The sequence below is a fragment of the Bifidobacterium indicum genome (assembly GCF_036987015.1).
GTDB classification, from domain to species: Bacteria; Actinomycetota; Actinomycetes; order Actinomycetales; family Bifidobacteriaceae; genus Bombiscardovia; species Bombiscardovia indica.
Genome location: NZ_BTXM01000001.1, coordinates 1,490,150 through 1,546,108 on the forward strand (window position 1 = coordinate 1,490,150; position 55,959 = coordinate 1,546,108).

Annotated in this window: 51 protein-coding genes, 1 tRNA gene and 3 pseudogenes (1 of these 55 running past the window's edge); 28 read left to right on the forward strand and 27 right to left on the reverse strand. The window is 64.1% G+C overall.

Annotated features, from left to right (window positions below):
- The 7 genes and pseudogenes from AACP59_RS06510 to AACP59_RS06540 form a co-directional block, all read right to left on the reverse strand.
- Nucleotides 1-432, reverse strand: the 5' portion of a protein-coding gene (locus AACP59_RS06510) for an Rv3654c family TadE-like protein (RefSeq protein WP_339350351.1). 171 nt of this gene lie to the left of the window's left edge; only the first 432 of its 603 coding nucleotides appear in the window; it begins with the start codon at nt 430-432; the stop codon falls past the left edge of the window.
- A gap of 5 nt (nt 433-437) precedes the next feature.
- Nucleotides 438-827 carry a TadE family type IV pilus minor pilin gene (locus tag AACP59_RS06515; protein WP_297316323.1) on the reverse strand — a complete coding sequence of 130 codons (390 nt, stop codon included), beginning with the start codon at nt 825-827 and terminating at the stop codon, nt 438-440.
- Nucleotides 827-997 (reverse strand): annotated as a pseudogene (locus AACP59_RS06520) (DUF4244 domain-containing protein); the annotation flags it as partial. The pseudogene AACP59_RS06520 and the gene AACP59_RS06515, both read right to left, overlap by 1 nt.
- Nucleotides 998-1,467: 470 nt before the next feature.
- The gene (locus AACP59_RS06525; RefSeq protein WP_339350353.1) at nt 1,468-2,007 is read right to left on the reverse strand and encodes a type II secretion system F family protein; all 540 of its coding nucleotides are present in this window, start codon (nt 2,005-2,007) and stop codon (nt 1,468-1,470) included.
- Entirely contained in the window at nt 2,007-2,666 is a 660-nt protein-coding gene (locus AACP59_RS06530) for a type II secretion system F family protein (RefSeq protein ID WP_339350355.1), read from the reverse strand. The genes AACP59_RS06525 and AACP59_RS06530 overlap by 1 nt, the downstream gene beginning before the upstream one ends.
- The gene (locus AACP59_RS06535) at nt 2,663-3,748 is read right to left on the reverse strand and encodes a TadA family conjugal transfer-associated ATPase (RefSeq protein WP_339350356.1); all 1,086 of its coding nucleotides are present in this window, start codon (nt 3,746-3,748) and stop codon (nt 2,663-2,665) included. The genes AACP59_RS06530 and AACP59_RS06535 overlap by 4 nt, the downstream gene beginning before the upstream one ends.
- A gap of 29 nt (nt 3,749-3,777) precedes the next feature.
- On the reverse strand, nt 3,778-4,740 hold the full coding sequence (locus tag AACP59_RS06540; RefSeq protein ID WP_297316326.1) for a CpaE-like family protein: 963 nt from the start codon (nt 4,738-4,740) through the stop codon (nt 3,778-3,780).
- A gap of 863 nt (nt 4,741-5,603) precedes the next feature.
- On the opposite strand from AACP59_RS06540, the gene AACP59_RS06545 reads away from it, so the two are divergent.
- The 6 genes from AACP59_RS06545 (at nt 5,604) to AACP59_RS06570 (ending at nt 14,870) form a co-directional block, all read left to right on the forward strand.
- Nucleotides 5,604-7,853 carry an RNA degradosome polyphosphate kinase gene (locus AACP59_RS06545; protein ID WP_297316327.1) on the forward strand — a complete coding sequence of 750 codons (2,250 nt, stop codon included), beginning with the start codon at nt 5,604-5,606 and terminating at the stop codon, nt 7,851-7,853.
- 94 nt (nt 7,854-7,947) lie between these two features.
- Nucleotides 7,948-9,030, forward strand: a complete 1,083-nt coding sequence (locus tag AACP59_RS06550) for an NUDIX hydrolase (RefSeq protein ID WP_339350358.1) — start codon at nt 7,948-7,950, stop codon at nt 9,028-9,030.
- Between the two features lie 28 nt (nt 9,031-9,058).
- Nucleotides 9,059-9,721, forward strand: a complete 663-nt coding sequence (locus tag AACP59_RS06555; RefSeq protein WP_297316344.1) for a thymidine phosphorylase — start codon at nt 9,059-9,061, stop codon at nt 9,719-9,721.
- A 572-nt stretch (nt 9,722-10,293) separates the two neighbouring features.
- A complete protein-coding gene (gene upp, locus AACP59_RS06560; RefSeq protein ID WP_297316329.1) occupies nt 10,294-10,932 on the forward strand; it encodes a uracil phosphoribosyltransferase in 639 nt (212 codons plus the stop codon).
- A gap of 158 nt (nt 10,933-11,090) precedes the next feature.
- The gene (locus AACP59_RS06565) at nt 11,091-12,488 is read left to right on the forward strand and encodes a hypothetical protein (RefSeq protein ID WP_339350360.1); all 1,398 of its coding nucleotides are present in this window, start codon (nt 11,091-11,093) and stop codon (nt 12,486-12,488) included.
- A gap of 321 nt (nt 12,489-12,809) precedes the next feature.
- On the forward strand, nt 12,810-14,870 hold the full coding sequence (locus AACP59_RS06570; RefSeq protein ID WP_339350362.1) for an ABC transporter permease: 2,061 nt from the start codon (nt 12,810-12,812) through the stop codon (nt 14,868-14,870).
- Here the strand turns inward: AACP59_RS06570 and AACP59_RS06575 are convergent.
- Nucleotides 14,839-15,927: a glycerophosphodiester phosphodiesterase family protein gene (locus tag AACP59_RS06575; RefSeq protein WP_297316332.1), complete on the reverse strand. Its 1,089-nt coding sequence runs from the start codon at nt 15,925-15,927 to the stop codon at nt 14,839-14,841. The genes AACP59_RS06570 and AACP59_RS06575 overlap by 32 nt on opposite strands.
- 226 nt (nt 15,928-16,153) lie before the next feature.
- Here AACP59_RS06575 and AACP59_RS06580 point away from each other — a divergent pair, with 226 nt between their 5' ends.
- Nucleotides 16,154-16,957, forward strand: coding sequence for an aldo/keto reductase (locus AACP59_RS06580; protein WP_297316345.1), 804 nt, complete (start codon nt 16,154-16,156; stop codon nt 16,955-16,957).
- An 18-nt stretch (nt 16,958-16,975) separates the two neighbouring features.
- Here AACP59_RS06580 and AACP59_RS06585 read toward each other — a convergent pair whose 3' ends face one another.
- The 5 genes and pseudogenes from AACP59_RS06585 to dnaB form a co-directional block, all read right to left on the reverse strand.
- The gene (locus AACP59_RS06585; RefSeq protein WP_297316333.1) at nt 16,976-18,682 is read right to left on the reverse strand and encodes an ABC1 kinase family protein; all 1,707 of its coding nucleotides are present in this window, start codon (nt 18,680-18,682) and stop codon (nt 16,976-16,978) included.
- A gap of 330 nt (nt 18,683-19,012) precedes the next feature.
- Nucleotides 19,013-19,177, reverse strand: a pseudogene (locus tag AACP59_RS09590) (phasin family protein); the annotation flags it as partial.
- A 347-nt stretch (nt 19,178-19,524) separates the two neighbouring features.
- Nucleotides 19,525-20,304, reverse strand: a complete 780-nt coding sequence (locus AACP59_RS06595) for a type 1 glutamine amidotransferase (RefSeq protein WP_339350430.1) — start codon at nt 20,302-20,304, stop codon at nt 19,525-19,527.
- 101 nt (nt 20,305-20,405) lie between these two features.
- Nucleotides 20,406-21,752 carry a Mur ligase family protein gene (locus AACP59_RS06600; protein WP_297316347.1) on the reverse strand — a complete coding sequence of 449 codons (1,347 nt, stop codon included), beginning with the start codon at nt 21,750-21,752 and terminating at the stop codon, nt 20,406-20,408.
- Between the two features lie 56 nt (nt 21,753-21,808).
- The gene (dnaB, locus tag AACP59_RS06605) at nt 21,809-23,224 is read right to left on the reverse strand and encodes a replicative DNA helicase (RefSeq protein WP_297316334.1); all 1,416 of its coding nucleotides are present in this window, start codon (nt 23,222-23,224) and stop codon (nt 21,809-21,811) included.
- A 418-nt stretch (nt 23,225-23,642) separates the two neighbouring features.
- On the opposite strand from dnaB, the gene AACP59_RS06610 reads away from it, so the two are divergent.
- Nucleotides 23,643-25,034, forward strand: coding sequence for an MATE family efflux transporter (locus tag AACP59_RS06610; protein WP_339350367.1), 1,392 nt, complete (start codon nt 23,643-23,645; stop codon nt 25,032-25,034).
- A gap of 22 nt (nt 25,035-25,056) precedes the next feature.
- Here the strand turns inward: AACP59_RS06610 and AACP59_RS06615 are convergent, their stop codons facing one another.
- From AACP59_RS06615 to AACP59_RS06630, 4 genes are all read right to left on the reverse strand, one after another.
- Nucleotides 25,057-25,395: a P-II family nitrogen regulator gene (locus tag AACP59_RS06615; protein ID WP_297316336.1), complete on the reverse strand. Its 339-nt coding sequence runs from the start codon at nt 25,393-25,395 to the stop codon at nt 25,057-25,059.
- A gap of 21 nt (nt 25,396-25,416) precedes the next feature.
- Nucleotides 25,417-26,682: an ammonium transporter gene (locus AACP59_RS06620; RefSeq protein WP_339350369.1), complete on the reverse strand. Its 1,266-nt coding sequence runs from the start codon at nt 26,680-26,682 to the stop codon at nt 25,417-25,419.
- Between the two features lie 225 nt (nt 26,683-26,907).
- Nucleotides 26,908-28,125 (reverse strand): signal recognition particle-docking protein FtsY, encoded by a 1,218-nt coding sequence (gene ftsY / locus AACP59_RS06625; RefSeq protein WP_339350371.1) that lies wholly within the window; start codon nt 28,123-28,125, stop codon nt 26,908-26,910.
- Nucleotides 28,126-28,254: 129 nt separating this feature from the next.
- Nucleotides 28,255-28,938 (reverse strand): hypothetical protein, encoded by a 684-nt coding sequence (locus tag AACP59_RS06630; protein WP_339350373.1) that lies wholly within the window; start codon nt 28,936-28,938, stop codon nt 28,255-28,257.
- 165 nt (nt 28,939-29,103) lie between these two features.
- Between AACP59_RS06630 and AACP59_RS06635 the strand changes: the two genes are divergently transcribed.
- On the forward strand, nt 29,104-29,382 hold the full coding sequence (locus AACP59_RS06635; RefSeq protein WP_297316340.1) for an Lrp/AsnC family transcriptional regulator: 279 nt from the start codon (nt 29,104-29,106) through the stop codon (nt 29,380-29,382).
- 187 nt (nt 29,383-29,569) lie between these two features.
- On the opposite strand, the gene AACP59_RS06640 is transcribed toward AACP59_RS06635, so the two are convergent.
- On the reverse strand, nt 29,570-30,112 hold the full coding sequence (locus tag AACP59_RS06640; RefSeq protein ID WP_339350375.1) for a GNAT family N-acetyltransferase: 543 nt from the start codon (nt 30,110-30,112) through the stop codon (nt 29,570-29,572).
- Between the two features lie 148 nt (nt 30,113-30,260).
- Between AACP59_RS06640 and AACP59_RS06645 the strand changes: the two genes are divergently transcribed.
- Both AACP59_RS06645 and AACP59_RS06650 read left to right on the forward strand, forming a co-directional pair.
- Nucleotides 30,261-30,336: transfer RNA gene (locus tag AACP59_RS06645), tRNA-Lys, on the forward strand.
- A gap of 61 nt (nt 30,337-30,397) precedes the next feature.
- Nucleotides 30,398-30,628: a hypothetical protein gene (locus AACP59_RS06650; protein WP_339350376.1), complete on the forward strand. Its 231-nt coding sequence runs from the start codon at nt 30,398-30,400 to the stop codon at nt 30,626-30,628.
- Here AACP59_RS06650 and AACP59_RS09530 read toward each other — a convergent pair.
- Nucleotides 30,530-30,730: pseudogene (locus AACP59_RS09530) on the reverse strand (hypothetical protein); the annotation flags it as partial. The gene AACP59_RS06650 and the pseudogene AACP59_RS09530 sit on opposite strands and share 99 nt — an antisense overlap.
- 116 nt (nt 30,731-30,846) lie before the next feature.
- Between AACP59_RS09530 and AACP59_RS06655 the strand changes: the two are divergent.
- From AACP59_RS06655 to AACP59_RS06720, 14 genes are all read left to right on the forward strand, one after another.
- Complete coding sequence (locus tag AACP59_RS06655; protein ID WP_339350377.1) at nt 30,847-31,110, forward strand: helix-turn-helix domain-containing protein; 264 nt, start codon at nt 30,847-30,849, stop codon at nt 31,108-31,110.
- Between the two features lie 471 nt (nt 31,111-31,581).
- Nucleotides 31,582-32,673, forward strand: coding sequence for a helix-turn-helix domain-containing protein (locus AACP59_RS06660; protein WP_339350379.1), 1,092 nt, complete (start codon nt 31,582-31,584; stop codon nt 32,671-32,673).
- Complete coding sequence (locus AACP59_RS06665; protein WP_339350381.1) at nt 32,670-33,122, forward strand: WhiB family transcriptional regulator; 453 nt, start codon at nt 32,670-32,672, stop codon at nt 33,120-33,122. The genes AACP59_RS06660 and AACP59_RS06665 overlap by 4 nt, the downstream gene beginning before the upstream one ends.
- 132 nt (nt 33,123-33,254) lie before the next feature.
- Entirely contained in the window at nt 33,255-33,863 is a 609-nt protein-coding gene (locus AACP59_RS06670; protein ID WP_339350383.1) for a nucleotide-binding protein, read from the forward strand.
- Entirely contained in the window at nt 33,860-34,084 is a 225-nt protein-coding gene (locus AACP59_RS06675; RefSeq protein ID WP_339350385.1) for a hypothetical protein, read from the forward strand. Before AACP59_RS06670 ends, AACP59_RS06675 begins: the two co-directional genes overlap by 4 nt.
- A complete protein-coding gene (locus tag AACP59_RS06680; protein WP_339350386.1) occupies nt 34,084-34,338 on the forward strand; it encodes a hypothetical protein in 255 nt (84 codons plus the stop codon). Before AACP59_RS06675 ends, AACP59_RS06680 begins: the two co-directional genes overlap by 1 nt.
- Entirely contained in the window at nt 34,335-34,505 is a 171-nt protein-coding gene (locus AACP59_RS06685; RefSeq protein ID WP_339350388.1) for a hypothetical protein, read from the forward strand. The genes AACP59_RS06680 and AACP59_RS06685 overlap by 4 nt, the downstream gene beginning before the upstream one ends.
- A 215-nt stretch (nt 34,506-34,720) precedes the next feature.
- Complete coding sequence (locus tag AACP59_RS06690; protein ID WP_339350389.1) at nt 34,721-35,767, forward strand: hypothetical protein; 1,047 nt, start codon at nt 34,721-34,723, stop codon at nt 35,765-35,767.
- Between the two features lie 119 nt (nt 35,768-35,886).
- On the forward strand, nt 35,887-39,885 hold the full coding sequence (locus tag AACP59_RS06695; RefSeq protein WP_339350390.1) for an LPXTG cell wall anchor domain-containing protein: 3,999 nt from the start codon (nt 35,887-35,889) through the stop codon (nt 39,883-39,885).
- 231 nt (nt 39,886-40,116) lie between these two features.
- Nucleotides 40,117-40,437 carry a hypothetical protein gene (locus AACP59_RS06700; RefSeq protein WP_339350392.1) on the forward strand — a complete coding sequence of 107 codons (321 nt, stop codon included), beginning with the start codon at nt 40,117-40,119 and terminating at the stop codon, nt 40,435-40,437.
- A 1-nt stretch (nt 40,438) separates the two neighbouring features.
- Nucleotides 40,439-41,311 (forward strand): VirB6/TrbL-like conjugal transfer protein, CD1112 family, encoded by an 873-nt coding sequence (locus AACP59_RS06705; RefSeq protein WP_339350394.1) that lies wholly within the window; start codon nt 40,439-40,441, stop codon nt 41,309-41,311.
- A 12-nt stretch (nt 41,312-41,323) separates the two neighbouring features.
- Nucleotides 41,324-41,671 carry a PrgI family protein gene (locus tag AACP59_RS06710; protein ID WP_339350395.1) on the forward strand — a complete coding sequence of 116 codons (348 nt, stop codon included), beginning with the start codon at nt 41,324-41,326 and terminating at the stop codon, nt 41,669-41,671.
- A gap of 5 nt (nt 41,672-41,676) precedes the next feature.
- Entirely contained in the window at nt 41,677-44,049 is a 2,373-nt protein-coding gene (locus AACP59_RS06715) for a VirB4-like conjugal transfer ATPase, CD1110 family (protein WP_339353118.1), read from the forward strand.
- Nucleotides 44,049-45,656, forward strand: coding sequence for a lytic transglycosylase domain-containing protein (locus tag AACP59_RS06720; RefSeq protein ID WP_339350399.1), 1,608 nt, complete (start codon nt 44,049-44,051; stop codon nt 45,654-45,656). Before AACP59_RS06715 ends, AACP59_RS06720 begins: the two co-directional genes overlap by 1 nt.
- A gap of 43 nt (nt 45,657-45,699) precedes the next feature.
- Here the strand turns inward: AACP59_RS06720 and AACP59_RS06725 are convergent, their stop codons facing one another.
- A complete protein-coding gene (locus tag AACP59_RS06725) occupies nt 45,700-45,936 on the reverse strand; it encodes a hypothetical protein (RefSeq protein ID WP_339350400.1) in 237 nt (78 codons plus the stop codon).
- On the opposite strand from AACP59_RS06725, the gene AACP59_RS06730 reads away from it, so the two are divergent.
- Together AACP59_RS06730 and AACP59_RS06735 are read left to right on the forward strand one after the other, a co-directional pair.
- The gene (locus AACP59_RS06730) at nt 45,935-46,216 is read left to right on the forward strand and encodes a hypothetical protein (RefSeq protein WP_339350401.1); all 282 of its coding nucleotides are present in this window, start codon (nt 45,935-45,937) and stop codon (nt 46,214-46,216) included. The two genes, AACP59_RS06725 and AACP59_RS06730, sit on opposite strands and share 2 nt — an antisense overlap.
- Complete coding sequence (locus AACP59_RS06735; RefSeq protein ID WP_339350402.1) at nt 46,213-47,379, forward strand: hypothetical protein; 1,167 nt, start codon at nt 46,213-46,215, stop codon at nt 47,377-47,379. Before AACP59_RS06730 ends, AACP59_RS06735 begins: the two co-directional genes overlap by 4 nt.
- Here AACP59_RS06735 and AACP59_RS06740 read toward each other — a convergent pair.
- From AACP59_RS06740 to AACP59_RS06770, 7 genes are read right to left on the reverse strand one after another with little or no spacing between them, the layout of a single operon-like run.
- On the reverse strand, nt 47,314-49,131 hold the full coding sequence (locus tag AACP59_RS06740) for a VirD4-like conjugal transfer protein, CD1115 family (RefSeq protein ID WP_339350403.1): 1,818 nt from the start codon (nt 49,129-49,131) through the stop codon (nt 47,314-47,316). The two genes, AACP59_RS06735 and AACP59_RS06740, sit on opposite strands and share 66 nt — an antisense overlap.
- Nucleotides 49,107-49,577, reverse strand: coding sequence for a hypothetical protein (locus AACP59_RS06745; RefSeq protein ID WP_339350404.1), 471 nt, complete (start codon nt 49,575-49,577; stop codon nt 49,107-49,109). The genes AACP59_RS06740 and AACP59_RS06745 overlap by 25 nt, the downstream gene beginning before the upstream one ends.
- Complete coding sequence (locus AACP59_RS06750) at nt 49,567-49,860, reverse strand: hypothetical protein (protein ID WP_339350405.1); 294 nt, start codon at nt 49,858-49,860, stop codon at nt 49,567-49,569. Before AACP59_RS06750 ends, AACP59_RS06745 begins: the two co-directional genes overlap by 11 nt.
- Nucleotides 49,861-49,862: 2 nt before the next feature.
- Entirely contained in the window at nt 49,863-52,172 is a 2,310-nt protein-coding gene (locus AACP59_RS06755; RefSeq protein ID WP_339350406.1) for a hypothetical protein, read from the reverse strand.
- Complete coding sequence (locus AACP59_RS06760) at nt 52,169-53,011, reverse strand: DUF3801 domain-containing protein (protein ID WP_339350407.1); 843 nt, start codon at nt 53,009-53,011, stop codon at nt 52,169-52,171. Before AACP59_RS06760 ends, AACP59_RS06755 begins: the two co-directional genes overlap by 4 nt.
- 20 nt (nt 53,012-53,031) lie before the next feature.
- Nucleotides 53,032-54,456 carry a relaxase/mobilization nuclease domain-containing protein gene (locus AACP59_RS06765; RefSeq protein WP_339350408.1) on the reverse strand — a complete coding sequence of 475 codons (1,425 nt, stop codon included), beginning with the start codon at nt 54,454-54,456 and terminating at the stop codon, nt 53,032-53,034.
- Nucleotides 54,457-54,470: 14 nt separating this feature from the next.
- Nucleotides 54,471-54,848, reverse strand: coding sequence for a MobC family plasmid mobilization relaxosome protein (locus AACP59_RS06770; RefSeq protein WP_339350409.1), 378 nt, complete (start codon nt 54,846-54,848; stop codon nt 54,471-54,473).
- Nucleotides 54,849-55,140: 292 nt separating this feature from the next.
- On the opposite strand from AACP59_RS06770, the gene AACP59_RS06775 reads away from it, so the two are divergent.
- Nucleotides 55,141-55,488 (forward strand): hypothetical protein, encoded by a 348-nt coding sequence (locus AACP59_RS06775; RefSeq protein ID WP_339350410.1) that lies wholly within the window; start codon nt 55,141-55,143, stop codon nt 55,486-55,488.
- Nucleotides 55,489-55,959: the final 471 nt, after the last annotated feature.

The window sequence follows — 55,959 nt, forward strand, 5'->3', positions numbered from 1 at the left end:
ACTACCTTCATCAAGTACCGTCGCCGCAGCCAGGGCAGAGGCGTCGGCTGCAGTACGTGCCCTGGTACGGCAGATCAGAAGATTCCCCACCATGGCCGCAATCACCAGTCCAAGAGCTACCAGTGCAACCAGGGCGATTCCCATGGATGAACCCGACCCGCAATCCTCTCCTCGCCACCACGGCCCATCTGATTTGGTTCCATGCTTCCGCGAACATGCCTTTCCGGCCTGTCCACTTGGAATCATTCGATTTCCGGTCCTTCTCCGGCGGGGTTCCACCCGACCTGATTCCACACGGATTGATTCCGTGCGACCTGATTCCTTCTGCTCTATTTCCTTCCGCCCTGTTTCCTCCTCTTCTCCTTTCGCGTCCACTTCCTTTCGGCCTTCATTCGAAACGGTCCGGCGAATGAGTTTCCTTCCATCGGCCATGGCCTTCACTCCTCAAGGATTGCAACGGCCCTGCCTTGAATATGCGGCGGCAGGATTCCAAGCGGAGTTGAGACGACCGGACAGGAAAGGGTGACCTGGACCTGGCGACCGGAACGTTCGAGGGCCAACTCAGATGACCCTCCCGCCATTCGGGACACCAGACCGGCCGGGTCGTCCTTGCCCTGGTGGATCACCAGCTCCCGGGCCGCGGCATTGGCGGCATCCTGGCAGATCATGCCGATGCGGATGGTCTGGGTCAGGGCCAACAGCAGTATGGCCAGGGCCATGACCGCCGGAAGCACTACGGCAAACTCGGCCGTCACCGTTCCTGAATCGGTTCCGGCATCCCGGAAGCAGCCGGACCTGACCCGCCCTGCAGTACTGGGTCCGACCATCAGACGCTCAGGGCCTGTTTAACCAGCGAAGACAGGAGAGAACGAACAGTATCAGACTTGAGGATGGCCAGGAGCAGCCCGGCGAATGCCGTCGCGGCTATCAGTACCACGGCGTACTCGGCCGTCGCGGCCCCTGACTCCGGCCGTGCCGTCAACACCTTGATTTTGGCAGCACCTCCTTGAATCAGAGCGAGGGGAAGCTGATGGAGGCGGCAGACACCTTCGGTCATCATCCCGTGCGCCCGCACCCGAAGCGTCTTCAGTCTGCCGAGTCCGCCTCCCCTACCCGTCTCGGCAGCCATCCGGATGCCGGTGTGTTTTTCAGAACGGGCCAATTCGGCTCCCTCCCCGTTCGGGCCTTTACCCTTGACCACCAAGTGCATGCTTGTCATAACTGCCACCTTTCCTTTCCGAAATCCCCAATTCATTGCGTTTCGTCGATGACGACGAGTCTTCCCAACCAGGTGACCCCACTTTGCCCCCGTTCAGACCTCTCATCCTCCCTGCAAGGTGCATGTGGTCAAATGAGCCCCGATGAACTCATCCTGTGGATTATCAGATGTTTGACAAAACGTTTCATCAAGACGTCAGGGAAGACACACAGCTAACAACCGGAGCGATGGAAGCATCTGGACTCGACTCAGAACATTCCGCCCGCAAAGGCGGCAATACAGGGAATGACACCAATGAGAACGAAGGCAGGCAGAATGCAGAGCCCGGTCGGTACCAGCATCCGAATGGAGAGCCTGGCAGTCTCCTGGTCCAATCCGCTGCGGGCCTGCCTCTCCAACTGCTCGACGGTGGTTTCCATCCGGTTCAGAGGCGAGGTTCCATGCCGCCAGGAGGACTCCAGACAACCCGACAGGACCGCCATCGATTTCCCCAGAAGGGGATGCCGCTTGGCCTGGGACCAGGCCAGATACCAGTCATTGCCATCACCCAACAGACGGGCCACCCGGATCAGCACCTCTGCATAGGTACCACCAAGGGTCCGCCCTACCCCAGCCAGGGCCTGGGGAATCGAAGCACCCTGCCGCAGGCTTACCGCCATCATCTCCAGGACCAGGGTGAGCGGAGCATTTGCCCTCCCATGAGGACCAAGTCGCGAGCGCAGGCCGACCGACCTGCGGAACAGTGCATTTGCGAAGCCAATCAGAATGGCGGATCCCAAGGCCTTCATCAGAGTCCGCCCTTCTTTTCCATCCCCTTCAGGAGCACCCACATCCAGATCAGCCCTGCACAATAGAAACAAGTCCCCGTCGCCAGGCAAACCAACCCTGTTCCCCACCGGAAGAGAAAAGCCAGGGGGTGAGCGCCCAACAGCTCACCCAGGAAGACCGTCAGAATCGGCAGACCGGAAAGGAGCCTGACCGTGGCCCTCGGCATGGCAAAGGCCCCATCGCGGGCATCATCCAAGGCAGCCTGACGCTTCTGCAGGGAGGCCACCGCCTGCAGGCAGTCCGACGCCCGGCACCCCGATTCGGCACTGAGGCGATACGAGGCCGCCAAAGCCGCGGCGATGATATCCATCCCCTCTCCCCGTTCAGCAGGGGGAGAACGATCCAGCAGCATGGCATGAACTCGGTCATACGTCACCTCCCTGGTAGCGAAACGGCGACCGGCCAACTCCTCGAAGGCCTCCACCAAATCACTGCCGTTACGGACAAGTGCAATCAGAGAAGCGATCAGGACCGCAGCCCCCACCGGTTCAGGCCTTGATTCCATCACCGGTTCCAGCGAATCGAGACGAGGCTTGGCACCACTACGCCCCGTCAGGACAAGAGCAAAAGCGGCAAGGACCGGGACGCAGACCTGGACGGAGACAAGTTCGAGGTTCATTCCCGGTCTCCTCCCGGACCACTGGTCCTGATTCCCCACCGTTTGGCGAATGGACCCCAGGCCGAACCGTACCGGGGGTGACCACTGCCGGACCAAATACAGACAGGCAGACCAACCAAGGTCCCCTTGCTACCCATAACCAGCCTTCCTATCTGGGCGATATGGCGCTGACTCCCGTGACGTTCCAGGTGAATCACCGCACCGAAGGCCCCTTCGGCCAGGGCAGACAAGGCCACGGGCTGAAGGCCGGCCAGAAGCCCCAAGGTAGCCAGGCGGGAAGGTACCCGTTCCACGCTGTCGGCATGGAGGGTGACCATCCCACCCGTGTGACCGGAGTTGAAGGCCCGCAGCAGGTCGGCTATCTCCTCGCCACGGCACTCCCCCAGGATGATCCGATCGGGTCTCATCCTCAGCGTCGCCTTGACCAGGTCGACCAGGCCGACGGCACCTGCTCCTTCCACATTGGATTCCCTCGCGGCCAGGGCAACCTGGTCGCCATGCCCCTCGATCATGCCCAACTCGCGCACCTCTTCGACGGTGACCAACCGCTCCCCGGGCGGGCAGAGAGCCAGGAGGGAACGCAGGAGGGTGGTCTTACCCACACCCGTTCCCCCTGTAATCAGCAAGGTGGCACGGTTGACCACCAGGGCCCTGAGGATGAAAAGCCAGTTGTGGGGGCAGAGCCCCGATGCCGCCAGCTCTTCCAGTCCGGGTCGTCGGTGGGCCGGAAGCCGTATGGATAAGGAGGCGCCGGAAGGGACCAGCGGAGCCAGTACGGCATGGATACGGATGCCCGCCTCGTTGGACGCGTCGGCAATGGGGCGGGCATCATCCAGCCGCCTGCCGAGCTGAGAGCAGAGTTGCACCGCAAAATCACGAACGGCCCCGGGGCTTGCAAAACCCGGCTCCAAGATCTCCTCCTCCATGCCCCTACCCTTATCGGCCCAGACCCTTCCCTCCCCGGTGACGGCGATGTCCGTAACGGCGCGATCCTGCACCAGATCGTTCAGGTATCCGAAGGTCAGCTCTGACCCCCATCCCTGGAAGGACCGCCGGACAGAGCCGAATTCACCTGTAGCCATCATTCGTTCACCACCGATGCTGCTCACTGTCAATACTCGACTTCGCCCGGACCCGTCAGGAGGGAATCCTCAATCACACCGATCAGGGAATCCAGAGCTTTCAGATAGGAGCGAGGTATCTTCTCCAGGCCCAGGCCGGACAGAATCGATCCGGCCAGGGAAGCGCTGGGTTTCAGCACACAGAGGGGCGGAAAACCCAGGAAATCTGCAGCCTCCTCCTGGTCGACGACCGAGGATGACCGCCCGGCACGGGGCAGGATTCCTATGACTGCCAGGGGATCGGGGCCGGCGAGATTCGCCCTGTCCGACCCCGGTTTTAGGCCTCCCCGAGCCACACCCTCTTGGCGGGGCACCCGGGCGCTGGGATCCCCATACGTGACCGATGACACTCCACCCCCATTCACACCCGCCCCCTGGAACGATTCGGGACCAACCAGGAGCGACCGGGCCCTGGCCAGTCCCAGGACCGTCATGTCAACCAGCAGCACCCTGGGCAGACCGGCCAGCGAGCGCAAATTCTCCAAGTCGGTTCCACGGCCGGCATCGATAAGGATCAGATCGGCAAAACATGACATGGCCCTGAGGGCCGCATCCATATCCCACCATCCAGGCGGACGGCCATTCCAGGGGTCATTGCTCAACACCGGAATACCGTCCCAGACCGGGAGCTCCTCCTGCAAGGCCTGGGAGTCCATCCTCCCCAGAGGGGCGCGAATCTGCCCAAGACGCAAACCAGGAGCACCCTCGATTCCCAGAAGGACATCCATTCCCCCACCCGCCAGGTCCATATCCGCTAGGACACAGACATGGGAACGCCTGGTCAACATCTTGGAGACCATGGCCACCAGGGTGGTCAATCCCGCCCCACCCGAGGCGCATAGAAAGACCAGACCGCCCGGTTTCCGGGACCTTCCACCAACATCAAGGCCCGAGCTCGTACCAGGGGTATTCCGGTTGGAGGACTCATCCATCCCTACCTTGCTTCCGGCCATCATGGCACCACCCGTCTCGCTCGACCAGGACCATGCCTGGCCTTCAATCCGCTTCTGCCTCATAGACCAAGTACACATGCACTTCATCAGCCGGACCATGAAGAAAGACGATTGTGGTCAAGTGTGAACACAGCCGACAAAACCAGACAAATTCATCAGAGCAGGGGGGGGGGGGCGATAATTCCTCCACGAAGCGCCATGAAACACCGCGAGCAATGGAAGACAGTGGACAACACCAAAGAGAGCACAGGGGAAAGAGACCCAAGAGGACAGGGCAGCCACTACCGGAGTCGAGCTGGACAGGGAGGAAAAAAAAAAACGAGAGCCGAGAGATCAGGTCCGGAGAAAGCAGAACCCAGTTTGGCTGGATCGGACCGGACCGGACCGGACCGGACTCGACCGGACTTAACCCAATCGACCATACAACTCAAATAACCGCGACACGCCTGCAATTCGAAGGATTATCAGGCCAGGAGAAGTGATTCATAACATATGCGAACATAAGCCGACCCGAAACAACCAACTCACCCGTTCTTTGACCGTCCATATGCACGATATCGAACAAATCCTTCCTTCTTTTCGAGGACCTCAACCTGGCTTGCAGCCCTTGCGAAATCTGGCATAATACCAAGTACAAGGAAAACTCAATAGAGCGGAAGCCCACAAAGTGTATGGCCACAAGGACCGATGCGTTGAACGGGCATTTACATACTTAGCCGTTGCAACGAAGATGTTGTGCAGAGATTCCGCCTGAGCAGACCTTGTGGGGCGGCCCTTCCGGGGCCGCCCCTTTATGTATGGCCACAAACGACCAGCGACCCGGCAATTGAAACGGACCATACTACGGAATAGAGTTCTATAGTATGATCCAGAAATTCGACGCACCCTCCAAGGCCATACTCAAAAGCCAGATTGCGGAGCATATAGCCGAGACCGACAAGCAGTCCCGTCATCCCGCAGGCAGACACGGCCAACCGGACACGCCCCTGCCCGAGGATCGATATTTCGACCGTGAAATCAGTTGGCTCAAATTCAACAAGCGCGTGCTCGAACTGGCGGAGGATGAGACCGTCCCCCTCCTGGAACGCGCCAACTTCGCCGCCATCTTCGCCTCAAACCTGGATGAGTTCTTCATGGTCCGCGTGGCCGGCCTCAAACGCCGCGTCGACACGGGCATCGCCGTCACCGCAGCCAGCGGACTCAGCCCCCGCCAACAGCTTCGTGCCATATCCGAGCAGGCCCACAAGCTCCAGGACGAGCACGCCCACTATGTCATCGACCACATCCTGCCCGACCTGGCCAAGGAGCACATCATCCTGCTCGGATGGGACCAGCTCAGCAGCCAGGAACAGGAACGTCTGTCGAACTTCTTCCGCAACCAGGTCTTCCCGGTCCTGACCCCCCTGGCCGTCGATCCGGCCCACCCCTTCCCCTACATTTCGGGCAACTCCCTGAACCTGGCCGTCCTGGTCGAGAACCCCACCTCCGGCAAGACCCACTTCGCCCGGGTCAAGATACCCGACAACCTTTCCCGCCTGGTGCCCGTCGACGATCTGACCGACGAGGAGAGCCGCGAGGAGCGTTACGGCTTCATCACCATGGAGAACCTGATCATCGCCCACCTGGAATCACTCTTCCCCGGCATGATCATCAAGGAGGCCCGCTCATTCCGGGTCACCCGCAACGAGGACATCGACGTGGAAGAGGATGATGCGGAGAACCTCCTGAACGCCATGGAGAAGGAACTCCTACAGCGCCGGTTCGGCCCGCCCATCCGCCTGGAGATTTCAGACACCACCTCCCCCTTCCTCTCCCAGCTGCTGGCAACCAAACTCAGGGTCAATCCAGACGAGGTCTACCGCCTGCCCGCCCCCCTGGACTGGACCGTCCTCTTCGAGCTGCAGTCCATCGACCGGGCCGACCTGAAGTTCCGCCCCTTCATACCGACCACCAACCGGCAGATCGCCGAGGTCGAATCCAGCCAGGCCCAGGACATCTTCGCGGCCATCCGCGAGCACGACATCCTCCTCCACCACCCCTACGATTCCTTCTCCACCTCGGTCCAGGCCTTCCTGGAGCAGGCGGCGGCCGACCCCCACGTCCTGGCCATCAAACAGACCCTCTACCGGACCTCGGGCAACTCCCCCATCATCAACGCCCTGGTCGACGCGGCCCACGCCGGAAAACAGGTCCTGGCCCTGGTCGAGATCAAGGCAAGGTTCGACGAGGAGGCCAACATCGCCTGGGCCCGGCAGCTGGAACGAGCCGGTGTCCACGTGGTCTACGGCATCGTTGGGCTCAAGACCCATTGCAAGCTCTCCCTGGTGGTCCGCCAGGAGGAAGACGGCCTGCGTCGCTACTGCCATGTCGGGACAGGTAATTACAACCCCAAGACCGCCCGCCAATACACCGACCTCGGTCTCCTGACCTGCGATCCGGTGGTGGGCCAGGACCTGGCCAGACTCTTCAACCAGCTCTCGGGCTATGCCCCCAAGTCGTCCTTCCACCGTCTCCTGGTCGCCCCACGCACCGTTCGCTCGGGTCTCCTGCAGCGCATCGCCCGCGAGGAGGATGCGGCCCTGGACGGCAAGGAGGCCTGGATCAAGATCAAGGTCAACTCCCTGGTGGACGAAAAGACCATCGACGCCCTGTACAGGGCCAGCCAGGCCGGCGTCAAGATAGACATCGTGGAGCGCGGCATCTGCTCCCTGAAGCCCGGTGTGCCTGGCCTGAGCGACAACATCAGGGTCCATTCGATCCTGGGACGCTTCCTGGAACACAGCCGCATCTTCGCCTTCGCCAACTCCCAGGGCCCCCAGATTGGAGAGGGTCCTCTTTCAGGCCCCGAGGTATGGATCGGGTCCGCCGACCTGATGCACCGCAACCTGGACAGGCGCGTGGAGGCCCTGGTACGCATCACGGCCCCCGACGAGGTCCAGGGGCTGATCGAATACGTGGACCTGCAGATGGCCGATGCCACCAGCTCCTGGCATATGCAGGCGGACGGGACCTACGTCCGTCACTCGCGCAACGAAAAGGGCGAACCCCTGGTCGACTGCCAGGAGTACCTGATCGACAAACACACCCGTGCATTGAGGGCCCGGCGGCGATGATGGTCTCACTCCGGACAGGCCACCCCCTGGAGAGCCCGCAGCGACCGGAATCACCGATGGTTCCTGAGGAACCGGTCCGAAGCGAGGTCAGGCCATGAGCCGGTCTGTGGAGGCTGCCGGCGCCATTCTGTACCGGTGGCGGCAGGACTTCCAGGGGTGGATGAAGTTCAGTGACAATGGCCGACCCCCTGTCGATGCCGATCCCCGTGCCGCCCTGGATGATCTGGAGCTCTGCCTGGTGCACCGGCCCAAGTACGACGACTGGAGCTGGCCCAAGGGGAAACTCGAAAACCACGAGACTCACATGCATGCAGCCCTGCGTGAGGTGGGCGAGGAAACCGGGCAGATAGCCCGCCTGGGCCCCTACCTGGACGATGTCGAATACCCCCTGGTCAATGAGGGCAAGCGCAAGGGAGGCAAGGGGGGCAGGCTTAAACACATCCGGTACTGGATGGCAACCCCGGCCGGTGAGGATCGGGCCGACCGGCAACGCACCCTCATGGGCCCCATACACAAGCCCAGCACCAAGGAGATCGACCGGATCCGTTGGGTCGGCACCCAGACGGCCAGGGGCCTTCTGACCCATCCCAGCGACCGGGCCATTCTCGACGCCTTCATCGACCGGGTGGACGAGGGGGCGCTCACCGCCCGACAACTCCTCATCGTCAGGCATGGCAAGGCGGTGCCCCGCAAGGAATGGACCGGCAAGGACGCCGACCGCCCACTCACCCCCAGAGGTGCAGGGACATCCTATGCCCTGGCCCGTGAGCTGGTGGCCTTCGCCCCCGACACAGTGGCGAGCTCCCCCTGGATTCGTTGCGTACAGACCCTCTGCCCCTTCACCGACGAGACGGACCTGTCCCTGACGAGCGTGAACCACCTGACGGAATCAGCGTTCCGCAAGGATCCCGACAGGGCCATCGAATGGTTGGATGCCCGAATGGCCGACCTTCTGGTTCAGGCAGACAGGACCGCAATGGTCTGCATGCACCGGCCGGTCATCGGCGGAATGTTTGCGCACCTGCGCGGGTTGTGTACCAGCAGGGGGCTGGCGAAGCGCCTGCCGGAAGGGTCACCTTTCATGCCCACCGGAACCGCCATCGTTCTCAGTCTGACGGGCGACCCCGCCCACCCATCCATCATCGACGTACAGAAGGTGACACCAATTGTCTACTGACAGCAACTCACGGGTCGGCGCCTCATCCATCCGCCCTTCACGAACCGGCTTTGTGGCCTCGGGAACCGGATCCTCCAGACCCTCACGTCCAGGTCAATTGGACCCAGCTCTGCAAGCCCAGCTCACCGGGGGCATGGACCCCCAGCAGGTCAGCGAAATGAGCCATGTCTCAGCCGCCTCCCTCCTGGACAAGGTCCATCACACCGAGGATCCGAAGATCGTGGAACGGGTCCTGACCCTGGTCGACCGGGAGGGGGTCGACCTGATTGCCGAACTCTGGAGCGACGCAGATCCGGACTCCCTCCCGGGCATCCTCTGGCGGCTCTATATGCTGCGCTCCTGGATGCGTCGTGACGCCGACGGCATCTCCCGGCTCTGGAGGCTGGGAGAGCCCACGGACACGGCAGCCTCGGCCATCGCCGGCGTAGATCCGGCACCCGAGGCTGCCGACATCGCCAGGACCGCCGACTCCATCCTTTCCGGAGCCTTCACCGGTGACTTCGCCGTGGCCTTGGAGCGGGCAGGGGCCTTCTGCGATGTGATCGCCAGGGGCATCAAGGCCTCGGTCCGCCAGGCCGGGCCCGGTGGCCAGCAGGGTGAATCCGCCCTGGGGACAGCATCATCGCTGAACCAAACGGCCCGCGACTTCCTCCACGGCGCCTCACTCTGGCGGCGCGGCCGTCTGGAGTAGGCGGGGACACCATCCTCATCCGTCCCGGTGAACCAGACCGACTGCCCCCGATTTCCGGCCTGGAGCATAAGTGCGTTCCCTGTCGGGAAAGCCCGAGGCGATGTCGTACAATGGTGTTTGCGTCGGACCATGCTTAAGCCCCGGGCTCCGTTTGTTGCCGCCGCGAGCGGCGTTTGCGCCGACAGGCGCTTTCATGGTTCGGCGTTTTCCTCATATCGTCAACACCCCCTCCTGAACCAGGGCATGTGGGCGACCATGAATACCACCCGAATCCGGCATATCAACCCGTATCCCTGACGTATCTGCCGGGCCGTCAAGCCCCTAAGCCACATTCATCCTGCGACGAGGCCCCCTCCACCGTCGCCGGTACTGGCATTTCTCCAATATGCCAATTTCAACCGTTACATGGGAGACCCATCTGTCCGGCAGCCACTCGGTTTACGCACGGTTCACCCCGATTCCGATGCAGCCGATTCCGTCAAAGTCCTGCAGGGCAGGCAAACCTCGTAGGGGGGGGGGGGAGGCTTGCCGTCCGCTACCGGAAGCGCACAGACTGGGCTACCCTAGGAGGTATGGAACTTCATGTACTGGAACACCCGCTGATTGAACACAAGCTGACCGTACTGCGGGACAAGAACACCCCCTCCAACACCTTCCGTGAGCTGATCAGCGAGCTGGTCATGCTGGAAGCCTACGAGGCCACCCGCAACCTGGACATCGAGGACCACCCGATCGAGACCCCGGTGGCCCCCATGGTGGGTAAGAAACTCCGCTCCCCCCGCCCCATGGTGGTCCCGGTCCTGCGTGCCGGACTGGGCATGCTCGACGGCATGACCAGGCTCCTGCCCACGGCCGAGGTGGGTTTTCTGGGGATGAAGCGCGATGAAAGCACCCTGGACATCATCACCTACGCCAACCGTCTGCCTGAGGACCTGTCAGGCCGTCAGTGCTTCCTGCTCGACCCCATGCTGGCCACCGGCGGAACCCTGATCGCAGCCACCAACTATCTGGCCGAGCGCGGCGCCAAGGATGTGACCTCAATCAACATCCTGGCCGCCCCCGAGGGACTGGGCCGCCTCAAAAAGGACATCGACCCGAACATCAACCTGAAGGTCGTGGTCTGTGCGGTCGACCAGAAGCTCAACGACCAGGCCTATATCGTCCCCGGTCTGGGCGACGCAGGCGACCGTCTCTACGGCGTCATCGACTGATTCGGTTCTTTCTTTGGTGGGGGTCGTCACGCATTGACGATTCCCACCGTTTTTATAGGTAGGCAGAACGCCGTTCAATCTCCCCTGCTTCCCGGACTCGCGATGATAGGCTTCACCCTAGGAGTCGAACAGTCGCTATTGCCCGGGAGAGGCCTATCATGGTTGAATCAATACAGGTCATCGACGACGGCGACAGCATGGCACTACTGGGGGACCTCGAAGCCATCGACGGGTTCCTGCAGTCGCATCATCTGCAATCATTGGCCGAGCCCATCAATCCCCATACCGACCGAGGGTACCTATCGGGAATGGTTGCACAGGTCCTTGGCGACAGGGCCATATCCGGCAAATGGGTCAGACAGGATGGGAAGGCCCCCAAAACCCTCAGCCAATACGACCTCCACCGGGACCAGCGCACGGGCCTGTCCGCAGGTACGGTCCTGGTGAAGGACGGCGGGGAGGCCCAGGCCGGGCAGCGGTTCCTGGGCGGGGTGGAATCCGCCCTGTCTCCGGTCCTGCTGACCAGCATCGGTGCCCTGATAACCCAGTATGAACTTCAACAGACCATGCAGGCCATGGTGAAGTACCTGCAGAGAATCGACAGGCATGTGGACGATATCCTGCGCGCCCAGCGGGACACGGTCCTGACCAACATGGTCGGTGCCAACCTGGTCATCGAAGATGCCCTGGCCGCACGCAACCAGATCGGGCACGTTTCGCAGACCACCTGGGACAAGGTGCAGGCCACGTCGTTGGCCATCGCCCAGACGCAGGCTTACGCAATCCGCCAAATCGATGACATCACCGAGAAGATGGGCGACGGATCAGGGGCCCATGACCCGGGCACCGACATGGGGAATTACCGGGATCAGATCAATGAGTGGCTGGCCGTCCTGGCCGGATCGCTCCGACTGCAGGATGCCGGCACGATCCTGGAACTGGACCGGGTCGCCCAGGTGGAACCCGATGAACTCGACCAACACCGCCGGGCGGCGAAGACCTCGCGTGAACACCGTGTCCGCGTCATTTCCGATAATGCCGACCATCTGCTCAAGCAAGTCGATCAGACAGCGGAAAAAGCCAACCAGGAGGTTCTGCTCCATCCCCAGCAATCGCCGCGCATAGTTGATTACTGCAACCTGATCAAGCAGGACATGGCGGAATTCGGCCAGGGCATCGGACTGGACCGGAGCAGCGACCCGCTCATCTCCCGACCCTGGCTGGACGCAGCCCGTGACACGACGTTCCGGATCATGGAAACAAGCAGGGAAGGCGTCGACACCGCACGCAACATCGGCGGGCAGGTTCTCGGAAAGACCCTGGAAGGCGCAAGCGCCGCCTGGGACCTGAGTGGCCAGGTCCTTGACCGGACCAAGGGAGGTGTCGACAATGCCCGCGACCTTGGTGACCAGGCCCTGAACCAGGCCAAGGAACTCAGCGGCAGGATAGCCGATTCGGTCTCCCGCCAGTCATCGGAAATTCTGCATACCGTTAATCCGAAAAAGAGAATAACCCACCTCTTCCACCCGGATGGGCACAATCAGGATCCCCAATAGCCGACATCCCGGACGGCGCGAATACCATCCCTCCCGGTTTCCTCCCCGATCTGTTTCCATGTGCCGCCCGAGCGGCCCTGAGCCCCAGCCTTCCAAGAACCAACCCGCGACGGTCTCAGCTGACAGATTTTCGCCCATCCGGGCATGCCCGGCATCCCCATGCCATATTTCCCGGTGTGATCAGGTACCCTGATTCATCACTGATTCGACCCCGAAAACACCCTGAGGGACAGTCCTTCCTGTGCTCGAATGGTGGTATCCGAACAATCGGGATACCCCGATGAGACGGATCCATGGGAATCGGATGGAGGGACTCCTGCTATGCAGACGACAAGGACGAACAGGGCACCATACCCGAATGCCGAAACCAGAACCGGAACCGTCAAGAGGCCGGATCTGCCTTCTCTGGTACTATCCCTCCTCCATGAGCACCGAGCCTCCTACACGGTCATGGTCCTGGCGGTCATTGCCTCATCCGCGCTGACCAGCGCCTGGGTCCAGGTCGCATTGGCCGCGAGAATGGGCGACGGGATGCCGGACATGCGGACCCTGAGCGTCTTCGACCGCACCATGGCACAGAGCGCACAGGAAGCTGCCAAACAGCTGTCCATCATGGCCGCCTGTGTCTGTGGGTTCATCTCGATCTTCCTGGTCATCACCTCCGTAGGATTCCTGATTGAACGTCGCCGGCGTGAGTATGCCATGATGCGTCTTTCAGGAGCCTCTCCCAGGCGGGTGCGACTGATCTGTCTGCTGGAGTTCATCATTCCTTTGGGCCTGGCCGACCTGATCGGCAGCGCGGCAGGCTGCTTCCTGGTTCCCTCCTTCGCCAAGTCCCTCATCAACTCGGGTCTCGAACAGCTGAGCATGACCGCCCGGCCCCATCCCGAGGGGGTCCTCATCTCCTTCGGTGGCATCCTTCTGGCCTGCCTGATAGGGGCCTGGTTCGCCGCCAGGAGAATCACATCCATATCTCCCATCGAAGCCATGCAGGCATCAGAACACCGGGCGGGAGCCAAGCCAATCGGCCCCTTGCGCCTGGTGATCGCCCTGGCAGGCCTGGCCGGTGGCCTGGTCCTGGTCTTCCACAACTTCCGCGACATGGATGTGGAGAGTCAGATTCTGGCCGCCACCGGCTGCATGCTTGTCGCCGTCGGCGCTCTGGCCCCCGTCCTGGTATCGGCCTGCAACAATCTGATAGGCATCCCCTTCCAGCTCGTCTCCCACGGTTCCGGCCTCCTGGCCAGGCAAAGAGCGTACAAGGAAAGCCGCAGTTCCACTGCCATAGCCCTGCCCGTCATCCTGATGCTGGTCATCATGACCGGTATGCTGAGCATGGCCAGAACGAGCTGGGCCAACTCAACCATCAACCAATACAAGCCGGTCACGGCCGACGTCCTGATCAGTGCAGGAAGCAAACGAACAGGGGACCTGGACCGGCGACTTCAGTCTTCATCGGACATCGAATCCGCCGTCACCTACAGCAAGGATGTCTGGAAGGCGGAAGAAGACAGAACCAGCGCGGACGACGATGAGGAGGCAACGGACAACCTTCCCGCCATCACGACCATGCACATCAGCAAGGCCGGCAATGCCACCGACGAACTCAGCCCCATCTTCGTCAAGGGGTCCGCCGATGACCTGGGTCCTGGCAGGATTGCCGTCATCCCGGATTGGTCCTTGTACCACAGCAAGCGGGACCCCTTGGGGCACAAGCTGGTCCTGGTCGACAAGAACAACCGACGCCATACCGTAACCATCACCGCCGTAGTTGACATGACCCACACAGGGAGGACGGAGCAATACCTGAGTACGGATACCGATCTGATCGATCTGGCACCCGACCCCAGGGGGCTGACCACCCTGGTCAAGGCCGCACCGGGAGTCCAGACGGACGACCTGGTCGGTCGGCTCAACGGTTCATGGGACCACAGGGACATCAAGGCGCGCACCAGGAAAGAGCACATCAGGTATGACATAGGCAGGTCCCAGGAAGTGCAACGGGCCCTGCCCAAGATGGTGGGTGGAGCCGTCATCCTCACATCCATCTTCCTGGTCCAGTCCTGTGCCATCGCCGTCAGCGAGCACCGTCAGGAAAATCGCAGGATGCATGCCGCCGGTGTTGTACGTGGAACATCGGTCCGCGCCTCCGTCTGGGAATCGATGATTGACACCCTCTCGGCCACCCTCCTTTCGGCCCTGGCCATGGTGGGCGTGCTGGCAATCATCTTCAGGGCCTTGTCGAAGCAGGTCGACATGGACATGGTGCCACTGCCATACGATTACTTCCTCATCATGGCCCTGTGCGCGTTGGTCCTGGCCGCCCTGGTCTCCGGTGTCTACGGCTGGTTCAGTTCCCGGGCAGATAGGACTCGAAGATGATGCCGTCGAAATCCGGGCCGACGGCCTGCTGGGCCTGTTCGGAACGAATGGTCCAGGCGATTGGGACCCCGCCCAGGAACCGGTAGAGGCGCATGGGCACAGAGTGTCCACCATGCCACTCGCAGGCCACGAAGTCCGGCCGCCCCAGCCAATTGAAGAGGAGGGAGCCGGCCATCCACCGCAGGGCAGAATCGAAGGAGTTCACCCGACCGTGGTATGGGGCCACCAACTGCCCTCGGGTCACCTCGGGCCGGTGGGCCCGATACCAGGCAAGCGCCAGGACATTGAAGGATTCGATGACATAGTCACCCCGATAGGCGGAAAGGATGTCATCTGTCTTGCTCATGAGCTCCCTGTCCAATCCGCCGTTCATTTTGATCTCGACGACCAGGGGCACCCGGCCATCCACCAGGGCAAGCACCTCGGTCAGGAGAGGTACGTGCGGGGCCTCGGGACCCCCGACCTCCCCGCCTCCCGTCTGTCTGCCTCGACCTCCGACATGATCGGCATGCATCGGGCTCCTGTCATCGGGGCCATCCATCACGCCTTCCCCGGTGTAGAGGGGAATCTGCTGCAATTGTGCATAGGTCAGGTCGGCCACGGCACGATTGACACCCGCCACCCTTCGCAGGTCCCCGTCATGGATGACCACCACCTGGCCGTCACGGCTGAGGTGCACATCCAGCTCGATGCCATAGCCTGCCTTACACGCGGCCTCGAAGGCAGGCAGGGAGTTCTCCGGAGCCACAACCCTGGCGACCCCCTCCGGCCTCCCCGGTGATGCATGCCTGCCCGCCGGTCTTGCCGATTCGACATGCAGACACTCATGGACCCGGTTCAGATACGCCGTCCGCCCGGGACTGGGCTCGTTCAAGTCCATGCCAGACCCGGCATCGTGCAATCCCCTGTGAGCATATGGACGGAAGGACAGGCCCTGCGTCCGTCTCCTGCCAGTGACCACCGAAAGCCCCGGTGCCAGGGCCCAGCACCATGCCCCCAGGGCCCCGAGCCCCAAACCCAGTGCGACCTTGCCGACCGAATGTTCCTTGGACCTCATCATCGCCTCCCGCCGTCAGGTATGTCATCATCCACGCTAGCATCACGGAAATGTAATCCGGGTTTGTCAATTTGACTTCGAGTGGCTTCAAAGACATATGGTGGATGAGAGGGCAAAAGCGGTTCACCTATCCGCTCCGGCCCACCGGTATCAGAGAAGAGGCCAGACCTTGCACGAGACTCAATCCACATCAATCCCGACCGTCACACTCAACAACGGTGTTCTCATGCCCATGGAGGGCTTCGGCGTCTACCAGATCGCCGACCACGACGAGTGTCGGCGTTCCGTCATGGATGCCCTGGAGACAGGCTACCGGGCCATTGACACAGCCCAGGCCTATGGGAACGAGGAGGCCGTCGGAGCCGCCCTGGCCCAGACCGGTATCGACCGTGACCAGGTCTTCCTGACCACCAAGGTCTGGATCACCAACTACGGATACGACCGGACCCGGGCCTCGGTCGAGGAGTCCATGAAGAAGCTGGGCACGGACCATCTGGACCTGGTCCTCCTGCACCAGCCCTTCAACGACTACTACGGGGCCTGGCACGCCCTGGAGGACCTGTACGACCAGGGGGCCCTGAGGGCCATCGGCGTCTCGAACTTCTACGCCGACCGGTATGTGGACCTGGTCAAGTTCAACCGGATCGTCCCGGCAGTCAACCAGCTGGAGACCCATGTCTTTTATCAACGACCGCTCGAACGCACCTATATGGACAGGTACGGCACGAAAATCGAATCCTGGGGGCCCTTCGCCGAGGGGCGTCAGGGGATGTTCACCAACCCGACCCTGACTGAAATCGGGAAGGCGCACGGCCGGACCACTGCCCAGATCGCCCTGCGCTTTTTGGTCCAGGACGGGGTGATCGTCATCCCCAAGTCCACCCATCGCGAGCGCATGAAGGAGAACCTGGACATCTGGGACTTCGAACTGACCCAGGAGGAGATGGACCGGTTGCGGGCCATGGACACCGGCAAATCGGCCTTCATGGACCATGAGGACCCAGCCGTGGTGGAGCGCTTCGGCAACTGAGAGTTTCCCGGGCCCCGGCTAGGCGCCACCGTGCTGTCTGCGCTTGAGCGCCCGGTGCTTGACCAGGATGTCCAATACGATCCATGCCGAAAGGATGAAAGCCACGACGTATCCCAGCATGCTGACCACAGGAATGCCGAAGATGACCGGCTTGATCCGGGCAAAGTAGACGATTGAGGAACCTACGTAGAGGCCGACGACGATCAGGGCCATGGTCAGCCTGTTGACCATGTCAGCCAACTGCTGCAGGGGCTCTTCGGAGCCCACAAGCTGCACATTGGCGCGAAGCTGGCCCCGGGTCAGCATCCGTGCTGCGGTCCGAGACTCGGCCATGGCATCAAGCAGGCCATGCAGGGCCAAATCACCCTGGGAACCCAGTTTCTCGACGTTCTCCTTGACCCTGGCCCCGACCTCCTGGCTGGAGGCCACATGGTCGGCAATGATCTGGACGATGTTGGCTTCTGGTATGAACTCATCCAGGAGCCCTTCCAGAGTGACCAGGCAGCGCGCCACCATGGTGACGGAACCAGGCACCTTGATACCATGCCGGGCGGCCAACTGCATGACGGTGTTGACGTACTCGGCCAGGTCAAGGTCGGCCAGGTCAAGCTTCCCATAGCGCTGGACCACGGCATCCAGGTCGGCGAGCAGATAGGGATAATCCTCCGCCCTGGACTCCCCGGTCCCGGCGAACCGAAGGAGCCCCTGGGCCAGGGCGGGCGAATCCTCACGGCCTACCGCGAAAATCATGTCCTTGAGGGCCGCCCGGGTTACCTTGTCGAGTCGCCCCACCATGCCCAGGTCAATCAGGACGATCTGGCCGTCGCGAATGATGATGTTGCCGGGGTGCGGATCGGCATGGAAGAACCCACGATCCATGATCTGCGTGGCGTAGTTGTCAACCAGCTTGGTGCCGACCTCGTTCAGGTCATACCCCTGGGCCGCCAGCCGACCGGGGTGGGAGAGGGAGATGCCGTCGATATACTCCATGACCACCACATGCCTGGTGCAGAAGTCCGGGTAGGGGCGGGGACAGTCGATGTAGGCATAGGGGGCGCAGAAATCCTTGAACTCGGACAGGTTGCCGGCCTCCTGCAGGAAGTCGATCTCGGACTGGAAGGTCTCCCAGAGCTCCTCGACCACCCCTCGAATATCGACCACCTGGGTGCTACGGACGAACCTGGATGCCCACTTGACCACGCTGCGCATGATATCGATGTCCTGGATCATGGTCTCCCGGATGCCGGGGCGTTGGACCTTGACGGCCACATCCTCACCGGTGACCAACCGGGCCCGATGCACCTGGGCCAGGGATGCCGAACCCAACGGGGTGGGGTCAATTGATGCGAAAATCCGGTCCAGGGGACGGTCGTACTCTACGGCCAGGGTCTGCATGACCACGGAATACGGGATGGGATCGGCATCGGCCCGCAGTTTGGAGAGCTCCTGGCAGAAGGCTTCGGGAAGGATCTCGGAACGCATGGAAAGGATCTGCCCCACCTTGACGAAAGTCGGTCCCAGGGCCTCGAACATGAGACGCATGGTGACAGGGGTCAGGCCATGAACGATATCGAACCGGTTGGCGATGCGGATGATCTGGGCCAGCCTTCTGGCCCTGCCCCGCCGCCGACGGAACCGTCCCGAGGGATTCTCGTCCTCGTCCCGTCCGACCCCGAACAGGCCGATGGTCTGCACCTGCCCCTCATGCCGATCCGTGGCATCCATAACCGTGCGCTCACCTTCCTGAAACCTTGCGGACGAAGGCCGGACCGGCCCAGAACCGATCCGACGGCCCGTCCGCAATCTTGAGTCCCCGATTTTTCAGGCCTCGGGCCCTTTGACGGGGTCTGCTGAGGTGATTGGAATGTCGCCATCCCGGGGATCCGGCAGGGGGACATGGGGCTCCTGACGGGCCAGGGGACCCTCCCCTCCGGCCAGAGGTCCCTGACCCGGCTTCGTCCCAGACCCATGGGCGTCCTGGCCCGGTGTCGGTACCGGTCCCGGCGCGGATGACTGCGAGGCGGTCCTGGGACCTGCCCCCTGACCCTGTCTGTTGCGCTTGAGTTCCGTATTGAGAATCTTCCCCTGCTCGACGGTCAGCTCGCCCTTTTTGACCAGGTTGTCGACTATCTCCTGACCCTTCTCGACCCCCGTGGCCAGAGCACCAATGCCGGCCAGGAGAACCTTGTGCAATCCATCACCAATATCGAAATCCGCCATGATATGCCTCCCAGCACTCATATGCCCGCGGAAATCCGGGGGCACTCTTGCGGCAGTGGAATGCCGATGGATCGATTCGAACCACAACGGACCCCACCACTCTTCCAGTCTACAGTGATGGCGGTTGCAGAGAGAACTTGACGCCGCCCGGAACAACCTTCGGAAAGCCGCCTCCGAACAGTCTTCACCATGTTTGGCGTACACGCGGTACAGACCAACCGGCAGCGTCCCGCCTATACCACCGGAGCACGGTCCGAGCATGCCGCAATCCAGCCATCGTCACCCGACCGGGCTCATTGCCTTGGCTCACGGTGACGACCACCGGATCAGGGCAAATCCCGTCTTGGTCATCTGGGCCTGGAAGCAGCGATTCTGCTGGCCTGACCGGCCAGGGAGTCCAGGCGCCCCAGCTCCTGACGATTGGCCTGGTCCATGGACTGCCTCATTCGCTTCAGGGTGTCCTGCCCATACCGCCTGTCGGCTGCGGCCCCGATCAGAAAGTCCGCGATGGCAGGATTCTTAGGGAGGAGGGACCCATGCATGTAGGTGCCGATCACCTTCTTCCGGCGAGCGCCTTCGGTATGGTCCCTGCCGTTGTTGCCGCGACCTTCCTGATTCACCGTCCCCAAGGGTTGAGCACCCTCCCCAAGGTAGGTCAGACCCGAATGGTTCTCGTAGCCGACCACCTGGCCGAAGTCGGGGCTCTGCTCCACCAGGTTCCCGATCATCCGGTCCGACCGGGCCACCGTGTGCACATCCAGGATGCCGATGCCCTCCAGACGTTCATGGTCCGAGGTCTCGAAATAATGGCCAAAGAGCTGATACAGTCCACAGATCATCAGCATGGGGACCCCCTGTTCGGCCAGGTTTCCGAGAAGGGGACCCCTCCGATGGAGGTCCTGGATGATTCGTTCCTGGCCATGGTCCTGGCCACCACCCCCCAGGATCAGATCGACCTGGTCGGGCCAGGGGTCACCGGGATTGTAATAGTGGACCACCGGTCGGAATCCATAGAGCTCGGCCCGCCGGGTCACGCTGAGGATGTTGCCCGAGTCCCCGTAGATGTTCATGTCTCGATGGTAGAGGGAGAGGATATGCAGGGCCGGCTGATCCATGACCGAGGCCATCGTCCTGTTCTCGCCTGCTTCTCCTGTCCGGGGTCCACCGGCCTTGCCGGTCAGGGTATCCGCCATCTTCCCGCTTTCCTCTCTGGGATTCGCCACCATGCTCATGCCCCCACTCCGGCATCACTGACCGTGGTCACACGACCAAGCTCCGCCCGCAGGCGCAGCATGGATGTGTAGGTGCAGTAGATTCGCTTGGGTCGGCCGGGATGTGCATCCAGGAAGGTGGCCAGAGCCTGGTCCAGGTCGGTCTCGACCCGGTCCACGGGCACCTGTTCATAGGCCAGGCGGAGGGCCATGTCGTAGGCCCGGGTGCCGGAGACCATGGCCACACCGGACTTCCTGAGCGAGGTGAAGTCCACATCCCAGAGCCAGCTCATGTCGCGCCCGTCGGCGTAGTCGTCACGAATGGCGATCATCGTATCCCGACCGTCAGGGTCGAAGGAGGAGAGTGCCAGCCTGAATCCCATCGGGTTCTTGACCAGGACCAGCTCCACCGACGCCCCCTGATAGGTGATGACCTCACCACGACCAAAGGCCGGAGTCACCTGGGCCAGGGCCTGCATCAGCCGTTGATCGTCCGGTTCATGATCCGCCAGGACGGAACGGACCAGGGTCAGGGCGGCCGCGGCGTTGTAGAGGTTGTAGACCCCCTCCAAGCGCACGTCGGTCTCCAGACGCCGCCCATCCACCCGGAAGGCAGCCCGGTGGTCCATGACCTTCTCCAGAACCACGTCCGCAGGCAGGTGGTGACCGGGCCGGACGGCGGGGGAAGCCTCGGATCCCTTGTCGTTCATTGACCCCTCAGCCTCAACCCGGGCATGCATGTCATCATCGGTCGGGAAGTATGTCAGCAGGTCATCGGACAGACCGAAGTAGGCCACCCGGGTCTTGGCCGGGGTCTGCGCAGCCAGGGCGGAGATACGAGGATCCTCCCTGTTCAGGACCACGGTGCCGGTGGTGACCTTGGCCACCTGGGCCAGGAGCCTGGCGGTGGTATCGATTTCACCGAACCGGTCCAGCTGGTCACGCATGACGTTGAGGAGGAGGGCGTAACGGGGCTTGACCTGTCTGACGAAGTGGACGGCATAGGCCTCGTCCAGCTCCAGCACGGCGACGTCGGCATCCAGCCTCCCACCCAGGCCAAGGGTGGAGACCAGGGCCGACACCACTCCCCGGGTGAAGTTGGACCCGGTCGGGTTGGTGAAGACCTTCAGACCAAGGGATTCCAGCATGGAGGCCACCATCCGGGTGGTGGTGGTCTTCCCGTTGGTCCCCGAGACCAGGACCACCCCCCTGGGCAGACGGGAAAGGGTACGGGCCAGGAAGGTCGGATCGATCCGCTCGACCACCCGCCCCGGCAGGGCCGAACCCCCATGATGGGTCAGCCTGGAGACGGCGCGAACCGTCTTTCCCGCGGGCAGGGCCAGGAAGGAGTACCAGTGCCGCATGGGGGAAGGCCTGCGCTCCTGCCGCCCCTTTCCCGACGTCTCCTGCCGAGCCATGATCAGACACCTCCCTGCTGATAATCCTGGGGCATGTCCTTGAACTTGGACTTCTCGCCCAGGAAGGCCAACTGGAAGGTCTCGGTGGGGCCGTTACGGTGCTTGGCCAGGATGATGTCGGCCTCGCCCGGACGGTCCTCCTTGTCGTAGAAGTCAGGCCTATGGACCAGGAAGACCACATCGGCGTCCTGCTCGATGGAACCCGATTCACGCAGATCGGAGAGCATGGGCTTCTTGTCGTTACGCATTTCAGGACCGCGGTTGAGCTGGCTCAGGGCCACCACCGGAACCTCCAGCTCCTTGGCCAGGAGCTTCAGGGCACGGGAGAAGTCCGAGACCTCCTGTTGGCGGGACTCCACCCGCTTGCCCGAGGTCATCAGCTGGAGGTAATCGATGACGACCAACTTGAGGTCGTTGGTCTGCTTGAGCCGACGGCACTTGGCCCGGATCTCCATCAGGCTCATGTTGGGGGAATCATCCAGGAAGAGGGGGGCCTCCTGGAGTTTGCTCCAGAAATTGTTGAGGGTGTTCCACCGCTCCGGGGTGATGTCGTCGGCCCTGCGCAGGGCGACCAGGGGGATGTCGGTCTCGGCCGAGATGATGCGCTGGGCCAGCTCGGTCTTGCTCATCTCCAGGGAAAAGACGACGGTGGTCATGTGGTGATGGAGGGCTGCTGCGCGGGCGAAGTCGATGCCCAGGGTCGACTTGCCCATGGCCGGACGACCTGCAACGACGATCATCTGGCCGGGCTGGAGGCCCTGGGTCATGTCGTCGATGCTCTTGAACCCAGTGGGTACGCCGCGCTCGACCAGGCCGTTCTGCAACTTGTCCAGTTGTTCCAGGGTGTCATGGACCACCGGCCCGATGGCTTCGTAATCCTGGCGGACCTTCCCCACGCTCATCTCGTAGACCTCGGCCTGGGCCAGGTTGACGATGTCCTCGGCCTGGGACCCCTCGGCCGAGTATCCCAACTGGGCAATCTTGGTGCCTGCGGCGATGACGTTACGGAGGATGGCCCTCTGATGGACGATTTCGGCGTAGTACGTAGCGTTTGCGGCCGTGGGGACCGCGGCCACCAGGGAGTGGAGGTAGTCGGTACCGCCCACCTTCTCCAGATCGCCGGACTTGAGGAGCTCGTTGGCCACCAGGACGGCATCCACCGGCTGGGAGGCCGAGAAGAGTGTGATGATGGCCTCGTAGATGGTCTGGTGCTTGGGCTGGTAGAAGTCGGAGACGTCGATCATCTGGCTGACCTCGCCGATGGCATCCTTACTCATCAGCATGCCGCCAAGAACGGCCATCTCGGAATCGTCATCATGCGGAGGCACCCGGTCGAAGAGCACATCACGCGAGTCTTCACCCTCGCGAGGTGGACGCAGCTCGGGGTGGGTGTAATCGGTAAAGTTGTCAGAAGCCATAGGTCCGATTCTACGGACGGCACCCGTCACACGCGACAGTTCACCAGGTTTTGGCTCAAGGCTTTTTCCAGCCCTGCACAAGGGGATGAAACCCCCGGTCCGGGTCCTGCCGGGGATCCTGCCAGGAAGGTTCGTCACCATTACTTCACATCCACAGGCATGTCGCCAAGGAACCCAACCGGGAGTGACCTGGACCACATCTGCCTGTGCACAAGAAGAAAAGTTATCCACATTTTAGGCGTGTCTTAGAGGATATGTCTTAAACTTATCCACCTCATGGGTATAACTGTGTGGAAAACCTGGGGATAGGGCTCTCCTGCGCGAGTGGCTGTTGCCACTTACTCATAAAGGTGCTAAGGCATCACCTACCAGCCATGATGAGGACCAGAGAGGGAGAGGACCGAGCCGGGGTTGTAGCATGACATCCGTGACTTCACCAGATCAGGACCACCCGGGGACCGAATCCAGCAAGAGGCACCAAGACCTTTCCGTCTATGCCACCATCGCCTCCCTGGCCATCCCCACCTTCGGGCAACTGATCGCCGAGCCGCTCTTCGTCATGATCGACACCGGCATCGTCGGCCACGTCAGCGACCAGGCCCTGGCCGGCCTCTCCATCGGATCCACCGTGGTCCTGACCACCGTCGGCCTCTGCGTCTTCCTGGCCTACGGGACCACCTCCCAGGTGGCCCGCCTGATGGGTGCCGGCCGCCGCAAGGAGGGGATGGAGACCGGAGTCGACGGGATGTGGCTTGCCTTCATCATCGGTGTAGCGGTCTGCGCCATCCTGATGTTCTTCAGCCGACCCCTCTGCTCGGTCATGGGGGCCTCCGGGCTGGTCCTGGATGCCGCAGAGCAGTATCTGGAAACGCTGATCTTCGGCCTGCCCGCCATGTTCCTGGTCTATGCGGCCAACGGCATCTTCCGCGGCCTGCAGAAGGTCAACATCACCATGGTCTCCGCCATATCAGGCGCCGTCCTGAACACAATCCTGGAGGTCCTCTTCGTCTTCGGCCTCCACATGGGCATCCTTGGCTCCGGCTTGGCCACCCTGATCGCCGAATGGTACATGGGGATCCTCCTGACCATCCCCGCCCTGGTCTGGGCCAGGCGGGAAGGGGCCAGCCTGAGACCCAGGCTGAGCGGAATAGCCAACAGCATGGGCGATGGTTTCCCCCTCTTCCTGCGTACCCTGGCCCTGCGCATCTGCCTGGTCATGACCGTGGTCGCCGCCGCCCATCTGGGCGATCAGGTCCTGGCCGCCTATCAGGGGGTCAACTCGGCCTGGAACTTCGGCCTGAACATGCTGGACGCGGTCGGCATCGCCGGACAGTCCCTGGTGGCCACCGAACTGGGGGCCCGCCATAAGGCCAAAGCCCGGATGATGACGGACCTCTCGGCCAGGGCCGGAATGATCATGGGTGTCCTGGTGGGCCTGATCATGATCGCCCTGGGACTCTTCGCCGCACCGCTTTTCAGCCCCACACCCGCCATACGTTCCCTGATCACGATCGGCATGATCGTCCAGGGGGTCTTCATGCCCATCGCAGGCTGGATGTGGGCCTTGGACGGCATCCTGATCGGTGCCGAGGACTACCGCTACCTGGCCACCACCTGCTCCCTGACCGCCTTGGTCTACGTGGCCTGCCTCCTGGGCCTGACCACCCTGGCCCGGGGCTGGACGGACGCCTGGCGCATCGCCATGCTCTGGGGTGCCATCAACATCCTCTTCATCGGCATCCGCGCCATCTTCAACGGCCTGCGGGCCCGGACGGACATCTGGATGGACCGGGCCCTGGCCGCCGAGTGAGTATTGCGACGGTTACCGTTTTTCAGATGGCGGCTGCTCCTGTTTCACCGGTTCTGACCCTGGTAACGGAATCCAGGGACTGGACCCAGACCTTCCCATCGCCGATCGTATCGGTGCCTGCAGTCCGGACGATGGTGTCCACCAGAGACCGTGCATCGACGTCGTCAGCCAGCACCTCCACCCGAATCTTGGGAATCAGGTCGACTGTGTAGGTGGTGCCCCGGTAGACCTCCTTGTGCCCGCCCTGGCGACCGTAGCCGTTTGCGGAGGAGACGGTCATACCATGGACGCCCGCCTGAGAGAGTGCCTCTTTGACGTCATCCAGCTTCTGCGGTTGAAGAATGGCCGTTATCAGCTTCATGTCGTTACGCTCCTTCGATGATTAGTTGGCGGACAGAGCGAACTCATAAGCGCTCTCGCCCTGGTCACTCTGATCGACTCCGGCGATCTCTTCCTTGTCACTTACACGCCAGCCGACGGCCTTCTCAAGGACAAATGCGATGATTCCGGTCACGACTGCGGCGTATATCACGGCAATGAGCGCTACCAGGAACTGTACCAGTAGCTGCTTGTAGTCGCCACCAGCCAGAAGACCGGTCCCTGCACCGAAGAGTCCGACCATCAGGGTGCCGAGCACACCCCCCACCCCGTGGATGCCGACCACGTCGAGGGAGTCATCATAGTTGAACCGGAACTTGAGACCGCAGGCGAAACAGCAGACAACCCCAGCGACCATGCCCATGACTATGGCCCACAGGGGGGATACCACATCGGCGGCAGGGGTGATGGCAACCAGACCGGCAATCATGCCCGAGGCGGCTCCCATGGCGGTGTAGTGGCCGGAGCGGATCTTTTCAGTGAAGAGCCAACCCAGGGTGGCCGCACTGGCGGCGATGGTGGTGGACACCCAGGAATATCCGGCGGTGCCGTTGGCGGCGAAGGCCGAACCTGCGTTGAAACCAAACCAACCGAACCAGAGCAGGAAGGCACCCAGCATGACCATGGGGACGTTGTGGGGGCGCATCGGTTCCTTCTTGAAGCCTATTCTCCGTCCGATGATAAGAACGATGACCAGTGCTGCAACCGCCGCGTTGATGTGAATAACCGTGCCTCCTGCGAAGTCGTGAGCCGGGGCACCGATTGCGTTGGAGATGGCTCCATCTGCTGAGAGGAGCCCGTGGTTCCAGACCATATGGGCCATGGGTGCGTAATCCAAAGTGACCCAGAGGGCCACGAAAATCATCCATGTACTGACCTTTATGCGCTCAGCCAGGGCACCGGAGATCAGTGCCACACAGATCATGGCGAAAGCAACCTGGAAAGCGATATCGATCGTATGCGGATAGGAGGCGTTCTTCAGGTCAACCGAGGTGAAGACCCCGTCCTTGGCCGTGACCGTGTCCTTGAGGAGGAAGCCGGTAACCGGATCACCGAAAATCCCGCCGACATCCTTGCCCGCGTAGGAGATCGACCAACCCCAGAGGGTCCAGATGATACCGGTAACCGCGATGGCCACAGTCGACATCATCAGCATGTTCAGCACGGCCTTGGCCCGGACCATACCCCCGTAGAAGAAGGCCACTGCGGGTGTCATCAAAAAAACCATGGCCGCAGCCATCAACATCCATGCAGCATTTCCCGAATCCATGCGTACACCTCTCTTTCCACGCCCGGGACCGACAAAACCCGCGCCGAGGCGGGCGGACCCGGACGACGCCAATCGTCGTTCATCTTCAAGACCATGGAACAGCCACGGAATTTCGTTCAGGTCAACCGTTCATTTCCCGTCAGTAACCTGGATCGGGAAACCGTAACCGGGACGTAACCACCGGCTTCATTGATCGGCCCCGGTCCGTAGCAGGCGGGCGGGTCCTCAGTCCTCGCCCAGAATCCCGTCCACAAAGGACTCGGGACTGAAAGGTGAGAGATCATCTGGCCCCTCGCCCAGGCCGACCAGCTTGACCGGAACGCCCAGCTCGCGCTGGACGGAGATTACGATACCACCCTTGGCCGAGCCGTCGAGCTTGGTCAGGACGATGCCTGTGATGCCAATGGTCTCGGCAAAGACACGCGCCTGGATCATCCCGTTCTGCCCGGTGGTCGCATCCAGGACCAAAAGGACCTCTTCCACCGGGATATTCTTCTCGACAACGCGACGGATCTTCCCCAGCTGGTCCATCAGATTGGCCTTGTTCTGGAGTCTGCCGGCTGTGTCCACTATCAGGACATCGGCGTCCATCTCCTTGGCCTTGGCCGAGGCCTCGAATGCCACCGAGGCCGGATCGGTCCCATCCCTGTCGCTGCGAACGACCGGCACACCCACCTTGCTGCCCCAGGTGTCCAACTGGTCGGCGGCGGCGGCACGGAAGGTGTCGGCGGCACCCATGACCACAGACTTGCCGTCCGCCACAAAGAGACGGGCCAGCTTGCCGGCGGTTGTGGTCTTACCGGTTCCGTTGACCCCAACCATGATGATGACCGAGGGCTTGTCGGCATTGGGTTTATCGGCTTCCAGGGTCCGGTCCATGCTGGGATCCACCAGATCGATCAGCCTTTTCCTGAGACCGGCACGGACCGCCTTGGGATCCTTTTCACCGCTCACCCTGGCATCGGAACGGAGCTGGTCCACCAGCTGCTCACTGGCCTCGGCCCCCACGTCTGCCATAAGGAGGGTGTCCTCCACCTCTTCCCAGTCGGAATCACTCAGGTGGTCCTTGGTCAGGATGGCGAAGAGGGCCTTGCCGAAGGGATTGGGGCTTTTGGCCAGTCTGGCCTTGAGCCTGGTCATACGGGAGGATGAGGACTCCGGCTCCTGCGTCGGCTCCTGGGATTCAATGCCTTCAGCCGGCTCCCCTCCCTGCCCTTGGGAAGATTCTTGCACCTTGGATCCGGGCGACCCGAGCTTCCGGACTGACGTCTTCCCGGTCTCGTTCGAGGCCTCCTCCTGCCTTACTGCAGTCGCCCCGGACCCAGCGGTTGGCGAGCTGCCACCTTTCCGACGACGCGGCTTAGCCAGAAGGTACACGCCGGCGACCACCAGGGCCAGAACAAGGACAATGGCAATGGCCATAAACAGGTAGGACGTAGTCATACCATCAAGACTAAGGTCGCGAACGGACACCGGGCCGGCAAGGCGCAGGCCCACCCAGATTCAGCATCCAACCCTTGGAATGTGACGGAATCCAACCAGAAATGCACTCCCTATTCCCCGGCGACCGGCTTACTGCGATTTGATTGCAGGCATGACATCCGACGTTACCGCCACCGGTTCCTCAGGCACCTGTCTGCTCGGCCGAGACTTGCCGCCACCCGGGTCGTTTTCCTTGTCAGCAGAAGCGGAGTTCCCCGATCGGACCTGGTTGTCCGGGATCGTGGAACCATTCGAATCACCATGATTCCTCCGCCCACCACATTCAGCCGCGCCGCCATCATCGTGACCGGCAGCATCCTGGGGTTTTCGGTGGAGTTTCCCGGACTGCGAGGCCCCGTCGGAAAGAACGAATTCCCCGGTTCCCCCATTCATATTCGGCTTCAGCGGCGTGACCAGGCGCCCCTCATTGGTCTGCCAAAGTTCAATCTCGTCAGTGGATTCCGACGTCAGAAGCGCCCTCATCTCCACAACCGAATGGGAATTGACATGCACCGGACAATTGATCGGACTGGGCTGGTCCTCCTCTGTGCCGCAGTCGCTTCCATCGGAGTTGGGAATGAAGGAAAGTCTGCCGCCGGCGATACGGGGCAGCCTGCCCTCACGCTCACGCTGCCTCCTTGACCCCCTGCGCACACGGTCGTCCAAGGACTGGGAGAAGGCGCGATTCGCCGACTCGCCGCGCGCCAGACGCAGGACATAAACAATGAATGCCACCACTATCAGCACCCATATGAGCACAATCACCCAGACCATTGTTCCATTCTCTCAGACTAAGAATACCGGAAGTGTCGCGATGATTGAATATGCCAACCTATTTCACAAGCCGGACCCGGCCCCTCCAAGCTGTGGACCATAGGGCTTGGATACCGACCATCAGAACTTATACTGAACAGCAGTACACCAAGGCAAGGAGCCGCCATGACAAACGCCATCGTACTGATTACAGTCCAGTCCGACAAAATCAACGAAGTGGCACGCGCCATTGTCGAGATCGACGGGGTCAAGGATGTCTATTCCGTGGCTGGCGAGGTTGACCTGGTGGCCGTGGTCTCCACCGGCAAGTTCGATGACCTGACCGCCGTCATTCCCGGAGGCATCGCCAAGGTCCCCGGGGTGGCCGGGACCCAGACCCTGACGGCTTTCCGCACCTACTCCCGCGAGGACATGGATGCCGCCTACGACCTTGGCCTGGACTGATTCCCATTCCCCAAATCCCGCTGAGTGTGTGCTCACAGATCAGCGGCTGAAGGAGATACGCCAGGGGCCAGTGTCTCGCCACAGACATGTACGGACCGAAGCGGCTCGTATACGAACGCCACGAACGCAGCGAGTCGTGCATGCGAACCACCGATTGCGATGAACAGCTGGCACTACGATTGGGTATTTACAGTTCAATCCAATACCGTTGGATCCCAACACCATCTGCCATGTACCGGGTATCTTCCTGCTTTCCGCCATTGGCCAGGATGGTACGTCGGCTTCCCCCATTCTCCTGTGCACAGGTGAGCAAGACCCTGGTCATTCCCTCTTGCCGGGCCTTATCCAGACAATCCATCAGCATCCGACTGGCGTATCCCCGACGGCGTTTGTCCGGACGGACCGAATACCCGATATTCCCGCCCCGTTCCAGCAGGTAGTCATTCAGCGCAAGACGCAACTGGATCATCCCGACCAGGGTGTCATCAGGCTCCAAGGCGAGAAATTGCAGGGCTGGTACATACCCCTGGGGAAGGTGCTCCCCCTTGGCCTCATTGATGACCCGTGGCAGCCAATCCCGTCTGACCTGGTCCAATGACAGACATCCTTGCAGGCAGCCCAACCCGGCCAGTTCATCGTCTCCGGCAGCCTTACAAGCCTGCAGATAATCCCAGGCCGCGTCGGCGTATCCTGCTGAATCCCCGCCAAGACGGAACAATCGAATACCCAAATCCTGCTCCTTGATTGGTTGACATCCTACACGCCCCAGAGCAAAAATCATGAGGCTGCTTTCCTGCTGTATTTCCGCCCGCCACCGAGCTTGGGGAGAAACCGCGCAACTGGAAAAAATCGCCCCTGGCGTGTATTTTTGTTGTGTTGCCCCTCTGGCTCAATGGTTAGAGCAGCGTCCTTTTAAGTCGTGGGTTGTGGGTTCGAGTCCCACGGGGGGCACCAGATCATCCGGTCCGACAAGATATTTGGGACTTGATGGGTTATTGCGCCTGGCATTGCTGCCTTGCAGACGGCGGCCGAGATCCATCAACAAGCCCGTTTCCTCTCTCTGGCGCTCTATTTCTTCGAGCATCGCCTGATCATCCAGAAGTTCATCAAGCGTCACACCCAATTCGTCGGCAATGATTACGGCATCCCTGACTGTGACCCTTCCCGGCTTGTTAATCTTCTGGGACATACCGGCTGTGGTTATCCCGAATCTCTTGGCCAGCGACGTTTGTGTTACATCCTTTGATTTGGCCAAAAGAGCCTTTATATTGAACCGAAGAACGCTATCTTCATAGTCAGCGTGGTCCGATTCCCCCGTAAAGGTCGGCATCAGTATTTGCGAACTCATCAATATCTCCTGTCCTTGCAAATTAACTTTGAAACAAGTCTAACCTAGGAATTTGCATTAAGTCAACCTTAACGCTAGCATGTAACTGTCAGATAGTATTAACAGTGGGAGGCCGCATGTCCAACATGAAGCGCTGGCTTAAAGCGCGGGGGATACCCTACTCCTCATTGGCAGCCATGCTTGGCCAAACGACTGCCAATGTCAGTAACAAAATCAATGGCATCACCCCCTGGCAGCAAAAAGATTTGCTGAAGATCAACGAGGAGTACGGCCTTTCGGCCGACTTTGTTATCAACCTGCCTCAGACGGCACAGGAGATGGGGGTGTTAAAAAAGGCTCTGGATTGCAGTCCGGAGCCAGTTTGCGCGATAACAAAATGAAGTTTCCCGTCCACATTCTTGCCGGAATCGACGGGATACTTCCTCTACTAAGGAATGCCATCACACATGTATAACTATATCAATAGTGCGACTTCCAAAGCCCACTTATACAGTAAGCCGAGCTCCCGGGAAAACGGGGTGCAACGGCAAAATTACTCGTCCAGGGGTTTCAGCCGGCGGCGTGGATCTTGCATCGTCATTGACCGACAGTCGGATGTCCTTGTAGGCGATATCGTCTATCTGCGCCTGGGAGGCACGGTCTCCCTCTATGGCCGTGTCACGGATATCACTCCGCAATCTGACCGCCCGTTCGTCTTCGACCACGGGTATTGCCCGGTCCTCGGTGACGGCATCGAGTTCGCGTATGCCAAACGGTTTCTGATGGTCTCCCACCCCGCATTCGGTGGCGGCCCGAGGGGCGAGGCATGAAATGACCGTATTCCACTTCTTTCACAGTGCAGATAGGTCACTATGAGCTGGCAGGCGACGAATTGGGCTTTGAGGGAGGCCCCGGTGGGTGGCGACACGACGGCCAGGCTGCTTCTTGTGGCCTTGGCGGACCGTGCCCATCCGGACGGGTCGGCCTCCTGGCCGAGCGTGAAGACGCTGATGCGCGAACTGCATGTCAGCGAGAGGACGGTCAGGCGCAAGCTCTCGCTCCTGGAAAGCGGGGGCCTGATCCGTCGCGGGAACCAGGACCTGTCATTGCGTGACGAGCAGGGCCGGCTCATCCCCGGCCAGTACCGTCCCGTGGTGTGGGACCTGTGCATGGGGGTGGAGCCCGAACCGGTCTCCGAAGCCCCGGAACCCAGGGGTGCCAATTTGGCACCCCTGCCGGAAGGGCGGAACGGAGCCGATTCCAGGGGTGCCAAAATGACACCCCTGACTGAAGCCCGGGAGACCAGGGGTGCCACCGGTGACCATCCAGGGGTGCCACCGGTGACAGGCAAACCAAGTAATAAACCATTACCCCCTCTGTCCCCTAAAGGGGACATCTCCCCCGGGGAAGACGCCCCCTCGAATGGTCATCACCTGCAGACGGGCCTGGCGGCCCTGCTCGCCGGCCAGCACCTTCCCGTCCCGGCCGACAGCCGGCGCGAACGCCGCGCCGCCCGGCACCTGGCCGCCCGGCACGAGGTCGGGGAGTGCCTGGACCTGGCACGGTGGGCGCTGGAGGACCCTGAGGGGTTCTGGCGGCCCGTCATCATCTCCTGCAAGGCCCTGGAGAAGCACTGGGCCCAGCTCACCCTCCAACGAGAACGCAGCCGCAAGGCCAACAAGGACGGCATTCCACAGGCCGCCCCCATGGACGGGCACGCACCGAGCACGGTGGCCAGCGGCCGCGCAGGCATCGTCACGGTGTACGGGGGGCGCAAGTGGAGCGTGGAAACGAACCGCCGGCACGTCGACGGCGAGGTCAGCGAGGGCTCCTGCCCCTGCTGCGCCTGGGACGAGAGGAACCGGCCACTGCACGGGCTGGGGCAGGGCGTCAAGCCCGCGCCCTCCTCTAAGCGGAAGCCGTCGGCACAGCCGGTGCATCACTTCATAGGGGCGACATCATGACCCCGTTCAGAACCACCGGATTGTGCAGCCGGATCGAGGACGGGCGGGAGGCCGCCTGGTTCCCTCCCGAGCGCGGCCACAGGACGGCCGACCAGATCCGGAAGGCCGACATGATCTGCCGGCGGTGCCCCGTGCGTGACCAGTGCATCTCGTTCGGCCTGGTCTATGCCGGCCATGAGGACTACGCCACCTACGGGGGGATGCGCCGCAAGGAGCTCCAGGTCCTGGCCAGGATGATGCGCCGGGACGGGCTGGACATGCGCCGGCGCAAGGACGGCAAGGAGCAACGCTACCGGCAGGCGGTCGATTGGCTCGACCGGCACCCGGAGGCGGTGCGCGAAGCCAAACGCGAGGCTTTGGACTACTGGAAGGGCCACTACCGCCGGCGCTCCGGGACCAGGAGCAACGACACGGGCGAGACCGCCAGGCTGGAGGCATCCCCCGCCTGACCTCCCCCTGTCGGCTTGGGGTTGCCTCCAACCGGACGATTGGACAACCCGATACTTCAATAACTCAATACTTCAATACTTCAATACTTCTTTACTTCATTACTTCGGCAATTCAATAAGGAAAGGGAAACCATGAACAAGATAGTGACCATAGCGGCCGCCAAGGGCGGTGTGACCAAAACGACGTCCTCCATGTACCTGGCGGCTTCCGCCGTCAGGAAGGACCCGGAGGCGCGGGTGCGGGTGATGGCGACCGACCCCCAGTCCTGCGCCGCCCGTTGGGCTCTGGAGGCCGAGGAGTCGGGCTCCCCCCTCCCCTTCGAGGTGGTGGACGCGAAACTGCTGGACGTGGAGCGGCTCGCCGGCGACGGGTTCGAGGGCCTGACCATCATCGACACTCCCCCCGCCGGCCCGATCACGGTGGCTGCGGTCGAGGCGGCCGACTTCGTGGTGGTGCCCTGCACCGACACCGAGCTGGATCTGCAGCAGGCGTGGAGCACCCTCAAGGGCCTTCAGGGCCGTGCCCCGGCGGCCGTCCTGCTGTGCCGCGTGGAGCCGCACACGAGGCTGTTCAAGGCGGTCAGCGACGCCCTCGCCGCCCAGCAGACGCCCCGGTTCGATGCCGTCATCCGCAAGCGTCAGGCCATCAAGGCCTGCATGGGTGCGGCCCCCGGCAAGCTGTACGAGTATGCGGAGGCGTACGGGGAGCTTGAAGATCTATTGGAAGGGGTGTCAGCATGAAGAACCAACTCATATTCCAGGCGGTGTACCTGGTGGCCGTGTTCGTGGCCTACCTGGGGCTCAACTACCTGTTCGGCCTGTTCCTGGGCTGGCTGTGGAGGTGGGTGGACGACCCGCTCCTGGACTTCATCACGGCCGTGGGGCGGGTGGTCATCAACGTGCTGTCCATCGCTGGCCTGGTCTACGGGGAGTACCTGCACTCCACGGGGAGGCTGTTCTGATGAAGGATCTCAAACCGATATCCGCACCCGAAACCGGGACCCGGGACCTTGGGGCGGTGTTCTCCGCCGGCTCCCCCTCGGTCACGCCGTCCCCCTCCCCCGCCGGCACGGGGTCCGAACTGTGGGTCCAGACCAGCATCAAAATGCGCGAGGGAACCCGGAGGGCCGTGAAACTGTACGCCCTTGAGCACGGCATGAAGATGCAGGAGATCATCGACCTGGCCCTGCGCGACTACCTGGGAGGACGATCATGACCGTCCGAATCATCATGGGTGTTGTATTCCTGGTCGGCCTGGCCGCCTTCCTGGCCCAGCATGGAGGAAAGGCACCCGACCAGCGGACCCGGCGGGCGCTGGTGACCGTGCAGACCATCTGCCTTGTGGTCCTCATGGCCATGCTCGCATCGGGCTGGATGACCTAAGTATTGAAGTAAAGAAGTATTGAAGTAAAGAAGTATTGAAGTAAAGAAGTATTGAAGTAAAGAAGTATTGAAGTATTGAAGTGTTGAAGTACGGAAACACCACAATGGGCGGCCGGAAAAAACTGATTGTTTTTTCCTGTTGCACCCCGTTTTCGTGTTGACTTGTGCGACCCTAGGAGAGGACTGAGCGGCCACATGGCCGAGAAAGAGGGACTATGGACGAGGAACGCACCCCTGACGATCAGGAGACCAAGACCCTATCCGATATGGACGATTTCACGGCTCCGCCGGCGATCAAGCCTGCGGGGGGCCCGGACGAGGCGAGGAAGCCACGCCCGAAGTGGCTGGTGCCTGTGGTGTCTGCCGGCGTGGTGGTCGTGCTGGTGGCGGCCGGTTTCGGCGGCTGGAAGGTGTACGAGTCCCGCCGGCACGGGTCCGCCATGGCGGACTGCACGCAGTCGGTCAAGGCCATGCAGTCCAGTACCAGGTCGGCCCAGGCCACCCTGGCCAGGTATCGCGGGGCGGCCGGCATCCAGGCGGACCAGGTGCAGGACGCGAAGACCGTGGACGCCATGCACAGGACCATCAAGACCGCCGGCGGCATCAGGCCGCAGGTCGTCGTATGCGATGCGTCCATGTCCACGTCGGATCTGCACGCCGCCACCGACAAGGCCAGGCGGACCAGCGAACATCTGAAGGACATCGACCGCGACTACGCGAAGGCCGGCAAGGCCGTGATTATGTCGCGTGACGCGAAGATCCTTGAGGATGCGAAGTCGGCCCTGGCCGGCAAGAAGGACGAGGCGGCCAGGCTCCTGGGCGACAGTGACGGGAAGGTGGCGGACAACGCCACCAGGGACGCCCTGCAGAAGGCCATCGACCAGGCCGGCGGTGTCAAGGGCGGTAAGGCCAAGGACTACCAGGACGCGGCCACCGCCCTCCAGGCGGCCGTCGACCAGGTGAACGCCTCGATGCAGGCCAAAGCCCAGGCGGACCAGCAGGCCGCCGAACAGGCCGCGCAACAACAGGCCGCAGCGCAACAACAGCCGGCACCCTCCTACGGGGGAGGCGGGTACACACCCTCCTATTCGGGTGGCGGGTACACGCCTTCATACAACCGTGGCGGCGGATCCGCACCGGCGCCGGCACCGGCCGCACCCGCACCAGCGACACCACAAGGAGGGGGCTCCAACTGGAGAGACATCATCAATCATGTAGGTCCCCCTGTGTGTCAGAAGGGCCAGGCTTGTGGTATTGGCTGATTGATTAAGAATGTGCCAGTGGGACTGGTTGCTTTGGAAGGTCTCCTATCCCACTGGCGTTTATTGTGGACGACCATTGAGGCCGTCCCCTTCATAGTAGCGGAAGGGAAACATCAATAATGAAGTTACCAGGAGAGTTACGGATCCGGGTCGGCCGGCTCCGGCGTCTGACTTCGGGCACGGTCCGCAGGGGCGTGGCCGTGGCCGTGGCGGGTGCCACGATGCTGGCCGGGGCGCCCATCGCGTTCGCCGGCGGCGGTGGCGGCAGTTCCGACGGCGGTGGCGGCGGTGTCATGGCCACCCAGGTCAGCTGGGCTTATAAGGATAACAATGACGGGGCGTTCGGCTCCGGCGGGGATCTGAACAGCGTCTACAATGCGTTCGCGCAGATGGGTGTGTCCATGCTGCCCGGCGGTGTCGCCCACGCGCAGGAGGCCTTGAACGAGGCCAACGGCAACTGTACGGCGCGTTTCAACGAGGCTCACCCCGACCAGGCCGGCCAGGCCCAGTGCCGTGTGGTCGCCGTGGGGGTGATGACCGGACCCAACAAACAGTTCAGCGGCGAGGCCCACCACACGAAGGACGACTGGATGGACGCCTGGGTTCGTGGACCAGCTACTGGAACTTACAGCAATCATGGATCTACTTATAGGACTGATTCTCCATTCTCTGACCAGCCTGATACCACTATCAACAAACTCGTTGACCAGTACACGAGTGATTCGACGAGCACTGTGGTCATCACATTGAATCAGTATGAGCCGAAGCCGGCTGACGTGCCGCCGGCGCCGCCGTCGAAGACGGTGGAGCGTGGCACGAGTGCCGATTCGATGGTCAACCACACGGTGATCACGTCCGGTACGGGTGTCAACGGCAAGCAGTTCACGTTCAGGGACTCGTTCACCCCGAACGGGCAGCGGTATACGATCGACCGGCAGAAGGTCGTGGACGCGACCACCGGCCAGGACATCAGTGGCCGGTTCTCGTTCAACACGGCCAACGGAGCCACCCCCACGGGGGACGTGGCCACCGCCTCCTGGAAGGGCGGTGACATCCCGCCCGACCACGAGTGGCGCTACGAGCTGGACGTTGTCGTGCATGGTCCTGATACCAGCAGTGTCAGGGACACGGGTTCGGTGTACTGGAAGGGCTTCTCCAGGGAGGTCGACCAGCAGACGCCCCCGGGTGAGTTCCCGACCTGGAAGCCGGCCCCGGACAAGTCCTGGGTCCTGTGGGACAAGACCTCAAGGAAGTGGAACGCGGTGATCGACCCGTCCCGCACGAACACGACCGGGGCGGACGACCATGTGTTCATGGACGGCGACAAGGTGGGCGGCGTGGTCAACGGGACCGTGGACCCGCACCTGATCCAGGCGCCGGCCTCCTTCACCCTGTCCGACGACTGGGGCAAGGCCGACTACCTGGTGGACCAGGACGGCAGGGACACGATCCGCGTCTACGAGTCGGAGGCCGAACCCGGGGCGGACGGGCACTACCGCCGGTCCAGCGTCAACGACATCACCGCCACGGGCAGGGACGTGACCGACCAGTTCACGATCACCGTCTCCGGCACGGTGGCCAAGGCGGTCGCCAAGCCGGCCTACCTGGCCAGGCTCAAGGGCATGGGCAAGGCCCTGCAGGTGACCATGCTGGTCCCCTTCACCGTGAACTTCGCCAACGGCAAGGGCGCCGCCCAGGTGCGCCAGGACCATGGCAGGCAGCCCGGCGACGAGCTGACCTTCTGCGCCCCGAACCCAGGAGGCCCCGAATTCACGAACTCCGGCTCCGAGCAGGTGAACGGGCAGAAGGTGGACACCAACGAGCCGAAGATCTGCGGGTACGTGCCCCCGGTGAGGAAGGACGTGGTGTCGGAGTCCAGCCAGGGCGGCGACCAGGGCAGCGTGGACGGCAAGGTCGTCCACCCCGGGCAGAAGGTCGAATACCAGCTGGACACCCAGCCGAAGCTGCCGGACCTGCTGGCCTACCAGCGGGAGCGTGTGGCCTTCGCGGACACGTACAGCAAGTGGCTGCAGCCCGACAAGCAGACCCTGGAGATCATGGACCTGGCCACGGGCCGGCCCATCGCCAAGAGCAGGTACACCACGAAGTGGGATGATGCCGCGCACGGGTTCCTGGTCACCTTCACCGACGCCACGCTGGTGGCCCAGTGGCGCGCGGGCGGCAACCCGCGCATCCAGGTGCGGTTCGAGGGCACGGTGTCCAAGGACGCCCCCGCGAACATCCGGATCAACAACCAGTGGGTGCTGATCCTCGACAACAGCCTGACCCCCAGCAACGAGGTGGTCAATCTCCCGCCGAGCATCAACCCGGTCAAGAAGGTGGTCAGTTCCAAGGACCAGTCCATCACCATCGACGGGAAGACCCTGCTGCTGGGTGACACCGGCTTCTACCGGGTCACGATCGACGCCCGCCAGGCCGACACCGCGTACAAGGTGTGGAAGCTGGGCGTCGTGGACGACTTCGAGGACGAGTACCTGTCCATCGACCAGTCCAGGATCCAGGTGCAGGGTTCGGACGGCCGCGATTACACGGCCAGGTTCAACATCCAGGTCAAGGACGGTGTGGTGTACGCCTTCGCCAGGAGGGTGGACACGAGGATCCCCGCGACGGGCGAGACCGTCAAGGGCGACCCCCAGCCCAAGGACCTGAAGGCCTACGCCGCGTCCGACCGGTACGACCCCCTGCATGACCCGGCCATCGACCAGGGCCTGCTCGGCCGCACCTACGACCTGGTGCTGCCCTTCACGGTCATCAAGGTCACCCCGGGTCACGTGGTGAAGAACAAGGCCACCCAGGTCACCAACAACATCCGGAAGACCACCAACGAGGTGAGCACCCCGCTGGCGCCCATCAACCCGCGCAAGGACGTGGTGGTCAAGGTCAACGGCGAGAGTGTGAACGGCAAGAGCATCTACAAGGACAGCCTGTTCCTGTACCGGCTCGACTCCTCGATCCTGCCGGCCGACCGGGCATACACCCAGGCCGACATGTGGTGCATCGAGGACCAGCTGAACCCGAAGGTGGACCAGTACACGGGCCAGTGGGCCGTGTACGCCGCCCGCGACCTGTACAAGGACGGGAGCCTGCTGGCCGGCAGGGGCGAGAGGATCGCCGGTTCCGGTTTCGACTCGGGGAAGCTGGGCGGCGCCATGTTCACCCTTGAGCAGGACGCGACCGGCAAGGTGACCATCCAGACCACGCCCGCCTACCTGGCCCTGGTGTCCGCCTCGGGCGACCGTGAGGCCGGCTGGAGCACCTACATCCAGTGCAAGCGGATCAAGGTCGTGGATCATCACGAGAACAGGTTCACCGAGTTTTACAACGACAAGGTGATTCCCTCGAACACGGTGTGGACCAGGACGCCGGACATGACCCCCAAGCTGCGTGTCATCAAGTTCGACACCGAGTCGGGCCTGCCCCAGGGTGACCGGAACCGGCCCGAGGAGGCCCTGACGGTCCACGGGGACACGGACATCACCGCCCGCGTCTACAACGATTCAGGCACCGATCCGGACACGGGACGCGGCCACGTCTTCCTGGGCCGCGACCTGAAGCTCGAGGACGCCACCGTCGCCGGCGACGGCCAGGTGGTCGACTGGAAGTACCCGGACGGGTGGGCCGACTACCAGCTCAAGCCCGGCAGGTACGTGGACATCCACGGCACCCTCAAGGGTGTCACGGACCACCACACGGACCGGGTGAAGGTGACCGGCACGCCGCTGGCGCCCTGCGTGGTCCCCGGCGATGACAAGCCGTTCGACCCGAAGGACCCGGACGCGAAGCCCGCCAAGGGGACCCCGAAGGATGCGGTCACGGTCGACGGGGTGGCCATGTGCAGGGACACCCCCGTGGAGTCCAACACCGACGACTGGAACGGCAGGGTCGGGCATCTGGCCATCACCGGCTCCGCCGTCACCTGGATGCTGCTGGCCGGCATGGTGCTGCTGGCGGCCGGCCTCCTCCTGGTCAGGACGATCCGCCGCGACGCCCAGGGCCGTGAGCACCTGTACGCCACGGTCGCCCAACCCGGTCTGGCCCACGCCCTTGGCGAGGACCAGGACGGCCCGGACGGCCGGCGGGACGGGCAGCCCCGCTGAGCATGCATGATCCGCGCCCCCTCAGGGGCGCGGACCCCTTGATTCTTCCCGTCCGGATCAGCTCGATCCGACCCCCTCCGGGCGGGATCGGCCCGTGGCCCTCAGTCCAAATCTGGCCACGGGCCGACGGAGGACCGGCGACTCTATCCCTTATCCGGTCGCCGGCCACTCCGTTTCTTTTATCCGTTTACCCGTCTGCACGTTTCCCGTGCGGCACCGTTAGGAGTTGACATGTTCCATTCTTTGAATCTCGCCGCTGCCGCCGTCATGGCTGCGGCCCGCCCCACGGCCCTGTGGGCGAGGGCCCTGCCGTACCGGCTCGCGTCGAGGGTGGTGCTGGCCGCCGACGGCAATCAGCTGTTTGGCGAAGCCAAGGGCACCATGGTCACCTGGGTCACCATCGGCGGCGGCCTGTGGCTGGTCTGGGGGGTTATCTCCTTCGCCAGTGCGTTGGACGACCAGAACGGCCCCGACATGAAGCGCGGCATGTGGAAGATCATCGGCGGCGCCATGGTCATGGTCGCGGCCCAGATCTTCAACCGGGTGTCCTGACATGGCGAACCTGGTTCTGGCCAATGGCATGTCGGACACCTGTGTGTCCCTGCTGAATGCGATAGGGTCCGGGGTCGGGGACGATACGGTCAACAGGCTGCTGCAGAGCCCGCTCCAGTACAACAAGGGGTTGTACGATGCGAGCATCAACATCGCCAACGGCGCGGTGAAGCCCGTGGCGATGATGGTGCTTTCCGTGGTGATGATCCTGGAGTTCGTGCGTGTCACGTCCACGTCGGACGGCGATGACGAGCTGGGCGCCAAGATGGTGGCCATGGCCATGTTCAAGGGGTCCGTTGTGGTCATGGCCATAGAGAATGCCGACATGTTCGTGAAGCTGATCGACTACCTGGTCGGTCTGATGACGGGCGGCTTCAGCGGCGTGGCGAAGCTGGAGGCCGTGCAGCAGGCGGCCGGCCTGGGGGATCAGATGCGCAAACCCATCGAGGACGGGGGATGGGGCACCCAGGTGGCGTGCATCGTCCTGCTGATTATCCCGTTCGTGGTCTCGAAGCTGGCCGAGGTGATCGTGACGGTGGTCATCATGCTGGTGTTCGTCCAGTTCTACATGCTGACGTGTTTCAACCCCCTGCCGCTGGCCTTCCTGTGTAATCCGGAGACCAAGACGATGGGGGTGGGGTATTTCAAGAGCTATGCGGCCGTGGGGTTGCGTGGCGCCTGCCTGTGGCTGGGGATCTACCTGTACCGGGTGATGGTCAAGGGGGTCATGGGCGCGGGCGGCTACAAGGACGGCGACTCGGTGTCCGGGTGGATCGTGGGCAATTTCGGCCAGTTGATGATGGCCAGCCTGCTGCTGCTCGGGATGGTGCTGATCGCCCAGCAGACCTCGCGGGCCATCTCCGGCGGCGAGTGAAAGGAGCGGACCATGTTGCAAATGCCTGTGTACCGGGAGGTGAGCACGGTCGAGCCCAAGGTGTTCTTCGGCCTGACCTGGAGGCAGTGCCTGGCCGCCATCCTGATGGTCGCTGTGTGCATTCCGGCGTATCTGTACCTGTGGCTGCGCCTGGACGTGCCCAGCAGCCAGGCCAGCTGGGTCGTCCTGCCGTTCGCCCTGCCGTTGGCGGCGTATGGGTGGTGGCGGCCCAGGGGGTTGAAGCCGGAGAAGTACCTCGTGTACGTGATCCGCCACTGGACCACCCCCAGGACGGTGATCCTGGATGGCCCGGCGGGTATGCCGGCTTCGCCGGCAAAGCCAAGCATGAAGGAGAGGTGAACGGTTTGTTCGGTAGGAAGAAAGGCGGCCACAGCCGCAAGGATGCGCCGCAGCAGGCGGCCAAGCCCGATCGCAAGCAGCTTAAGACGGCCAAGGAGATGCTGGGCTTCGATTCCATGCTGAAGAGCGGCATCGTCTACCTGGGTGACAACCGCTGGTCCGTGACGTTGCTGATCAGCGACATCAACTACGAGATCTCCCCGGAGGACCACCAGCTGGGCATCATCGACCGGTGGGCGGGTCTGCTGAACGGGTTCGGCGCCGGCGAGAGCCTGCAGATCAATGTGCATTCGCGCACCAAGGGCGTCGAAAGGATGCTGGAGGAGTGCGAGATGCCCGACAGCGGGGACCGGTACGACGTGCTCCGGAGGGACTACAACCGCAATCTGCGCCACCTGCTGCGCTCGGCAACCACGAACACGGACACGGTGAAGACGCTGACCGTGACCATCGAGGACGGCGACGGGACCAGGGCGACCACGACCCTGAACCGCATGGCCATGCGGCTCACGTCGCAGTTGAACGCCATCGACGGGTGCAAGGCCACCCGTCTTGTCCGGGAGGACCGCCTGCGCCTGATGTTCGAGACGCTGCGCCCCTACGACGATTTCACCTTCACCGAGGAGCGGATGGCCTCGTCGCGCACCAGCGTGAAGGACTGGATCTGCCCGTGGGCCATCACCCGCAAGGGGTCCAAGACCCTGGTTCTAGAGTCGATGGGCCGGGAGACCTGGCACCGGTGCCTGTGGATAGGGGAGTTCCCGCCGGAGCTGTCGGACCAGCTGCTCAGCAGCATAGCCGGCATCAAGGCCCATATCGAGGTTTCGGTGCACCTGGAGCCCTATGACAAGACCGAGGGCCTGACGATCGTCAAACGGCGGGACGCCGAGCTGGACATGGAGATCAGCGACCGGAGGAAGAAGGCCGAGAAGCAGCACCTTCCGCCCGACATGATCCCCGCCGACCTGCAGGAGGACAAGGACCAGATCACGGCCCTGCGCGCGGATCTGCAGCATTCCAACCAGCGGCTGGTGAACACGATCATCGTGGTGGGGGTCAGCTCGGACGGCAAGGAGGCGCTGGACCAGACCGTCAAGGACGTGATGGCGGCGGCCGCGCGCCAGTCCTGCAAGGCTGAGACCCTGTCCTACATGCAGCCCGAGGGGCTTGTGGCCGAGCTGCCGCTGGGCCGTGACCCGTTGCCCATGAAGCGCACCCTGACCACGAACGCTGCGGCCATCCTCGTCCCCTTCGCCGCGAGGGAGGCCTACACGCCGGGCGGCATCGTCTACGGGCGGAACGCCCGGTCCGGCAATCTGATCGCCATTGACCGGCGGCGCGGCATGAACGCCAACGGGGTGTTCCTGGGCACGTCGGGCGGCGGCAAGAGCTTCACCGTCAAGTCGGAGATGGCCGGGGTGTTCCTGGGGCGGGAGGACGACATCATCGTGATAGACCCCGAACGCGAGTACCTGCCGTTGTGCGATGCGTTCGGCGGGTCGCGCATCGAGGTGAGCGCCGGCGGCCGGGACGTCATCAACCCGATGGATCTGGAGCTTGACGTGGACTCCTCCGACGTGGTGGACGTCGTGGCCGAGAAGGCGGCGGTGGTCACCAACATGGTGGGCGGCCTGCTGGGCGGCAGGTCCGGCCTGGACAAGGTCGAGGTGGGTCTTGTGGACCGGTGCGCCATGCTTCTGTTCCGTGAATTCCGCGATAGGGGCGGGACCGGGGACCAGCCCACGCTCCTGGACCTGTTCGAGGCTCTGGAGGCCACGGGCGAACCCAAGGGGCATGACCTGGCCATCGGCCTGGAGCAGTATGCGAAAGGCAGCCTGTCCGGGTTCAACGGGCAGACGAACGTGGATCTCGACAACCGGTTCACGGTCTTTGACGTGCACAACCTGAGCGGCGAGCTGATGACGTTCGGCATGATGGTCATCATGGACCAGGTGTGGAACCGGGTGAGGAGCAACCGTGCCGCCGGCCGGCGCACCTGGCTGTACATCGACGAGTTCCACCGGTTCTTCGGCAACGCCTACGCCAGCGAGCAGTTCCTGGACATCTGGAAGCGGGCCAGGAAGTACGGGCTCGGGGTGACGGGCATCACCCAGGACATTGAGGACATGCTGGGGGACGAGTCGGCCCGCAAGATGCTGTCCAACTCGGACTTCCTGGTCCTTCTGGAGCAGACGCCCTCGGACGCGGACGCCCTCCAGGACCTCTTGAAGCTCAGCGACGAGGAGCGCGCCTATTTCACCGGGGTCATGCCCGGTCAGGGGCTTATGAAGGTGGATACGGCCTATGTGCCGTTCGACGGCCGCATCCCTGATGACGGCGAGCTGTACAGGCTGTTCGATACGGAGTTCACGGACTGATGGCGGCCCGCATCCGGCCTGGCGGCACTCCTTCGGACGTGCTGCGCGCCGCAAGGCGCGGTTCCGGCGCCCGCAGGTCGGGCGTGTCCGGGGCCGTCAGGAAGGGCCGCATCGCCGGCCGCTCCTCCGTACGACGCGGGAATCTCTCCGGACAACGCAAGCCGTCCCGGACCGGATCTACGAGCGGGCACGAGGGTGCGGCGCGCCCCTCGGTGCGCGGCAGGATACGTAAATGGTCCGATTCATTGGCCCGTACCGGCCGCAGGGCCGTGAACAGGGGTGGCGCCACCGCGTATGCCGGCGCCTCCAACGGGGACGACGGGGCCGAGGGCGCCATCTCCCTGCAGGTGGGCCGGGGGGCGTCGCGGCTGGCCTTGTCCGGCGTCCGCAGGTCGGGCGGGGCCGCCGTCTCTGCGGGCCGGGCGTCGGGACGGGGGACGGCCGCCCTGGTGCGTCATGGCGGTTCGGCGGCGCACCGGGGCACCAGGCAGGTGCGCAGGACGGTGGAGAAGACGGCCGAGCAGGCCGTCAGGGTCGTCCGTCAGGCGGCCTCCCGTACCGCGCGTGCAGCGCAGGCCGTGGCCGGCGCCGTGGGCGGCCAGGCGCTGGTGGCGGTCGCCGGCGTCATGGCGGTGGCCCTGGTGCTGGTGGCGGTCATGTCCTGGATGGCCACCAGCAGGCAGCCGAAGATCTCCAACGTGCCGGCCGAGTACCAGGCCGACGTGGAGCGGGCCGGCACGGTCTGTCCGGTCATCACATCCCCGCTGATAGCCGCGCAGATCGAGGCCGAGTCCAACTGGAACCCGAATGCCGGCTCCCCGGCCGGCGCGCAGGGCATCGCCCAGTTCATGCCCGGCACCTGGGCCTCCGTCGGCCTGGACGGCGACGGGGACGGCAGGACGGACATACTGAACCCCCACGATGCGATCTGGACCCAGGCGCATTACATGTGCTCCCTGGCCGCGCAGATGCAGTCCTATCTCGACCAGGGCAGGGTGCACGGGGACGTGGTGGACCTGGCCCTGGCCGCGTACAACGCCGGTTCGGGCGCGGTGCTCTCCGCAGGGGGCATCCCCCCGTATGCGGAGACCCGGACGTATGTGGCCCGGATCAGGAGCCTCATGGTCAAGTACCAGGGGGAGGGCGGCGACGACGATGATTCGGGCGGCTCCACCGGCCAGCTGAAACCACCCCTGGTCATGTATTCGGACGGCTGGCACGTCAATGTGGCCGCCACGGGCACGAACGAGGGTGCGGCCCCGACCTACGACAGGTTCCAGTGCACCTGGTGGGCGGCCATACGGCGGGCCCAGATCGGCAAGCCCGTGGACCCGTTCATGGGCAACGGGGCCCAGTGGGCCGGCAAGGCCCGCTCCCTGGGCTGGCAGGTGTCGTCCAGGCCCTCGCCGGGCGACGTCATGTGCTTCCAGGGCGGCGTGCACGGCAGTAGCCCCGCCTATGGGCATGTGGCCGTGGTCGAGGCCGTGAACGGTGACGGGTCCATCCTGATCAGCCAGTCCGGCACGGGGTGGATGGCCGTGGTCACGGAGACCATCAGCGCGGCCCAGCTCGCCGGGTTCGGCGGCGGGGTCTCCTTCATCAAGTAGAGGGGAAAGGATCTAACATGCCCAGGAATACGAAACTGACAGTCTACTTGGCGTTTCTTGCGGCCCTGATTGTCCTTGGGGCCGGATTGCTGATTTCGGACCTGTCCGACGGCTGGTCGCCACGGGCGTCGCAGGAGCCATCCCCCTCCTCCACATCGAGGGCAGCCAAGCCGCGGCCGTCGAGGACGGCCCGGCCGAAACCCCGGCCCGGCAGGTCCGTGGCGTCCACGGCCTCCGCCGCATGCACGGATCTGGCGCCCAGGACGCTCAAGGCGTACATGGGCGAGGACCGGTCCAAGCTGAGGGGTTCCTGGTTCACCACCGACGCGCAGGGCCTGGACGTGCCGGCCTCCGGTATCGCCCGTCAGCCGCTCGACGGGTTCACCGGCACCATGAACACCGGTTCGGACCGGTCCACGGCCGTGTGCAGCGTCTGGACCGGCCTGGAGTCCCCCTGGGTCATCCAGTACCGGTATACGAACGAAGCGGGCTGGCTGGCGGTCATGGTCCAGGGGCCGGCCGAGGGAGCGTACGCCCTTCCCGACAGGGAGAAGCCATGACCGGGGCGTTGTCGGGCAGGGAGTCGCCCGAGGAGCTGTACCGGATGGCCCTGGACCCCGAATACTGGGACCGGATCGGAGAGCTGGCGGCGTCGCCGGCCGCCTGGCCTGATTTCGGCCGTTGGGCTGAGAAGGCTGTCCAACTCGGTCCGGAGCTGGCCGGGGAGCCTCCCGAACCCCCGGCCCGGTCACGTTCGATCTGGCCGTTCCGCCGCCGGCGGCCCGGCACGCCGCCGGCGCCCGCTCCGGATCGGGACGCCGAGACCACACGGATCCTTCCGGTCACGGTTCCGGCCGTGGAACCGGCCGTGGCGGAGGGTGAAAGGCCGCGCAGGGCCTTGCGCGGCGTCGCCCGTGGTCTGGCCAGGCCCGTGGCGTTCATCCTCGCGGCCATCCTCATGGCCGGCGTCGGTTATATCGCCGTGACCCACACGGTGCGTCTCGGGGAGGGCCGGACCGCCCGGATCGAGCGCGCCCGGCGCCACGAGGGGGCGGTGCGGCTGGCCGCGTCCAGGAAGGACGCGGAGGATCTGTTGAAGAGGGTGGCCGCCAGTCCGGTCGCGGGCGATGACGCGCTGGCCAGGCCCCAGGTGCAGGTCAGGCAGGCCCTCGATGACACGCGGGGCGCCGACCGGGCCGGCCGCATCGAGCAGGCACGGGCACGGCTGGCCAAGGTGTGGGGGTCGCTCATGGACGCCCGGGCGAAGGAGACGGCCAAGACACTGAAGGTGCTGGTCGCCAGGGCCGACGACCTGGGGTCGGCGCCCGACTCGGCCGACCACCGGTCCATGACCGATCTGGCCGGCGCCTGGCGTGGCCGCAGGGTCGGCCGTGGCAACCTGGCCAAGGCCCTGAAGGCCAAGGACGACCTGGATCGTCTGGCCGCTTCGGTGGAGGCCGACCGGGACCGTCAGGCCCGGGAGCGCGCGGAGGCCGAAGCCCGGGAGAAGGCCCAGGCCGAACCACAGCCGCAGCCCGGCCGGCCCCTGCAGGAGTACCAGGCGCCGCCACCGGCGCCGGTGGCGCCACGGCGTCAGGCCGGGCAGAACAATGCCCCGCCCGCCGGAGGCGGTACGGGGCAGGGTGGCGGCGGGCCGTCATGGTCGGTGCCGACCCCATCGGGTCCGGATACCGGGCTCCCCGGCCGGGACCCCGGCCTGTGACATGGGCCGCCAACCGGGCGTGTGGCGCAGGCTGGACCTGGGGCTGGCCACCGGCCGTTCCGGGTCGGTCTTGACGCTGAGGAACGGCCTGACGCCGCGCAGCAGGTAGATGCACCGGTCGTCGGGCAGTTTGCCGATCTCGTCCGGGGTGAGCAGTTCCCGGCCGGTGCGCCGGTTGTTGATGGTGAAGGACCCGTGGCTGCCTTTGGTGACGTTGTTGTCGCGCAGGTCGATGGTCTCCTTGCCCAGGAGCCCGGAGAGCCATTTGGGTGTGGTCTCGTCGCCCTTGCCGACGCCCAGGCACAGGATCGAGTCGCAGTTGCCTACGATGGTTTCCCAGTTGTCCTTGTAGCGGGCCTTGATCTGGGCGAGGTCCTGCAGGATGACGCTCACGGAGATCCACCGGCCACGGATGGTGCCTATCAGCTGTTCGAAGTTGGGGATCTGGCCGATGTTGGCGAACTCGTCGAGGAAACAGTGCAACGGCACCTGCAGGTGGCCCTCGGGGTCGTGGTCGGCGGCGTAGATGGTGTGCTCGAACAGCATCTGGTAGAGGATGGCGGCCAGGAAGTTGAAGGTCCTGTTCGTGTCGGGCAGGACCAGGAAGAGGGCCGTGCGCCCGGGCCTGCGGAACTCGTCCAGGCCGATGGTGTCCGTGCCGTCCAGGCCGCCCAGGAGGGCGCGCACCTGGGGGACCTGCATGGGGGCGAGGCGTACTCCTGCGCTGATGATGATGCTTTTCTTGGTCTCGCCGGCGCCCTGCTCGAAGGTGCGGTACTGGGCGGTGGCGAAGTCCAGCCCGTCCACGATCCGGTGCACCTGGTCGTCCCACTCGTCGGGGTGGTCGCGCACCTCCCGGATCATGTCGCGGGACGCGGCCATGCGGGCGTCCACCATGCTCATGGCCTGCTCGTCCTCCTCGCTGGCCTGCATGGCGGCCACCAGGTCGATCATGGCCGGCATGGACGGGTGGTCGGCCGTGTAGTACACGAAGGTGAGCAGCGCGTTGTAGAGGGCCTTCTCGGCCTTGGTCCAGAACTGGTCGCCGCCCCCTCCGGCGTTCTGGCGTTCATCCGTGTTGCGGATCAGGTTGTCGGCCAGGAGCATGATGGACTCCTCCGGCTTGTCCGGGTTGATGTAGGCCATGGGGTTGAACCGGTCGCCGGCTGCCAGGTCCACCAGGTCGAGCTTGTGGACCGTGTACCCCCGTTCCTCCAGCCGGCGGGCGCAGGAGCGGTAGATCTCGCCCTTGGGGTCGGTGACCGCGTAGTTCATGTTCATGCGCATCAGGTTGGGTCTGACGTAGCCCCTGGTCTTGCCGGAGCCCGATCCGCCGATCACGGCCACGTTGAGGTTGCGGCGTGTGGCGTTCACGTCCAGGCTCAGGGCCTCGGTCGCGGTCATCTGCAGGTTCTCGGCCGGCTCCGGATCGCAGTAGGGCTCGATGTCCCGTCCTTTGCCCCATTCGGCCGACCCGTACTCCTCCCGGTCCCGGTAGTTCTTGCGGTCGATCCACTTGTAGAGCCAGGCGAACCCCACGGCGGCCGCCCCGGCGAGGCCGGCCAGCATGTCGGTCCGGTCGAGGCTGAGCCTGAACGGGTCCCGGTACAGGATCTCGGGCGCCTTCTGCAGGGTGGTGGCCAGGGGCAGGCCGGCGGCGTTGAGGTTGCGGGCCTGCATGCATACGAGGTCGGCCGCCCAGAAGGCCGCCAGGACGGTGAACATGATTATTGCCTGTCTGCGGTGGCGCATGGCTGCTTGGTCCTTTCCTGGGTCCTGGCTTGGGTGTGGCCGTGCCGCCGGCCTGGCCGCTCCTTGCCGTGTCTGATGTATTCGCTGGCGCGGTCCTCCATCCGGTCCAGGAGATCCTCCCGGTCCAGCAGGGCGGGGACCTCCATGGTGTCCGGGGCGTCCTGCGCCTGCATCTGGGTGGTGTCCGTCCCCTGCTGGGCGGGATGGTGGTTCCCTCCGGTTTCGCCTGGTCCGGGCGCCGGGAGCGGCAGGGCGGTGGCCATCCGTCCCTGGTCGGCCAGGAGGGCTTCGCTCCGGCCGGCCATGATTGCGGCCAGCCGGCCGGTGGGGGTGCCCGGGTCGATGATCCGGACGGGGGCGACCCCCATGCCGGCCAACCGGTCGGTCTGAGGGTCGGGTTGCGCGGTCACCAGCAGGGTGGCGCCTGTTGTCGGGTCAATCGGCATGGGGGCCGTCCAGACTGGTGTCGCAGCAGATGATCTCGGCCGTGATCACCGGTTGTCCGTCCTCCTCGCCGGCGGCGCCGACGACCAGGAGCGTGTCCATCTGGCGCGCCTGGCGGCTCTTCAGGTAGCGGGCGAGGTCATGGCCGGCCCTGGTCTTGACGACGAGCTCCTCCCCGTCGGGCTGGCTGAGCACCAGGTCGAAGTCGGCGCCCTCCTGCCCGTACCGTGGGTCCGTGAGCAGTTGGCCGGTCAGCCATACGCGCACTGGTTCGTTCTCCTGCATGGTCAGCGCCGCCCCCTGGAGTGTTCGTGCTCCTGGGCCTTCACGGCCGGCGCCTGCTGCCGCATCCGGCTGTCGGTCCGGTGCACGAGGTCGGCCAGGAAGTTGTTCTTCCCGGCCGGTTCGGGCCGGCCGGACGTCCGGCCGGCGTCGGCTGCGGGTCGGTGCGGTTCCTGCCGTGCCGGCTGCAGGGCCTGGGCCTTCTCCCGGATCATGCCGGCGGTGTCCTTCATGATCTCTGCGGTTGCGGCTGCCCTGACCTCCCTGCTGAAGGCGGGCCCGCCGGGCAGGGGGCCTTGCGGCCCGTTGTACCGTTCGGCGGCCTTGTCGGTGACCCGTTGCATGACCTCCCTCGTGTGTTCCGGGTCGTAGTGGCCTGCGGCCGTGTCCCGGGCGGCCCTGTCGGTCACCGATTCTATGGCGTTCCAGGTCTTCTCGTCGTTCTGCGCGTAGGTGGCCAGCTCGTGGGGCATGTCCTGGGCGGCCACGGGCGGTTCGACGGCGGGCTCCTGCCGTTGGGGCATGGGGCCCGGCATCGCCTCGAAGCGGTGCCCGTCGCCCTGCCGCGCCGGCCGGGGTTCCTGCCGGTCCGCGCCCTGCCGGGTGTCGTCGTGGGCGCCCGGGTTCTCCTGGCCGGGCCGTGCGGCGTGCTCCTCCCTCCAGGCCTGCAGGTGGGCCTTGATGCCCTTGACGAGCTCCCAGGGGCCGTCGAGCCGGATGGTCTGCTTGTCGGCGCCTTTGCCTTTGAAGAGTTCCACCCGCTTGTCGGTGGGGAAGCTGAGGGTGACGCGCCGCCCGTTGGCCTTGGCCTCTCGCATGGCGTCGGACATGAACCTGTCGATGGCGTATCCGGAGACGTCGATGCCGTTGATCTTGGTGCCCTCGGGCAGGGAGATGATGGCCTTGTCGAAGATGCGCCCGTCCTTGGCGGTCAGCTGGTAGGGGTGCACGAACTGTGAGGGCATGCTGACCCTGGCCCATTCGGTTTTCGGGGCGTCCCGGTCGGGTGCGGCCAGGTCCAGGTCCAGGTTCTGGTCCTGCACGTATTCACGGATGCGTTCCGCCACGCCGTCCGCGATCCGGTTTATCTGGGGTCCGTCCACTGTGGCGGGCCGGTCCTGGTCCTGTTCGTACTGGCTGATGCCGGCCACGGCGATGGCCATGGCCACGTCTTTGATGCCCTGGTCGTCCTCCGCCGGCGGCTCCGGGTTGTCGCGCCGTGACGCGGCCAGCCCCTCGGCGTACCCTTCCAGGCGCGCGTTGAGGCGTTCGTCGTTGTCGATGGTGCCGAGGACCTGTTGCACCTGGTCGTACTGCGGTTGTGCCGCCATGGTTGTTCCTTTCGTTGGCGCCCCTTCAGGGGGCGTTGGTGTTTCCGGCCCGGAGAGGGCCGCTTCCGTGATCCGGCCGGTGAGCCGGTCCCATCGGGGTGCGGGAGTCCCGTCGTCCAGGAGGATCTGCGGGTGTTCCCCCTGCCGGACGACGCCGGCCTGGGTGTAGTCGGGTTCGGGTACGGGGCCGAAGGCCGCCAGGTAGCGGACCTCCTGCTGGTAGGTGTGGATCAGGCGTGCGCTTTCGGCCATCATCCGCTGCCCGTCCATGGGGCCGGGTGAGGCCCGTTCTGGTTCCCGTGTGCCGTTGATGGCCGTGACGGCCGGCCGGCCGTCCTCGGCCCCGTACTGCAGGTGGGTGAAGTCGTAGGTGGCCCCCTGGGGGGAGTCGAGGTCGTGCCAGGCCACGACGTGCACATCCTGGCCGTCCTCCTCCATCGCCCAGGTGAAGGGCCTTGGTGTGCGTTCGAGGGCCTCCTGCAGGTAGGAGGCGCGTATCAGGTCCGGGTCGGTGGCGGTCCGCCTGGCCACCGCCTCGGTCATGGCGTCGCGCCACCCGTTGGCGAGGTCCCCGCCCCGGATGGGGTCCTCCAGGGTGACGGGTCCGGAGATGCTGGCCCCTTGGGCGGTGACCGGCCGGTCGTCGTGTCTGGCCAGGTCGAAGACGGCGGCCCCGAGCACCCGGTCGGCGTACATGCCGGTGGGGCCGCGAAGGTCGTGCCCGATGGGGTTGGGCAGGGTCCACGACCCTGCCGGGGTGAGTTCCCCGGTGTCCTGGTCGGCGGTGTAGGAGCGGACCAGGATGGTGTCGGGGTCGATGCGTTGGCCGGCCTGCTCGCCCTGGGCGGTCATGGGCTGGACGATGCGCAGGGCGTCGTCCTGGATGATCCAGCCGATGGGGGTGTCCTCGCGTTCCCGTGTCCGGATGTCGTTGATGGCGTCCTGCATGCGGGCGGTCATGCCGCGCCGGGTCTCGGGGCTCATGGGCGTCCCCTCCTGTGCTCGATGACGCGCTTGGGGGCGTTCCTGTTCTCGGAGAGTTTGCGTTCGGTCTGCTTGTTGAGCATGGCCAGGAAGTCGTCGCGGCCTTTCCTGCCGGCCTGGCCGGGTGTCTCCTTGCCGGTCCTGGCGTTCCCGGCGTCCGTGCGGCTGCGGGCGCCGGCGGCGTGCCGGGTGGCCGTGCCCCGGGTCTGCCGGCGGGTGGTGCCGGCCCGGCCGGGCGTGCTGACGGTGCGTGTCTGGTCGGGTTCGTCCGGCTCCAGAGGGTCGTCGCCGCCGGAGATCGAGGTGGCCGTCTCTGCGGGTCCGGAGGGTTCCGGCTGGTCACGCTCTGGGCTGGGGTTGTCCGTCTGCTCCCGTGGCTGCCTGTCGGGCGCCTCCTGGGCGGGCGTGGTGCGTTCGGCGGTGATGGTGTCGGGGTCGAGGTCGAGCCCGATGCTGCGGAAGGCGCGGCTGACGGCGTGCTGTACGTGGTCGAGGTCGCGGCCCCGGAAGTGCAGGTAGTGGTCGTCTCCGTCGTGCTCGATGGCGTAGTCCAGGCCGGCGTGCTTCAGGCTGCGGCTGACGGCGTGCAGGCTTTCCCTGTCCAGTCTGAGCTCGTGGATGTCCCCGCCGGTGACCTTTTGGAGCCGCGCCTCGCTCATGTGGCCGCTGTCTATGCAGTCCTTGAGGGCGCCCGCCCCTTTGATGAGGGTCCAGCCGCCCGCTCCGGCCAGTTGTACGGCCAGGCGGCCGCTGACCCTGACGGTGAGCCTGGCCGCGTCGGCGGCGGCCTGCTGGCCGACTGACGCGATCCTGGAGGATACCTGTTCCTCGATTGCCATGGTTGTCTCCTTTCGGGCCGTCAGAAGCGGCGACCGTGTTTGCGTGTCCTTTGTCTGGTGGTGTCCTGGTCCCGGCCCTCGTTCCTTTCGGTGCGCCGGGAGAGGCGTTTGAGGGTGGCCAGTTCTGTTTCGAGCCGGCCCAGGCGCCGGTCGCCGGCGTCCACGTCGCGCAGGATCTCCCGGGCCTCCTCGGTGTCGTCGCCGGCGAGGTCCGAGGCGGCCACGACACGGGCCTGGAAGTCGGCGCGTTCGTCGCGCACCTGGCGTTCCAACCGGTCGATGGCGGCGCCCAGGTCCCCGTCGCCGGCGGTCCATTTGCGGGCCGTGCCGAGCTGTCTCGCCATGTCCCGCAGCTGGTCGAGCCGGCGGCCCTGGATGGTGTAGTAGCGGCGTTGGGCGTCGCTGACCCCGGGGGTGATGGGCAGCCTGGTCTCGGTGAGGCTGGCCAGGCTCATGTCGGGTGCGGCGAAGTGCGTGTAGAGCCCTTCCGGCCGTGTGGTGCGCAGGTAGCGTCCCTTCCGGTCGGTGATGGTCTGGTCGTTGTCCACGCCGATGTAGGCCCTCCAGGTGCGGCCGGCGTGCACGCAGCGGTCCAGGGGGACGGTGATGGTCTCGCCCCGGCGGGTGCCGGGCAGGTAGACGGTGACCGACTCCTTGCCGCGCCGGGCTATGAGCCTGGTGTCGAAGCTGATCTGGATGACCTGGGCGCGGGAGAGCTTGGCCATGATGTTGTGTTCGTCGTATGCCTGGCCGAGGCGCAGGTCCCGTATCTTCAGCCCGCTCCTGGTGTCGGTGTAGGTCAGGTGGCGGCCTCTGACGGTGACCTCGATGCCCGCCCTGCGGGCGCGTTCGGTGAAGTCCCGGAAGCTGCCGGCGTGGGCTGCGGCGAGGTCCAGCGAGGTGCGCATGCGGTCCTTGATGCCGTCGCCGCGCACGCCCGAGTAGATCTCCTCCAGGCTTCTGCCGTGGCGTTCGACCTTGGGTTTGCGGATGACGCCGAGCCCGTTCTCCCGGCACAGCCGGTCGCTGGCGTCGCGCCAGGTGCCGAGGGTGCTTTTCTGCATGCGCAGCATGGTGTGGGTGTCGTCGTTCGCGTTGCAGATGACGATGTGGTTGTGGATGTGGTGCCGGTCGGTGTGGGTGGCGATCACGTACTTGTGCTGGCCGTGGGTGATCTCCTCGACGAAGGCGACGCCGATGCGGTGCGCCTGTTCGGGGGTGATGTCGTCCTCCGGGTCGAAGCTCTGGATGACGTGCCGGCCGAGGACGGTGCCCTGGCGTATGCCGTAGCGGGTGGCCTCCAGGTCGTCGGTCATGGCGCGTGCGAGCACGTCCGGGTCCATGCTCTGTTCATAGTTGCTGCTGGTGAGCCGGCCGTCCCTGGTCTTGTCGGGGTTGATGACGTAGCGGATGGTCTTGGCCAGTCCGGTCTTGACGCTTTTCACCTTGACGACGGCCATCAGTGCCAACCTTCGGTGACGGCCTGGGTGTAGTCGTGGTGCAGGTCGAGGAGGATGGCCCGGATGCGGTCCATGCCCTCTATGAGTTCGGCCGCCTGTTCGTCGGTGATGGCGCCGGTGGCGTTGGCCGTGTGGGCTATCTGGTTGATGTTGTTGCCGATGCGGGCGATGTCCGGGCGGAAGGTGGCCGGGTCGGTGGTCACGCGCACGGTGTGCACGCTGCCGTGCATGAGCATGTCGCGTGCGAACTTCATGTAGGTGGCGTAGCCGCGTCCTCCCTTGACCAGGTTGTACAGCTCCCGTGACTGCTCCCACTCGTCGTGGGAGAAGGTGATCTCCTTGCGCACTGGGCGCACGTCGGTGCGGTGTGTGCTCATGCCTGGCCGCCTTCGGCGCATATGGGGTACAGGTCTCCCGTCGCTGTCCGGCGGAGCCGGCAAGCCGCAAGTCTCCGGAGACTTGCTATGCTTGCTAACCCCAAACCCGACGGGTTTGGGGATGGCTTTTCCTCTACGCGGGCCGGCCGTCTGACGGGCCGGTCGCGGCGGGTCCGGCGGTTGCACCCCGTTTCCGTTGGAATCATCGTTACCCTCGTTTCCTGTCGGCTACAGGTTCGCCCCGAGTGAGCGGAAAACGGGGTGCAACCGGGAAATACCCGGAAGGGGAAGCATGAAGCTATCGAAGGCCCAGAGCGATTGGGTGAAGCAGCTTGTCGAGGAGTCCACGGCGCGGGAGCGTGACGAGTTGAAGCGCAGGGAGGAGGCGATGAGGGGGTTCGCTTCCGCCCTGGTGGCGTGGCGTGCATCCACCGGGGAGGTGCGGCGGGCGTGGGCCGCATACAGGGCCGCGACGGGTGAGGGCCGCAGGTCGGTGGCGGAGCGTCTGCACATCGACAACGCGGAGCAGAACATCATCATGGCGCCGCCGAGCCCGGCCGGGTCCCCGGCCGTGCACGCACCCTTACCAGGCGGATCCCCCATGCGGTCAGGTGGCTTCACGGACGGGCAACGCCCCTGAGGACGCATGGCGGCAGATGTTCGGCCTGATCCGGGTCGCCCCGGTGCGGGGCCGGAGCCCGCATGGTGCATCGTCCGGCCCTGGAAGCGGGTGCCGCTCGTATCGACGCCCGCCCCGGCGCCTTGCAGACGGTGCTTCAGCTCCCGGCCTCACCACCCGTCGGGGGGATCGTGTCGGGACGCCTTGGGGTGCGCGGCTGTCGTGTGCGGTGGTGTCGTTGGGTGTGGTATGGTGCTGGTTGTGGGGTCCGTATCGTATGCGTCCGGCCCGTGGTCGGGTGGCGCATGCGGGGGGTGCGGGTCCCGGAGGGCCGGACCGTCCTTGTCGACGTCCGTCCCGCATCCGTATGGAAGGGGATCAACGGTATGCTTCGTTTCACGGCTATGGGCCGCACCTGTCTGGGGGCCGTGCTCCTGTTCGCCCTGGCCCTGCCCACGGCGGCCACGGCGGCACCCGCCCGGAACCCCGGCC

What these genes read in the sequence shown, in the direction of transcription:
- AACP59_RS06515 (WP_297316323.1), bottom strand. Translation starts at nt 827, where the DNA reads ATGGTCGGACCCAGTACTGCAGGGCGGGTCAGGTCCGGCTGCTTCCGG.
- AACP59_RS06525 (WP_339350353.1), bottom strand. Translation starts at nt 2,007, where the DNA reads ATGAAGGCCTTGGGATCCGCCATTCTGATTGGCTTCGCAAATGCACTG.
- AACP59_RS06530 (WP_339350355.1), bottom strand. Translation starts at nt 2,666, where the DNA reads ATGAACCTCGAACTTGTCTCCGTCCAGGTCTGCGTCCCGGTCCTTGCC.
- AACP59_RS06535 (WP_339350356.1), bottom strand. Translation starts at nt 3,748, where the DNA reads ATGGCTACAGGTGAATTCGGCTCTGTCCGGCGGTCCTTCCAGGGATGG.
- AACP59_RS06540 (WP_297316326.1), bottom strand. Translation starts at nt 4,740, where the DNA reads ATGGCCGGAAGCAAGGTAGGGATGGATGAGTCCTCCAACCGGAATACC.
- AACP59_RS06545 (WP_297316327.1), top strand. Translation starts at nt 5,604, where the DNA reads ATGATCCAGAAATTCGACGCACCCTCCAAGGCCATACTCAAAAGCCAG.
- AACP59_RS06550 (WP_339350358.1), top strand. Translation starts at nt 7,948, where the DNA reads ATGAGCCGGTCTGTGGAGGCTGCCGGCGCCATTCTGTACCGGTGGCGG.
- upp (WP_297316329.1), top strand. Translation starts at nt 10,294, where the DNA reads ATGGAACTTCATGTACTGGAACACCCGCTGATTGAACACAAGCTGACC.
- AACP59_RS06565 (WP_339350360.1), top strand. Translation starts at nt 11,091, where the DNA reads ATGGTTGAATCAATACAGGTCATCGACGACGGCGACAGCATGGCACTA.
- AACP59_RS06570 (WP_339350362.1), top strand. Translation starts at nt 12,810, where the DNA reads ATGCAGACGACAAGGACGAACAGGGCACCATACCCGAATGCCGAAACC.
- AACP59_RS06575 (WP_297316332.1), bottom strand. Translation starts at nt 15,927, where the DNA reads ATGAGGTCCAAGGAACATTCGGTCGGCAAGGTCGCACTGGGTTTGGGG.
- AACP59_RS06580 (WP_297316345.1), top strand. Translation starts at nt 16,154, where the DNA reads ATGCCCATGGAGGGCTTCGGCGTCTACCAGATCGCCGACCACGACGAG.
- AACP59_RS06585 (WP_297316333.1), bottom strand. Translation starts at nt 18,682, where the DNA reads ATGGATGCCACGGATCGGCATGAGGGGCAGGTGCAGACCATCGGCCTG.
- AACP59_RS06595 (WP_339350430.1), bottom strand. Translation starts at nt 20,304, where the DNA reads ATGGCCTCGGTCATGGATCAGCCGGCCCTGCATATCCTCTCCCTCTAC.
- AACP59_RS06600 (WP_297316347.1), bottom strand. Translation starts at nt 21,752, where the DNA reads ATGCGGCACTGGTACTCCTTCCTGGCCCTGCCCGCGGGAAAGACGGTT.
- dnaB (WP_297316334.1), bottom strand. Translation starts at nt 23,224, where the DNA reads ATGGCTTCTGACAACTTTACCGATTACACCCACCCCGAGCTGCGTCCA.
- AACP59_RS06610 (WP_339350367.1), top strand. Translation starts at nt 23,643, where the DNA reads ATGACATCCGTGACTTCACCAGATCAGGACCACCCGGGGACCGAATCC.
- AACP59_RS06615 (WP_297316336.1), bottom strand. Translation starts at nt 25,395, where the DNA reads ATGAAGCTGATAACGGCCATTCTTCAACCGCAGAAGCTGGATGACGTC.
- AACP59_RS06620 (WP_339350369.1), bottom strand. Translation starts at nt 26,682, where the DNA reads ATGGATTCGGGAAATGCTGCATGGATGTTGATGGCTGCGGCCATGGTT.
- ftsY (WP_339350371.1), bottom strand. Translation starts at nt 28,125, where the DNA reads ATGACTACGTCCTACCTGTTTATGGCCATTGCCATTGTCCTTGTTCTG.
- AACP59_RS06630 (WP_339350373.1), bottom strand. Translation starts at nt 28,938, where the DNA reads ATGGTCTGGGTGATTGTGCTCATATGGGTGCTGATAGTGGTGGCATTC.
- AACP59_RS06635 (WP_297316340.1), top strand. Translation starts at nt 29,104, where the DNA reads ATGACAAACGCCATCGTACTGATTACAGTCCAGTCCGACAAAATCAAC.
- AACP59_RS06655 (WP_339350377.1), top strand. Translation starts at nt 30,847, where the DNA reads ATGTCCAACATGAAGCGCTGGCTTAAAGCGCGGGGGATACCCTACTCC.
- AACP59_RS06660 (WP_339350379.1), top strand. Translation starts at nt 31,582, where the DNA reads ATGAGCTGGCAGGCGACGAATTGGGCTTTGAGGGAGGCCCCGGTGGGT.
- AACP59_RS06665 (WP_339350381.1), top strand. Translation starts at nt 32,670, where the DNA reads ATGACCCCGTTCAGAACCACCGGATTGTGCAGCCGGATCGAGGACGGG.
- AACP59_RS06670 (WP_339350383.1), top strand. Translation starts at nt 33,255, where the DNA reads ATGAACAAGATAGTGACCATAGCGGCCGCCAAGGGCGGTGTGACCAAA.
- AACP59_RS06675 (WP_339350385.1), top strand. Translation starts at nt 33,860, where the DNA reads ATGAAGAACCAACTCATATTCCAGGCGGTGTACCTGGTGGCCGTGTTC.
- AACP59_RS06680 (WP_339350386.1), top strand. Translation starts at nt 34,084, where the DNA reads ATGAAGGATCTCAAACCGATATCCGCACCCGAAACCGGGACCCGGGAC.
- AACP59_RS06685 (WP_339350388.1), top strand. Translation starts at nt 34,335, where the DNA reads ATGACCGTCCGAATCATCATGGGTGTTGTATTCCTGGTCGGCCTGGCC.
- AACP59_RS06690 (WP_339350389.1), top strand. Translation starts at nt 34,721, where the DNA reads ATGGACGAGGAACGCACCCCTGACGATCAGGAGACCAAGACCCTATCC.
- AACP59_RS06695 (WP_339350390.1), top strand. Translation starts at nt 35,887, where the DNA reads ATGAAGTTACCAGGAGAGTTACGGATCCGGGTCGGCCGGCTCCGGCGT.
- AACP59_RS06700 (WP_339350392.1), top strand. Translation starts at nt 40,117, where the DNA reads ATGTTCCATTCTTTGAATCTCGCCGCTGCCGCCGTCATGGCTGCGGCC.
- AACP59_RS06705 (WP_339350394.1), top strand. Translation starts at nt 40,439, where the DNA reads ATGGCGAACCTGGTTCTGGCCAATGGCATGTCGGACACCTGTGTGTCC.
- AACP59_RS06710 (WP_339350395.1), top strand. Translation starts at nt 41,324, where the DNA reads ATGTTGCAAATGCCTGTGTACCGGGAGGTGAGCACGGTCGAGCCCAAG.
- AACP59_RS06720 (WP_339350399.1), top strand. Translation starts at nt 44,049, where the DNA reads ATGGCGGCCCGCATCCGGCCTGGCGGCACTCCTTCGGACGTGCTGCGC.
- AACP59_RS06730 (WP_339350401.1), top strand. Translation starts at nt 45,935, where the DNA reads ATGGGCGAGGACCGGTCCAAGCTGAGGGGTTCCTGGTTCACCACCGAC.
- AACP59_RS06725 (WP_339350400.1), bottom strand. Translation starts at nt 45,936, where the DNA reads ATGTACGCCTTGAGCGTCCTGGGCGCCAGATCCGTGCATGCGGCGGAG.
- AACP59_RS06735 (WP_339350402.1), top strand. Translation starts at nt 46,213, where the DNA reads ATGACCGGGGCGTTGTCGGGCAGGGAGTCGCCCGAGGAGCTGTACCGG.
- AACP59_RS06740 (WP_339350403.1), bottom strand. Translation starts at nt 49,131, where the DNA reads ATGCGCCACCGCAGACAGGCAATAATCATGTTCACCGTCCTGGCGGCC.
- AACP59_RS06745 (WP_339350404.1), bottom strand. Translation starts at nt 49,577, where the DNA reads ATGCCGATTGACCCGACAACAGGCGCCACCCTGCTGGTGACCGCGCAA.
- AACP59_RS06750 (WP_339350405.1), bottom strand. Translation starts at nt 49,860, where the DNA reads ATGCAGGAGAACGAACCAGTGCGCGTATGGCTGACCGGCCAACTGCTC.
- AACP59_RS06755 (WP_339350406.1), bottom strand. Translation starts at nt 52,172, where the DNA reads ATGAGCCCCGAGACCCGGCGCGGCATGACCGCCCGCATGCAGGACGCC.
- AACP59_RS06760 (WP_339350407.1), bottom strand. Translation starts at nt 53,011, where the DNA reads ATGGCAATCGAGGAACAGGTATCCTCCAGGATCGCGTCAGTCGGCCAG.
- AACP59_RS06770 (WP_339350409.1), bottom strand. Translation starts at nt 54,848, where the DNA reads ATGAGCACACACCGCACCGACGTGCGCCCAGTGCGCAAGGAGATCACC.
- AACP59_RS06775 (WP_339350410.1), top strand. Translation starts at nt 55,141, where the DNA reads ATGAAGCTATCGAAGGCCCAGAGCGATTGGGTGAAGCAGCTTGTCGAG.